Below are 57,671 nucleotides of genomic sequence, written 5' to 3'. Positions count from 1 at the left end.
GCCATATGGCTTTCCGACCCCGCTTTTAAAAACAGGTTTACCGGTCGATACCTCAACCAATTGAAAGCTTTTGATGGAGCGGGGTTCAGCAGAGCCCCACACGGCTACTTTTATTCCTTCATTGGTGTATCCCAATTGGTTGATCCTTATCCAGGAATCCTCGTTTGTTTCAGTGTAGGAAAAGCAGATGGTAGCCAGTGCAACCATAACCAGGCTGGAAAAAATCAGTTTTTTCATATGGCAATTAAAATGTAAGTACTTTCTTTTCATTCAAGGGCCCTGGCACCAGGTTGAGTGGAAGGATAAACTGCCATCTGTTGACACCTTGCCCACCAAAAATATCATTATCCAGCAACCTGGCATAACGAATGCCAAAACTCACCGGCAACTGGTTCCACCATTTGGTGTCAAAATATAATTCGGTACCGGCAGACCTGAAATCAATCCGCCCCGAAACAGGTAACAATTTCGGATCGCGACCGATGGCATGATCAAAGAACAGGCCTGATCTCAGCCTCAGGAGATAAACAATATTCCAGATTCCCCAATCCGGATAAGCCAGCGGGAAATGATAGGTAGCCCCCCATTTCCAGCCGCGGTAAAGACTTTCCGAACTATAGCCCCTTGCAAATGGAAAATTATTGCTGAACCTTAAACCGGAAAGACTGTCGCGTTGCTGCATTGCTACATGCAGCACCAGGCTATGGTTGCGTGCCAGGCCCGGCGTATAAAAATTTCCCGTGGCCAGCAATTGTTCCGAATCGAAGCGGCTAACTGCATGCCTGTACTGCAGTCGAACCACCTGTGCCCAACGTGGATGAAAATGCTGCCGGGCCTGCTGCACCTGGTGACTGAACCTCAGTTCATGGTTCAGGTAAAAATAAGAGCGATCGCCCAACTGGTTTTTCTCCGGTTGCCGGAAATAGGGTTTGTTATACACCAGCTCAGATCCTGTGGTAAGAAAGCTGATGCTTCTGCCCCTGCTCAGGTTCAATGGGATTTGAAAGCCGGCATTGGCTTCCAGTTCATTCCAGTAAATGATCCTGTTATTGAAAACACCTCTCCGGTCAATAGTCAGATCCATGCCTCCACTCAGCCAGGGAAACCAGCCGCCGAAAATTCCGCTGAAGCCGAACTGTTTGAAACCCTCATTCCTGTTGTATAAGAACCTGAATTGATTCTGGAAAGTATTGAGCAGGTTTTGGGAGTAAACCGTAAAACTAAACTCCGGGTCCTCATAGAAGGGCGTCCAGCTGTGAAAATTGAACAGACCGGATGTTTTCGGGTAGGGAATGGCGTTAGACTTTTCAACAGGCACATTTCCGGGCAAATTGTTATAATCCGAAAGAATGGAACGGCTTTCACGTACTGCCATTTTATGGTTAGCCAGGTTTCCGATCGGGCTCCAGGCACCGGAATCGGTTTTATAGGTTTCCAGTTTATAGCCGTTTGCGGTAAAATGCGAAACAACCAGGCTGCCCGCACTGGTCACCGGCTGATAAAAACCTGTTTGGGATACCGGGCCGGGAGGTAAGAATTGCAGGAGTTTCCCACTGCTCTTTTCCAGTAAAACGGTATTGTCCTTTCCATCAACGGATAAGGTAAACAGGATGCTGTCCCCGGATTTTACGGGGTATCCCAGGAGGTGGTCCGTCCAGCCAATAACCAGCGCCGAATGCCCGCCTGAAGGATCAATTTCCAGGATTGCCATCTCGCCATTTTTATTTCTGGCTGTTGTAATTATATGACCATGGTAGAGTCTTGGGAAAGAATAAACATAGCCTTGTTGGTTAGGTATGACCTTCAGCAATTGCCCGGCAGAATCAAGCAGGTGAATGGCAGTCATGCCATCCGAACCCTGGTGAACGGCTACAACGGTATCTCCCCTTTCCGACAGTGCCGGCGTAAAATATTTCGAATTCCGGGTAATGGTTTTTTGTTTGCCGGAGTGTATATCCAGTAACCTGATTTCCCCATAATCCTTCCATGACCAGCGGGTTGCCGGACGAAAAGCAGCATAAATAATCTGTCCGTTTGCATAGGAAAAATAGTGGTCCAGAGACTGGTCCCTTGTCCTGATCTTCCTGTCTACCCCATCTTTTCGGCTATAGAAAGCCGGTAGTTCGCTATAGGATGTCCTGAGATAGAGCAGTTCGCCGTTTTCCGTAAACACCGGATTTTCTTCGTGAATGACTTTTTCCCGTTGAACCCGTAACTCCCTGCTTTCCGTTCCGAATTGCTGCCGGCTTTCCTTTAATGCATTTTCTGTAAATGCCCTGTAGGAAATTCCGCTGTATTTCCTGACGGCTTTCTGGAAAGGATAAAACAAGCCTTTGAAACCGGCCGCTTCCCCTGACACATTTTTCCAGAATGCAGGTCCGTATTTGTCAGCGCCATTCAGCACCATCAGGTAGCCCAGCTGGTAATGATCAGGGACATAATCTTTCAGTGACCCATTCCTGAGTTTCATCCAGGAGTAATGTTTATTTGTTTCCCAGAGAGATCGGTAACCATTAAAAAATGCGGGCATTCTTCCCCTGCCCTGCTGACTCATGAAGGTTTCCTGTAATACTGCGTCGCCCTCAAAAAACCAGTCGGGTACCGTCAGCGCATTGGCGAGGGCCTGACCCTGTTGTCCTAGAACCACCCTGAAAACTTTTGCAAGCCCCCTGTTAAAATTGCTGTATTGCTGCAAGTGCCTGAATTCATGCAGGGTTAACTGGTCAGTCCAGGCCAGGCTTCCCAAATCAAATGCGTTTACCGGTGGAGTCATATAAAACTCGCTGCGGTAGGGCGCCAGCGCAACATATCCATTGGAAATGGTGGTCTGGTGCTGGAGCAGGATAGAATAGGGCCATAATTTTGAACCTATGGTGGTATCTCCAGATTGGCGGATGGCACTGGCCAGGCCGGCAATCCTTCGCGCGGCACTATCCCACCCGACGGGATAAATAACCCTGCCGGAAACCGTTTTAATTTGCTTCCATTGCTGGGCAGGCGGGTGTCCGCCAAATTCCTGGGCATTCATTGCATAAGCCCCCAGGATCATCAGTAAAAAAATCAGGACTATTCGCATACCATCAATTTCTATGTCAATATTAATTCACTAATTTCAGCGCAACAAACCAGTTGTTATGGAATTGCTGGCATTGGCCCTGGCCCCGGGCATTGCAATCATGTGGTTTATTTACTCAAAAGACCGGTATGACAAGGAACCACTCCGTGCCCTGATAAAATCTTTTTTTCTGGGCATGCTGGGTATTGTTCCTGCGGTGATCATGCAATTGGCCGCAATTGGTTTACTGGACTGGTTAATGCCGGCGAATGGCTGGATCTATTTCATTCTCAAGGCCTTTATTGTGGTGGCACTTACCGAAGAAGCCTGCAAATTCATGATGGTAAAATGGTATGCCTGGCCCAGACCCTTTTTCAATGAACCATTTGACGGAATTGTTTATGGTGTGATGGTGGCCATGGGGTTCGCCACCCTGGAAAATATCGGTTATGTTATGCAGCACGGCTGGCAAACAGCCATTCTTCGTATGTTCCTATCTGTTCCCGCCCATGCTACATTCGGGGTCCTGATGGGGTATTACCTCGGATTGGCAAAATTTACGCATGACAGACATTCGAAACAGCTCATGGTAAGGGGATTATTGCTCTCTGTTCTATTCCACGGCCTGTTTGATCTTTTTCTATTTGTCCAGGCTGATGATGGCATCACACAGAAGTGGTCCTCAGGATTCCTGTTCGGATCGGCCATATTATCCTATCTCGTTGCAGTGCGTCTGTCCTGGCAGGCGATTCGGATGCACCAGGAATTATCCAGGAATAATCTTCAATCAAAGGAAAAAACGGTTTGACAGCTATGAAAGAAACACTGGTAATAAGAAGCGCAGATTTTGATGATATTGCAACCATCGGTTATCTGGCCCACCAGATATGGCCGGTTACCTATAAAGACATCCTTACCAGGGATCAGATGGATTATATGCTGCAACTTAATTACAGTCCCGCAGCATTGGAGAACCAGATAAGAAAGCAACACCACCAGTTCATCATTGCTGAAATTAATCTGGAAGAAGTGGGTTTTGCTTCTTTTGGACCCATTCATAATGGCAACTGGAAACTACACAAACTTTATGTGTTGCCCTCCATGCAGGGAAAAGGAGTTGGGAAAGCCCTGGTGGACATGGTGGAAGAAGAAGTGCGCACCCATAACGGCGCGCACCTGCTTTTGAATGTAAACAAAAATAACAAGGCCATTAAATTCTATGAATCCATCGGTTTCCAGATCGAAAAGGCGGAGGTAAACGATATCGGCCATGGATTCGTGATGGACGACTACGTGATGGGGAAGGATGTTTAATTACCCCTTCTCTCTGGCCTCCTGACCTCGCCCTGTCCGCCACCTGAGGGTGACCTTGACGGCCCCTGCCGCTGCGCCTGTGGCTGTCTGGATGATGGAGAAGGCTGTCTTGATATTGCCGGTCTTTCCCTGTTCTCCATCCGGTTTCTGAGCTGCGGCTGAATATTGGGTTGCCTTGAGGCAGGCCTTTCCTGTTGCTGTCTTTCGTTATTATTGTTCACTGATGGCCTATAGCTGCGAGTGGGCCGATCATTATTCCTTGCTTCATTCTGGTAATTACGTCCAGGCGCATTTGAATTTGGCTGGTTCGGGCGAATACTCCGTTGCCGCTCATTATTAGGGCGACCATTGATTGCCGGCCGGTCATTTACCGATGGCCTTTCATTGGTTGAACCATAGTACCGACGGTCGGGTCTTGCATTAGGGCGGTTGTTTTCATTACGGTTATTGTAAGAAGATCCGTAATAACGCCTGTTGTCGCGTGAGCTGATTGCCTGGCGCTGGCTGTAAACATTACCATAATAGTGTCGTGAGGAACCGTAGTAAGACCGTTCATTCACATAAAAATGATTGTTGCGGTATCCGTAATAACCATAATCCCTGTACGAAGGTCCGCAATATGCAGGGCGGTAAACCGTAGGGCCCCACCATCCGCCATACCAGCGATCCCATGGGCGATAGCGGTAGCCGGTATTGAACCAGCCCGGATAATAATTAAATCCTATTGACCATCCGAACCAGGGGGAATAGTGCATATTGAATCCCCAGGTAAATGGCCTGGGATAATAGTAGCGGCGGTGCCAGGGACGGTAATAATAACCGGTTCCGTAAACCACAGTAGGTCCGTATATGTAAGTATTAAGGTATCCGGGAGTATAGCCCATATAAATATAATCGGGCGTAACATCATAGATATATACATACTTCACATTATAAACCGGGTAGCTGGGCGGGATTAGGTCAACTTCATCGGGCCTTACATCACTAACAGACCAGGGGCCATAGGGAGAACCGGACCTGAACCATACACCGTTATCAACCAGGAAGTACTGCTGCCTGTACCGGATAACAGTTGCAGAAGAGTTCACTGCATAGGACATTTTCGTACCACTTATTCTTTCAAATTCAGGTTCACCATCATACTCAACCGAAGAAGTTGCCCGGCTTCTTTCCACCCTTGCGGTCTGGGGTATTTGGGCATCCATCAAAGCATTGGTCGCTGCAGGGGTCCCTGCTACACTGGCCAGCACATTGTCTTTTGGCGATCCGGCAGGAATCCGGGAAAAATCTTTTGGCAAATCGTCTGCACTGATATATTCCCAGTTACCATTAAGCGAACGGGAACGATACCACCTGCCTGAAAGCAATACAAAATATTGCTGGCTGGCGATATCCATGAAAATATCATTGGGCGAATTTTCCACATACAGGAGCCCGGTATTTGATACGGGGGTAAAGTCGGCCTCACCTCTTGACTGTATCAGCTCTGCCGGTTCAGTGCTTACCAGGATATTTTCAACAGGGGAAAGATTTTCATCACTGAATTCATTCTCAAACTCATTCTTGTTATCGGCCGCCAGGTTCTTTTCTTCAGCCTCCCTGATGGCATTTTCTACTTTTGACAGGCTGGCGGGAGGGTATGCGGTATAGGAGAAAGGGCCGCTGAGTGAACTGGACTGGTACCAGTGTTTGCCCCCGTAGAGATAGAGCCTGCCGTTTGAATGACGCACGATGGTATTCGGTGAATTGATCAGAGCTTCCATTCCCCAGTCATCATTTCGCTGCCAAACTGGATTTCCATCCACCACCACCAGTAAAGTGGGTTTGTTGGTATAGATTACTTTTGGCGCTTTGTTTTGAAAGCTTCCGGTCAGGCTTTCCTTTTGCTGATTGCGCTCCAGGGCAAGGTTCAGATCACTGTCTGCCAGTTTTAACTGCCTTGCGGGAATCGCTGATTCCAACGCTTGTTCCACTTCATCATTTAAGGATTCACCAATTTCCGGAGGGAAACGGAGACCCGTAACCGAAATGGACTGCAAAACCTGGTAGCTTCCCTCCTTCATTGTTTGGGAGTTAGCCCAGATGGTTCCGAAAACAGGCTCGCCGGTTCCTTTTTTCACAAGTGATACTGCAGCCTGGAAAGACAATTGATTGTTCGAAAAAGCTGAAGGCTGGGGCTCATACAGTTTCAGGCGATCGCCATTATTCAGTTGAACCTGTACCGGCCAGGATTGCGAAAAACCGGCTATTGTCAACAGCAGGGCTGTCAACAGCATTCCGGCATTCAGGTAGAGATTACGCATGGTGTATAGGTTTTAAATTAACCAACCATAGTCAAATTAGCACAGTTTGTGAGACCGCCAACCCGACAATATGTTAATGTTGGGACGTTCAAAACAGCGCTTCGTTTAATCCCTGATTCCCTTTTAACTAAGTTTTTGCATTCCCAGCGCAGCCTTCTTCATATTGGCTGCCTGTTCGTGGCCAAGGTATCTTTCAATCATCCCGTGAATCAGGTAGATCAGCGGTGTACAAAGTACAGCAATGGTGAACTTATAGGAATAACCGACCATGGCGATGGCCGTGACCCTGGGAAATGAAAATCCCAGTGAAAAATAGAGATAGATATAGGAAACAACGATGGTATCTATGAATTGGGAAAACAGGGTGGAAACGGTTGCCCTCATCCAGATCCTGTTTTCACCGGTAACCCTTTTAATGGTCCGGAAAACTGTGGCATCCGTCAACTGCCCGATGAGGAAGGCAGTAAGGGAGGCGATGATGATATTCATCCCCTGCCCCAGTATCTGGTGGTAGGCTGCCTGCATATCCGGTACCCCGTTTTTTTCCTGTGATAATTGCCACCAGCCGGCAGGTGCCGTATGAATGGCCAGATAAAATAATACAAAGGCAAAAGCAATGAGTCCGGCGGTGATAATAGACAGGAACCGCACTCCTTTCAATCCGTAATACTCATTGATGATGTCGGTCATGATGAATACTATGGGCCAGGGTAATACACCGACTGAAAGATCAAAGGCAAGCCCGCTTTCTCCCAGCAGGGTAAAATTGGCTTTCTCCATACCCAGCGTACCTTCCAGGGAAAAAATCTTTACCCCGATAACTTCTGCGATGATGGCATTCGCGATGAAAAATCCTCCCAGGATGATGAAGAGCCGGGTTGGTTTGTCTTTTATTATATTATGGATCATGCGTTGGTATTGCCTAAAGATAATGTGCCTGAAAGGAAGAGAAAAACCTGAAGCACCAATAAAACAGTATTCAACAATGCCAGGGGCCGGATGGTTTGGAAACCTGGCCGATTAAAATGCCTGAAATTGAAATATAATACTGTAAGGTTGATAACCGGACTTAAAACCAGTCCGCTTACCAGAATGACCGATTCCAGTGCGGAGCCCTGGAATACCGGATAATAACGCATGGCCATAGCCAGCAGGAATGCCAGGTTACAAATAAAAGCCAGTTTGTTCAGTTGTGAAATTTTCATGGTTCTGCAAAAATCGGGGCCCGGAGGGTAAAATTGCGCTAAATGAAGGTCAAATATGTCTTATTTTGCCGCCTAAACTGAATTCAGGCACATGAAATCCAATTGGTTTAAACAAGCATCGCCACATATTTACGCCATTTTATTTTTCCTGGTCGTATCTGTTGTCTATTGCCAGCCGGCAATAATGGGGAAGGTCCTGGAGCAACACGATATCCAGGGCTGGAAAGGAATGGCCCAGCAATCCTTTGAGTTTAAGGAAAAATACGGACACTTTCCCCTATGGTCCAACAGTATGTTTGGCGGAATGCCGGCTTTCACTTTTACTTCCAACGGTGCGATGGTGGAAACCATTTACCTGCAGGTATTACTCACACTTGGCATGCCCATTCCCGTTAGTTTCTTTTTTCTTGCCTGTATCAGTTTCTATTTTCTCTGCATGGTTCTGGGGATAAGGCCACTGGTGGCGGCCCTTGCAGCCATTGCCTATGCCTGGTCAACCTATGACCCGGTGATCATTGCAGTAGGACACAATACCAAAATGTGGGCCATCGCCTATGCGCCTGCTGTGATAGGATCACTGCTGATGGTTTACCAGAAAAAATACCTGACCGGTGCCGCATTGCTGGCGCTTTTCTTTGGCCTGCAAACCAGCACCCAACACGTTCAGGTAGTTTATTATACTGTCATTGTAATGGCATTGATCAGTATTGCCTACCTGGTTAATAGTATCCGCAACAAAGAAACGGGAGCTTTATTCCCGTCCTTTGGCATTGCATTGGTGGCAGGCCTGGTTGGGCTGGCATCCTATGCCACGAGCTGGTATCCCCTGCAGGAGTATTCAAAAGAGACCATGCGTGGCGGACGCTCAGAAATTACAGAAGGCGTTGATTCCACCAATAAAACAGTTGGTGGTCTTGACAAAGACTATGCTTTTCACTGGAGCTACGGCATCACGGAAACGATGACCTTTTTCGTTCCATCCATATACGGCGGCAGTTCAGGTACAGTTGTCAACGGGGAAATCATTTCCGAATTTGGGGATGACACCAAAACAGCTACGGTACTGATGGAAAAAACCGGCATGCAGGAAGACCAGGCCAATAGTTTTGTGAAACAATTACCAGCATACTGGGGCTCACAGCCCGGCACATCTGGTCCGGTATATTTCGGTGCCATTATTTGCTTCCTGTTTATCCTGGGAATGGTATATGTAAAATCATGGCACAAATGGTGGATCCTGGCAGCAACCATAATAGGTATCCTGCTGGCATGGGGCAAGAATTTTTCTTCCCTCAACTATTTCCTCTTTGATTACCTGCCCTTTTATAATAAGTTCAGGGCACCGACCATCGCATTGATCATACCCCAGCTGACCTTCCCTTTGCTGGCAGCACTGGGATTGGAACAATTCCTGAAAACCGACAGCAAGGATGCCGGTGAACAAAAAAGGCTAAAGCTAACTGCCATCATTTCCGGTGTTGTGATTGCGCTGTATCTGGTGTTTTACCTGATGGCAGACTTTAGCGGCGCTGGGGATGCAGGACTGAAGCAACAACTGGCCGGCAGCATGATGCAGGGCGGTGACCAAAATCCCCAGATGCAGCAGCAGGCGGCGGATTTTGCACAATCCATTGTTTCAGCATTACGGGATGACCGTAAATCTTTATTTGGGGGCGATCTCTTCAGGTCCATCCTGCTGGTACTGCTGGCCGCTACCCTGATGTATTTTTATCGTAAGGGAAAACTCAACCAAGTCATATTACTGGTGGGATTGCTGGTGGCCAGTTCAATTGATATTGTGGGCGTGGGTACCCGCTACCTGGGTCACCGCAACTTTGTGGAAAAGGAAGAATTTGAAGCAAATTTTACACCCAATGCTGCTGATCTCAGTATTAAGAATGATACCCGTCAGCCTTTCAGGGTTTTTGACCAGAGTACCAATGCCAATCCGTTTGAAAGCTCCAGGGCTTCTTATTTCCATAATTCAATAGGCGGTTACAGTCCGGCCAAACTGGGATTGTACCAGGACCTGATCCAGCACCAGTTGTCTAAAGGCAATATGCAGGTATTCAATATGCTCAACACCCGTTACTTCATCATGCAAAACCCGGCCAATGGTCAGGCAGTTGCACAGGTGAACCCGGAAGCATTCGGGCCGGCCTGGTTTGTAAAAGAGGTGAAAATTGTAAAGGATGGCAATGCTGAAATGAAAGCGCTAGACAGCACTTCTTTAAAGGATATAGCTGTGGTGCAGGAAAAATATGTACAAACCCTGGGTGGACAGCCGGTTTATGATTCATCTGCCAGCATACAGTGGGTGGAGAACCTGAATGATAAAGTGGTATATAAAACCAATGCTTCCACAGATCAGTTTGCCGTTTTCAGTGAGATCTTTTATGACAAGGGATGGAATGCCTACCTGGATGGGAAGCCCGTTCCCTATGTAAAAGCAAACTATGTGCTGAGGGGAATGAAGGTGCCTGCAGGAACTCATAACATTGAATTCAGGTTTGAACCCAAAGCAGTTGCAAGCAGCCAGATGGTTTCCACGATCAGTGCGATACTGATCTACCTTGGCCTTGCAGTTATTGCCTTCCTTGCCTGGAAACGTAAAAAGCTTGTATGATCTCGGTAATCATCAGCTCCTATAACCGGGCGGACTATATCATCAATGCCATTGACAGCCTGTACAACCAGTCCATAAGCAGGTCGGAATATGAGGTCATTGTGGTGGACAATAACAGTACGGACAATACAGAATCCTTGTGCCGGGAATACATTGCAACGCATACCGATGCCAATATTGTTTTCCTGAAGGAAACCAGCCAGGGGTCATCGTTTTCAAGAAATGCAGGCGCCAAAGCAGCAAAGGGGGAACTGCTGACCTTTATCGATGATGATGCAGTGGCCTTTCCGGATTTCCTGGAAAAGATCCTGGCTTTTTTCGCAGCTCATCCTGAGGCCGGCGGAATGGGCGGACCTATTATCCCCCAATACATTCCGGCTGAACCGGATTGGATGTCATACTATGTTTCCTCTTTGGTGGCAAATTTCGATTACAGCGACAGGGTAACAGAATTCAGTGCAACGCGCTATCCCTTTGAACCAAATATGACTGTGACCCGCAAGGCATTTTTTGATATCAACGGTTTCGATACCAGTTTGCCGGGTGTGGTAGGTAAACTGCGGATTGGCGGCGAAGGCAAGGATTTCTTTTTCAGGATGAAAGCACTTGGTTACCGTATATTCTATGATCCTGCTGTAAAAGTGCATCATGTGGTGGAGGTCAAAAAGCTCACCCCCGAATACTTATATCGGGTGGCATCCGGCCAGGGACGCGGCGAAAGGGTCAGGGTAAAAAAGCTCGGTGCCATGGCTTATTACAAAAAAGTGGTGGAATTCATTGTCAAACTGGGAGCCGCGGTGGTGCTGGGTATCTGGTATGCGCTGAAGGGAACCCCCAAAAAATCCTGGCCTGTAATTCGATTTCGCCGGGATGCATTAAAGGGATTGGTACAGAAATTTTAACCCATGTCACTGAAGATTTCCGTCATAACCATTTGTTATAACAATCTGCCTGAACTGAAGGCAAGTTGTAATTCTGTGGACAGGCAGGCAAAGGCGCCATTTGAGCATTGGATCATTGACGGTTCTACCAATGGAGAAATCAGGGAGTTCCTGGAAAATCATGCCCAGCCTTCCTACCGGAAATGGATATCCGAAAGAGACAAAGGCATTGCGGATGCATTTAATAAAGGAATTGAAAGATCCCGCGGGGAAATAATCAACCTGCTTAATTCGGGGGATTGTTTTTTTTCAGCTGAGGTACTTGGACTGGTTGAGGATACTTTTCTTGCCAACCCATCGATTACCTGGTTGCACGGTAAATGCCAGACACAACGGGGTGGCAAAGATGTAGTGCTGGGTAAGCCATTTGAAAAAGCGAAGTTGTATCGGGGAATGCGGTCGGTATGGCACCAGACCATTTTCCTGAAAAAAAGCCTGCATGAAACATACGGCCTGTATGATCCGGGACTGAACATCGCGATGGACTATGATTTTCTCTGCCGTATGGCGGATGAACCATTTATTTTCCTGGAGCAACAGTTAGTGATATTTGCGCCACATGGCATCAGCCAGACCAGTTATCTGCAATCGCTGAAACAGATGGAAGAAGTATATACAAAGCATTTTGGCAGGAGCCTGAAACTTAAGATCTGGCACCTGAGATTAAGAATACTTTATTATTTACTCAACGGGCCATTTGGAAAATTCCTGTATGCCGTAAAGACAAGGCTGAAGCTGGAAAACATATAAGTGTCTTAAACACTTATCAGCAGGCTCCTAAGGTAGGTGAGACACATCATTGGTTTTGAAACAAAGCCCGACTTAAGCAGGTTTGCCGGCAGTTTTCCCTGTATTCTCAGCATGCAACGAATTATCGGGTGAACGGGAGCGTTATACAATGCCTCTATTTCCTGCGTACTCCGGATTTCCAGGTTGCGGTACAGGCGCCAGTAATAATCAAAGACCAGGATATTACGCAGGATGCCAGCTCCCATTTTTTCCAGTAGCAGGTGGTTTTCCGGAATTTGCACCTCTTTAACCCGGAAAGTATACTTGGTAACCTGTTCCTTATTGAACCCGATCTGCAGCAAAACTTCATCAATATAGCGCCACTCACCTGTTTTTTGGATACAGCGGATGTAGTATTCAAAATCCACTACATATTTAAACCGGTTGTCGTAAAAAAGGTCAAGGTCGCGCCGAACCAGTGTACAGCTTGGGTTGCCGACATAAACCTTTTTGAAGAGATGAAGCGGACTGGATCTCAGCAGGAAAAGTTCCCAACTGCTGCACCGGACCGTTTCGATTTTTCCGCTGTCTTCATCCACATTCTGAAAAGCTGAGAAAAAGAACCTGCAGTCGGGGTAATTCAGGGTTTGTTCATGAAATCTGGCAAGGGCCATGTCGTTGGTAAACCAGTCATCATCGTGCATGATCTTGATCCATTCACCCCTGGCCTGGCGGATGCCTTCATTCCAGTTTTCCGGCGTGCCGAGAACGGGATCATTTTTGAAATACCGGAGGTTCATCCGGCCTGAGTACTGTTTGCACAGTTCACTCACCGTGATGTCTGGACTATCATCCGTTAGCACTACTTCAAAATCGCGGAATTGCTGGATTACAATAGAATCCAATAGGCGCTTAAGGTAATCCACCCTTTTATAAGCAGGGATACAGATTGAGATGAATGGGCTGACCTGCATCGACATTGTTATTCTCAGATATTTTACGCAATTTACAGTTTGTTAAATAAAACCAGTTTAAATGCAATCCTTGCGCGAAATATATGAGGCACATTCAGGCCGATTGTTGAATAAATGGGAGCACTATATTGATATTTATGATCAGTATTTCAGTAAATACCGTAATACTGATTTTACTTTTCTGGAGATTGGTATAGCCCATGGCGGATCTCTTGAAATGTGGCGTAAATACTTCGGAGAAAACGCAAAAATCATTGGAGTTGATGTAAATCCTGAATGTAAAAAATTCGAAGGGGATAATATTTCAATACACATTGGATCACAGGAAGACGAAGCATTTCTTACTGATTTGAAATCTAAGATTCCAAAAGTTGATGTCCTTCTGGACGATGGCGGGCATACTATGAAGCAACAAATAACTACATTCAACGTGTTGTTTGACCATGTGAAAGAAGATGGTTTATATGTCTGTGAAGATCTGCATACTTCATATTGGGAAAGTTATGGAGGTGGCTATAAAAAAAAGGGGACATTTATTGAATTCAGCAAAAATCTCATTGACTTTATACATGGATGGCACGCAGTGAAAAGTGACAAGGCTAAAATGATGAATAACGTAACGCAAAGTGTAAGAGCGTTACATTATTATGACAGTATGCTGATCATTGAAAAAATGAAAATGACACCACCCAGAAATACCTTTAAAGGTGAAGCACAGCTTACGCATCATTTTGAAGATTTTGGTCAAAAAAAGAAATGGACTAAACAGGTGAAATCATGGCTAAAATAGCCGGAGTTGTAATTCTATTCAATCCGGGTCAGGAGGTTCTTGAAAATATCAAAACTTACTCCCGCCATATCAGTAAGCTTTTTATTGTTGACAATAGCCCAAAACCAGCCACTATATCAAATTCGGAATCCTTGACTGGAGTTAAATTTGAATTTATTCATGACTCCAAAAATCAGGGGATAGCAAGCAGGTTAAATCAGGTTGCAAAAGCAGCTATAGATGATGGTTTCGACTTATTGCTGACAATGGACCAGGATTCTTATTTTGAAGAACCTGATATCGCAGCATATATGGCATGCTCAAAAAATATTAATTGGGAGCGTATTGCCATGGCAGGGATTAATTTTGGAGTTCAAGCCCCAAAAGAAATCAACTGCCACACATCCGTTGTAACTGAACTTATCACCTCAGGGAGCATTTTAAATCTACGTTTATTTAATATAATTGGCGGTTTTGATGAAAATCTTTTTATTGATGAAGTTGACCATGATTATTGCTATACCGCCATTGAAAAGGGATTTGAAATAGTCCTATTTGAAAATATCAGGCTCGTTCATAGTTTGGGGAATAGCTCAGAAAACTTGTCTTTAAAAAGTTTTAAAAAAACTGCAAGGACATTACATTCGCCGATCAGAATTTACTTTATGACCAGAAACTATTTTTATGTAACACAAAAACACAGTGGTCATTTTAAGGTAGAAATGAAAAACAAAAAAAATGCTTTATTAAACCGTATTAAGAACAATCTATTATACGGAAATGAACCTTTCCTTGTATTGAAATATATTATTAAAGGGCTGATAGACTTTAGAAAACAAAAAATGGGACCATTATCGAAGTAATTGCACCAATCCTTTTTTATTCACCTTTCCACAGATTGAAACTCCGCTAACCTGAAATACATATGTTCCTTCATTTTGTCTTACACCTTTTAGAGTGCCATCCCAGCATTCTGCCTGGTTAGTTGTAGAAAAAACAATTTCCCCCCACCTATTCCAAATAGTAAACTTATATTCCTGTAAAGCCAGAAGTTTTGACACGCCAAAGCAATCGTTCTTATTGTCGCCGTTTGGAGTAAAAGCATTTGGCATTTTAAATTCCTCATTTGCCGCACCTGGTGTTACATAAACCTCAATAGAATCAACTGAATTACAACCATTGCCATCAATTCCAGTAAAATAATACGTAGTGTTTTGCATTGGTGCCACCCTTATAGAATTTCCCTGACGTTCAACTATTGACTGATCATCAGCCCATAAAAATGTATCTACTCCTGTAGCCGTCAAAAATGAGGTTGTTTGTTTACAATCAATGTCATTTGATTTTGTAACATTTATCTGAGGCATTTCAAATACTTCAATGGTACTTATCAGGGTATCGCTGATATTGCACAAATCATCTGAAATTATAACTTTTATTACACCTGACTCATTTAAGGATGCCTGGTATGACAGACCTGTATTTACTGGTTGATCATTCATTAACCACTGGTAAGATGTTCCTCCGTATGCATTTAAAGTGAAATCAATTCCTGGACATACAGCAGAATCTGCAGGTGACACACCGAATGAAGGCATGGGGTTAACTTCTACTAAAACAGAGTCAATTGATTCGCATCCTAATGGAGACCTTGCATTAACGAAATATTTGAATGTGTTTGGTGGATTTACATCAGTAATGGATGAATTTATATCACTTATAAATTGATTGGGAAACCAGTTTATAGAATTGAAGGAAGTGGTATTTGCATTCAGCCTAATACTATTCCCTTTACATAATTGTACTGCATCTACCAAATTGATTACAGGGGCTGATTCAACTTTAACGACAGCAGAATCAGCAAATAACATAAATTTTGAAAAGTTGATATTATCTATTGCAAATACCGTTTCGCCCCCTGATTTTGTTCCAGTAATAAACGTTATTTCAGCATTAGCTGAATTCCCTGAATTCCAGAAAATACGATAGTTCTCCCAATCACAAAGATTCTGTTTTCCAAATTTCGCTTCGTCTATTTTATTACCATTTATAAATATGCGGATTACCGGAAATCCATCCTTAAGGTTTTGCAGATTGAATCGGAGTATATATTCACTATTTGCCTGTACAGGTACACTAGTTTTCCAGATTGTTTTTCCCGGAGTAGTCTCCCCATTTACCAGCAACATATTTGAATTAGGAATGGTGGAATTACAGGATATACCTGGATTCCAAACTTGAGGGTTTGATCCTATCCAATATCTACCACTTGAGATACCTGAAGCATTAAAGGAATATTCTGAGGAAAATGAAATATTGCCACCTTCAAAACCTCCATTAGGTACCAAATTAGTACCTGGTAAAAATCTTTTATATGGATATAAAAATCTGGAATTAGCAGTTATTTGATGTTGTTGAATATTTTCAGTAAAAATACCATTACCGGTTTTCCAGCAATATTCTTCGGCTAAAGGCGCTCTGATGATAATATCTGAATTTTCACAAACCGATGTATCCATTCTCCCATTGGGACTCGCTTCAGTATTTGCTTCAATCTTAATTGTTTTTTCGATTTCAGCGATACAGCCATCAAAGAATTCTACACCTAATTTTACGTCAAGAGCCTTATTAAGACCACCCAAATTTACAACTGGGGTCAAAATGGTTGATGTTCCATAATTGCCAAAATCCCAATTAACTCTCTTTACATCGTCCGTATAGGAATTGAGTTCAATTTGTTCAGGGTTGCATAATGAAAACCGATAACCAAAATCCACTTCCTTATTGCATTGAATATTACAGGAGTCGGTCGATGTTACACATTGGGGATTAGTTGTATTTAAAGTTGCTGTACCCTTTAATACGCCATTCCAACTTGGATTACCCTGTGAGTTAACGAGACTTGAAAATTGATAATATGCCAGCAATCCATTCTGAGTGGCAGGTGATGGAAGTGAAATATCCATATTAGCCTTGATCTCATTCGCTGTGCGGGCTGTTTTCCATATTCTCACTTCGTCAATAAATCCGATTAATCCTTCAGCTGGAGAGACCATCATATTGTCGGCGTTCTGGCCAATTGTAGTAGGATAATTATTAAGAACCAGATTTCCACTGCAATTTACCTGGCTCATTAAATAACCATTACGATAAAATTTTAGGGTAGTTCCATCATAAACCAATGCTACATGGTAGGTCTTGTTCAGGTCGAATTCACAAACCTGTGGTGTAATAAAGTAACCATTTGTCGTAGTAACTTCCGCTGAACCGGGGCGCAAAAGATAATTTACATCGTTGGGATCCTTATGTTTTGAAACAATATCTCCGGCATATACGTAAGGGCCAGAATAGGGACTTGTCCGATTAAATTTCGCCTCAATAGTAACTTTGTCTCCGGAGATGTCAAGGTCTCCTATCTGAACTCCTGCCCCGCTTTCCATTATTCTTAACCATGAATTACAACTGGTTGACAAGGGCACTTGATTTATTTGTGCCAATATGGATACAGGGAGAAAAAGTAAAACAGCAAAAAAGAAATTATTGATTTTCATAAAGATCAGGCATAGCACCGCCAAAATAAAAGATTTTCTCCATTTTTCGAAGTAAAGCAATATTATTTAGTTTTGATGGAATGGGGACCATCCAAAAGCAAAGCATACGATCTACAGCAATAATCATACTCGGATTTGCAATTGGTGCTTTCAATTTGTTGGTTTTAAGTCCTAAAATACTTTCTCCGGATGTACTCGGTCTAACCAGAGTAATTACAGATGCGGGACTTACACTAGCGACCCTGGCAACTTTGGGAACACTCCCGGTCATATATAAATTTTTCCCATTTTTTAAATCATATCTAAAGCCGGAAAGAAATGATCTTCCCTTTATTTCTGCGGTAATTTGTTTGGTAGGATTCATTGGTGTGTGTGTCGGTGGATGGCTGGCTGATGATTTTATCGTTCGTAAGTTCAGTGAACGGTCACCACTATTCGTAGAATACAGCCAGTATGTTTATCCCTTTTGCTTCCTAATGCTGATATTCATGTGGTTGGAAAGTTTTGGCTGGTCCTTCCGTAAAAGTATTACAACAAACACCCTGCGTGAACTCATACCAAGGATTTTTTTTACAGTACTCCTGATTTTATTCAGCTATCATTTCCTGGATACAAATTCATTTGTATTCCTGTTTTCCATCTCTTACCTACTCCCGGTCATTATCCTTTTTATTGTTTTAAGAAAAACGGGGGAATTCCAGTTCAATTCACAAATCAGCCCGGTAACCTACAGGCTTAGAGGCAAATTGACCAGTTTTGGAATTTTTGTATTTGGCGCCCAGTTCCTAAATTTATTGTGCCGCACCATTGATACGTTTCTGCTTGCCTCTCTAGGAGATAGAGGATTAACTGATACAGCTGTTTTTACAATCGCCACATATATTGTTACGTTGATGGAAGTTCCACAGCGCAGTATGAATGCTGTTTCAATTCCTGTTTTGGCCGAATCTTGGAAAAATAAGGATCTCGCTGGAATTAAAAGTATTTACAGTAAAAGCGTAGCCAACCTTTTGGTAATAGGCCTGGTAATGTTTTCGCTAATCTTCCTGAATATCCACAATATTGCATTTTACCTTGGTGATAAGTATTCTGGCATAACTGCGGTAGTATTATTTATGGGCTTAGGTAAACTCATAGATCTTGGTACTGGTGCAAATAGCCAGATTATCACAACTTCCAGTTTTTGGAAAATTGATTTTTTCACCAACGTTGTATATTCTTTGGTTGCCCTTCCACTTAATTATTTCCTGATTTCCCACTTCGGTCTAATGGGGGCTGCTTACTCAACGTTGATTTCTCTGACTTTTTATAATCTACTACGATTTGGCTTCCTTTACTTTAAATTTGGAATGCAGCCTTATAACAGAAAAAATCTTATCGCGGTCTTAGTTGGAGTAATTGCCACTTCCCTGGTTTATTTTATCCCCCGGGTGGAAAATTTCTATATTGACACTGCCATGCGTACAGCCCTTTTTATCGGACTTTTTGTACCGGGTATATATTTCCTGAAGGTTTCCAATGAAATCAACCAGGAGATCGATAAATACTTAAGAAAGCTTCGGGTCAAATAACCGCTTAAAAGCCAAATCTTTTCAGGTAATCCAGGTATAATTCAAGGCCTTTCATTTTCTGCTCATCCAGCCTGTAATCTATATTCCGGGTATAATATTCGTAGAGATCATAAACCTCATAGGGATTTTGAGCGATTACTTCCTCCAGCCGCTGCAAACCATACTCATTGACCAGGTTGAATCTATTGATAAACTCCTCCGAAATTGGCTTATTACTGATCCAGCCGGCAAACACAAATGGCAGACCTGTAAAGTCTTTCCAGGTTTCACCCAGATCGTAATTGTAAGTTGATACCAGTCTTTGTTCCAATGCCCGGTCCCCAATGACCACACCCGCAGTTGTTCCCTTTATCCGGTCCCGGAAATCCTCCCTGGTATCGGTAATAACCGGGTTTACCTGCCAGTATTCGCGCATGAGGATTTTTGCCAGGCGGACAGAAGTGCGGCTCTGGTAATCCAGCAATATTTCGCTTACTTCTTCTATTGGCACTTCGCTGAAAATACTTACAGATGAAACCCTGCCATTGCAGGCTATCCCATAATCGGAAACAAAATGATATTCCTTTAATCTCGGAATGGTCGCCACCGGTACCAAACCGATATCTATACTGTCTTCAAGCAACCTGGCGGCTACATTGGAAGGATAGTCCATTTCCAGCAGGATATCATCCTTCATCATTCCCTTTTCCAAACCATAAATCAAGGGCTTTGTATTCAGGTAACTTACTGCGCCTACTCTGATTTTTCTGTCCACTCGCTTTGATTTAATTTTGCAAATGTACAGGACCAGTGAGTTTTGACACGCATATTATAATTCAACATGGAACTTCAATCCCTTACCGCCATCTCGCCTATCGACGGCCGTTATCGCAACCAGTTACAGCAATTAGATGAATATTTTTCTGAATATGCCCTGATGAAATACAGGGTAATCGTGGAAATTGAATACTTTCTCTTCCTGGCCGATAACCGTTTCTTTAAGCTGAACGCCCGGGTGCGCAATTTCCTGAAAGAGGTGGCTGCCAATTTCAGCCCGGATGATGCCGCTACCATAAAGGAAACCGAAAAAATCACCAACCACGACGTAAAAGCGGTTGAATATTTCATCAAATCCAAACTTGACGCCTGTGATGCCGGACAACTTAAAGAATGGGTACATTTCGGACTCACTTCCCAGGATATAAACAATACCTCCATTCCTTTGAGCTGGAAACATGCCATGGAATATGAATACCTGCCTGCCTTGCTGAACCTGAACAACCAGTTCAGGACCCTGGCAGAAGAATGGAGGGATATCCCCATGCTGGCCCGCACCCATGGCCAGCCTGCCAGTCCCACACGCCTTGGAAAGGAAATGATGGTTTTCGTAGAACGCATCAGCAACCAGATAGACCAGCTGATCAACGTACCGTACTTAGCTAAATTCGGCGGCGCCACCGGTAACTTCAACGCCCACCATGTTGCTTATCCCAAGAAGAACTGGGTAGCCCTGGGCAATAGTTTTGTGGAGTCCATCGGTTTGCAAAGACAACAATTCACTACACAAATTGAACATTACGATAACCTGGCGGCACATTTTGACGGACTGAAAAGGATCAACAATATCCTGATCGACCTGTGCAGGGACATCTGGACGTATATTTCAATGGATTATTTTAAGCAGAAGACAAAAAAAGGTGAGATCGGCTCTTCAGCCATGCCCCATAAAGTGAACCCAATTGATTTTGAAAATGCCGAAGGCAACCTGGGGATGGCAAATGCCCTGCTGGAGCATCTTTCAGCCAAACTCCCCATCAGCAGACTGCAGCGCGACCTTACTGACTCTACCGTATTACGCAATATAGGGGTGCCTTTTGCACATATCATTCTGGCCATCCGGTCTATAGAAAAAGGACTGGGCAAACTGGTGCTGAATGAAAAGAAGATCAACGATGACCTGGAAAATAACTGGGCCGTAGTGGCGGAGGCCATACAGACCATCCTTCGCAGGGAGAATTATCCCAATCCATATGAGGCATTGAAAGACCTGACCAGGGGAAAAGCAGCTATTGATAAAAAAGCTATCCACGCTTTTATCAGGACACTGAAGGTAGATGCTGCCGTTAAAAAGGAATTACTGGCCATCAGCCCGTCCAACTATACCGGCGTCAGCCCCGATTTTTAGCCGGGGCTGTCACCGGCCTTATTCTTCCTTGTGAATTTCTGAAGTAAAGTGGAATTCAATATCAGGATTATTGGTTCTTTCCGTATTGAGGAACCATTCACTTTGTGCCAGGTACACTTCGTGGCCATCCTTATCTTCTGCAATATTGGATGATTTGAACCGGGTGAACTCCTGTAATTTTTTCGGATCCTTACTGGTTATCCAGCAGGCTTTGTAAAACGGTTGCGCCCTGAATTCCACTGAAGCCCCATATTCCTGCAGCAGCCTGTATTGTATCACTTCAAACTGAAGTTCACCTACGCAGCCGATAATCTTCTTATTGCCACCAAACTGGGTAAACAACTGCGCCACCCCTTCGTCTGTCAACTGCATCAAACCCTTTTCCAGTTGTTTGGTTTTCATCGGGTCCTTGTTCACCACTTCCTTGAATATTTCCGGTGAAAAGGACGGAATACCGGTAAAATAAAAGTCCTCCCCTTCTGTGAGTGTATCACCGATCTTAAAGTTGCCGGTATCAAATAACCCGACCACATCACCCGGGTAGGCTTCTTCGATCACATCTTTACTCCGGGCGAGAAAGCTATATGGGTTGCTGAATCTCACGTCCTTATCTAACCGAACGTGATGAAAATATTTATTTCTTTCAAATTTTCCGGAACAAACCCTTAAAAACGCGATCCGGTCGCGGTGTTTGGGGTCCAGGTTGGCGTGTATTTTGAAAATAAATCCGCTGAACCTGTCTTCCTCCACATCCACTACCCGCTTGCTCGTTTCGCGGCTCCTGGGTATTGGGGCGATCCGGATGAAAGTATCCAGCATTTCCTTTACTCCAAAATTGTTAACGGCACTGCCGAAAAACACGGGTGCTACCTGACCGGCAAGGTAATCTTCCACATTCAGTTCTCCATGTACGCCATCCACCAGTTCAACGTCTTCGCGCAGGATGGCGGCATCCCTTTCGCCAAGCCGCTGGTCCAGAACAGGGCTGGAAAGGTCCTCCAGATGAAGGGTATCTTCCTCTTCTGCTTTGGTACTGGCGGTAAACAGGCGGAGGTTTTTATCGTGCAGGTTGTACACCCCTTTAAAATCCTTTCCGCTGTTGATGGGCCAGGTCAGGGGATGCAGGTGGATGGACAATTCTTTTTCGATCTCTTCGATCAGGTCGAAACGGTTCTTGCCATCCCTGTCCATTTTATTGATAAATACAATTACCGGGGTGTCGCGCATGCGGCAGACTTCCATCAGGCGTCGGGTCTGGTCCTCTACCCCATTCACACTGTCCACTACCAGTATTACGCTGTCAACGGCGGTCAGGGTCCGGTAGGTGTCTTCGGCGAAATCCTTGTGGCCAGGTGTATCCAACAGGTTGATAAGGATTCCCTGGTATTCGAAAGTCATAACAGAAGTGGCCACTGAGATACCACGCTGCCGCTCGATTTCCATAAAATCCGAAGTGGCATGTTTCTTAATTTTATTACTTTTAACTGCACCAGCGGTTTGAATGGCACCACCAAAAAGTAGCAGTTTCTCGGTTAATGTGGTTTTACCGGCATCGGGGTGGGAGATGATGGCAAAAGTGCGTCGACGTTGTATCTCTGTATGGTATTTCATAACGGCGGCAAAGGTAATACTTGACAGTCATCATGAATCATTTTGTAATTTCCCTTAAATTTATTGTATGAAAACCCTACTGGTCCCGATTGATTTCTCAGAAACATCAAAAAATGCTGCCAATTATGCGGTAGCCCTGGCAAAAGGCATTGATCAGTCTAAGCTGGTATTTTTCCATGTGTTCAACCGGGTATCAGCCGGAGCAGATGGAACCCCGCTCAAAACCAACCTGGAAGCCCGTAAGCAGATAATTGAAATGGCCCTAAACAACCTGGTGCATGAGATCGCGCCAATGATGGATGTTAAAGTGGTGGCGGAGGAAGGCGATTCACTTACTGAAAGCCTGGTCCGGTATGTAAAGCACCATGGTGCTGACCTCGTTGTAATGGGGCTAACAGGTACCAGCAGGATCGAACAACTCCTGATGGGCAGCAATTCCCTGAATATGGCACACGAAGCCATTTGTCCGGTTTTGATTGTACCATCAGAGGCAAAGTATTCCGGCATTAATAATATTCTTTTTGCCACGGATATGAAGAATGTAAAACAAAACACCCCCATTCAACCACTCCGTAACCTGCTGGAATGTTTCAAGGCAGATCTGCACGTGGTAAATGTTAACAGTGAAATACATGTTGAAATAACGGATGAGTACAAGGCAGAGAAGGCAGATCTTGAAGAAATGCTGCAAGGTTTCACCCCCTCTTTTTATTTTATCCGGATTGGTGATTTCGTAGACGCCATCAATACTTTCGCAGCAGATTTTAAAATAGACCTGATCCTTACCATACCCAGGAAACATAGTTTCATGGAATCCCTTTTCAACCCCAGCCAAACCAAGAGATTACTTTATCATACCCATATTCCGCTTGTGGCGATACATGATTAACAGGTTCTTACAAGTTTTTTTTAATGTGAAACGCTCCATATGGGGCGTTTCCTTATTTTTGGCCTTCCTATGTACAGCAATATCTGCATACCATCATTCGCTGCTATCACCCTTCCGGTGAATTTTTACATTCCGGATTAAATTCCGGACTTCCTTTTTTTTGCTGTATTCTAAATAATTCATTTGGTTATTAATTATCCGATTATGCCTAAAGAGATTGCATTTGCCAGCGTTACCAGTGAAATTGGTACCTTAAAACGATTATTGGTTCATAGTCCCGACAGCGGTCTGGGAAAAGTAGTTCCTTCCAAAGCACAGGACTGGTTGTTTGAAGACATTGTACACCTCGATACCATCCGCAGGAAAGAATATGATTATTACACCAAAATCCTGCTATATTTCCTGGATCCGGAAAAGATCAGGGGGAAACTGCAGCAGATAGATGCACCTTCTGCCAACAGAAATTTCTACAAGCCCGGTCACAAGGATTTTTTCCGTTCCGATAAAGTAATCGAACTCCAATGGTTGTTGGAGGAGATACTGGAGGATCACGAGATCCGAATTAAATTACTGGCTTCAGTTTGCGCTATTGAAGGTTGCTCCCATAAAAAGCAGGAAGAATTAAACCAGTATTCGCCTGTTGACCTGGCGAAAATATTTATCAGCGGAACCGCTACTGACAAGAGTTTGCTCTTCCCTCCTATTCCGAATTTTATTTTTACCCGGGATATTGGGATTACCATCAACAGCCACATCCTGCTGAACAAACCGGCAAAAAAAGCAAGAACACGTGAGGCCTTGCTGATGCGGTATATTTTCTTCCATCACCCCCTGTTCGCAGACCTTCGCGAAAATATCATTGAACTGCCCGATACCCATCAACATTTTCTTTTACCCAAAGAAGGCGATGACAAAAAAGTAACCCTTGAAGGCGGAGACGTGATGGTAGTCAGCAAGGATCATGTATTGATTGGCGTGAGTGAAAGAACCAGCCTGGAAGCTGCACACCAGGCCGTTCATGCACTGTTTGAACAGAATGTTGTAAAGAAGGTATCGATTGTAAAAATCCCCAAGAAACGCGACTACATGCATATCGACACAGTTTTCACCCAGGTGAAAAGAAATGTGTGGGTGATGCTGGGGCATTTTTCAAAAAAATCCATCAAAAAGGAAGACGCGGACATTGTACAGCGAATTCTGGAAGGCAAAAAATCCGAAAATAAAATCCAGGTGATCCAGTTTCGGAAAAAGGATCTTGAGAACCCGGTTTATTTCGACAATCTCGAAGACCTGCTTAATGATATCAGCCGCAATGACCTTGGCTGCGATGAAAAAGTCAGGTTTATTTATTCCGGAAACAATGAATTTCCTTTTGATGCCCGGGAACAGTGGACAGACTCCTGTAATGTACTGGCATTGAAAGAAGGTGTGGTACTTGGTTACGACAGAAACGATAAAACCTCTACTGCTTTTGAAAAGGCCGGATTTGCGGTGGTACCTGTAAAGGAATTGCTGGAGAAACTGGAAAATGGCGAAATAACAACCGATGATATTAAAGACACCATGATCCTGATGCCTTCGGCTGAATTGTCGCGTGCCAGGGGTGGTTTTCATTGTATGAGCATGCCACTATTAAGAGAGCCGCTGAGTGAGAAATAACAATTTGCCACTTTTTCAAGCATCACAACCAGTATATATGCAGACAACCTCACATATCATGATGATCAGGCCGGTCAATTTCAGTTTCAATGCTGAAACAGCTGTGAATAATGCCTTCCAGGTAGCAGGACAGGCTGGAAATGCCCAGGAGAAGGCCCGGCAGGAATTCGACAATTTCGTGGAAAAGCTCCAGAGGCATGGTATAAATGTAACAGTGATCAACGATACCCCGGAACCTTATACTCCTGACTCCATTTTCCCGAATAACTGGGTCAGTTTTCATGAAGACGGCACCGTGGTGCTTTACCCCATGTTTGCCGTGAACCGGCGGGCTGAAAGAAAACAGCATGTACTCGACGAAATCTACAGCCGTTTCGGTCACAATAAGGTAATAGACATGAGCCCCGATGAACAGTATAATCATTTTCTGGAGGGAACGGGCAGCATGGTGCTTGACCGGGAGAACAGGATCGCCTATGCCTGCCTTTCTCCCCGGACCGATAAATTACTGGTTGACAGGTTCTGCGCATTCATGGACTATAAACCAGTTACATTTTATGCCAGGGACAAGGAAGGAAAAGAAATCTACCACACCAATGTGATGATGTGTGTGGCTGACAAATATGTTGTCATCTGCCTCGACTCTGTTACGGATAGCCTTGAGCGTGGGTATGTCAGCCAGGAAATTATCAATAGCGGCAAAAAAATCATAGAGATCACCCCTGACCAGATGAATTCATTTGCCGGAAATATGTTGCAGGTAACCAATGACAAGGGAGAACTTTTCCTGGTGATGAGTTCACAGGCTTACCATTCCTTAACAGGTGACCAGCGGGCTGAACTGGAATCATTCAATAGTATCATTCATTCTGAACTGACCACTATTGAAACAAATGGTGGCGGCAGTGCACGTTGTATGATGGCCGAAATTTTCCTGCCCCGGAAATCAACCATTTAACCGGCAGATTATATCATCGAGGGAATGGGGTTCAAAACCAAGTTCCCTCGATGATTTACTGATATCAAATCCTGTTTTCGCCGGCCTTTTCCCCGGCTGGGTAAAAGTATCTGCGGTCACCCGGGTGATGAGACTGGCATCCAATCCGCAACTTTTGGCAATTTTCAACGCCATTGCATATGGTGTAACCTGGTCCTTCCCTGATATATGCCAGATACCGGCAATTTTTTTCCGGATTACTATTTCTATGCCGGCTGCCAGATCTTCCACATAAGTAGGAGTTCTCCATTGATCATCCACCACCTTAATAGGTTTACCCAGTTCAAGGCTTTCCCTGACCCAGCTGTACAGGTTATGGCGGCCCGCTAATTCTTTTTTCCCAAATACCAGGCAGGTCCTGACAATTGCCCAGGGAATCTCCGCGGTTTGAACAATTGCTTCAGCTTCCACCTTGGTTTGTCCATACCAGCTAACCGGGTTAACATCGTCATCCTCACTGTACATTCCTTTGTTCCCATCGAAAACAAAATCGGTGGACAGGAAAATAAAAAAGCTGCTGTATTCTTCTGCATCGAGCAATAACCTGGCAGTAGCTTCGACATTAATGGAATGAGCTTCATTCTGCTTCAGCTCGCAATCATCCACCTGGGTCATAGCAGCACCATGCACCACGATGGCAGGCTTTTCCCCGGCCATTATTTCCCGGAGTTGAAAGGGGTGTGTAATATCGGCTTCAAAATAACGGATATGGCCACCAGGCATGGGTGAACGCCAGGGACCTTTCCCCGTTGCAATGACTTCGTAACCTTTTAAAGAAAGGAGCCTGACCAGTGCCTGTCCAACCATACCGTTGGCACCGGTTATGAGAATTTTTTCCATCCGTTTTTTATCATTTAAAAGATGGTTTGATTCCCATCTGGTAAAAACTGAAAGACATCAGGTCAGCCGACAACTCAATTGATTTGGTGAGGTTACTGGCGCCATGCCCTGATTTCGTGTCGATCCTTATCAGAAGTGGATTTTTCCCTTTGTATTTCTCCTGAATGGTAGCGGCATATTTAAAGGAATGCGCAGGCACGACCCTGTCATCATGATCGGCAGTTGTGATGATGGTAGCTGGATATTTGATTCCCTCCCTGATATTATGGATCGGCGAATATTTGTAAAGAAAACCAAACTGCTCAGGCTTTTCGCTGGAGCCATATTCCGCGATCCAGTTCCAGCCAATGGTGAATTTCTGGTAGCGCAGCATATCCATCACACCAACCTGCGGAATAGCAACCCCGAATAACTCTGGCCGCTGATTGATCACCGCTCCGATCAGGAGGCCACCATTGGAACCTCCCTGGATGGCCAGTTTGGCCGGGCGGGTGTATTTTTCTTTAACCAGGAATTCTGCGGCAGCAATAAAATCATCAAACACATTCTGCTTTTTCTCCAGCATGCCTGCCTCATGCCATTTTTCTCCGAACTCTGACCCTCCTCGAAGGTTGGCCACTACATATATTCCCCCCTGCTCAAGCCAGGTGAGATTTACCGCACTGAAACCTGGTGTCATGCTGATATTAAAACCACCATAGGCGTAAAGCAACAAAGGGTTGTCGCCATTGCGTTGCAGGCCCTTCCTGGCAGTAATGAACATAGGTACCATGGTACCGTCTTTACTGGGATAAAACACCTGGCGGGTTTCGAAAGCTTCCGGCGAATAACCCGGAATCTTGGGTGCCCGAAAAACCTGGCTGTTGCCGGTAACCGGGTCGAACCTGAAAATAGTGGGTGGATAGGTGTAGGAACTGAAGGTAAAAAAGAGCACTTTATCGTCGGGGTTTCCGCCGAATCCGCTGGCATTGCCGATTCCGGGCAGGCGGATCTCTTTCACCAGTTTTCCATCGGGCTGGTACATATATACATGCGAACTCACGTTTTCGAGGTAATTAAGAAAGAGTTTCCCTCCACCGGTAACAGCGTTTTGAATGGGGAATTTCCCTTCCTTAATGAGGGTCTTCCAGCTTTCTTTGGCGGGATCGCTCGCCTCAAGGCTCACCAGTTTATAATTAGGGGCGTCTTCATTGGTGCGCAGGATGATATTGTCGCCAATATTGTCCACCCAGTTGTAGGTAAAATGACCGACATCTTTCACGATGGGCTGCCAGCTCTCTTCCCGGGAGCCGGCATCTTTAAAATAGAGGGCGTTCCCCATCAGGCCTTTGCCCCGGTCGCTGATATTCAGGATCACAAACCGTTCATCCATGCTGGTGGAGGCGATATGAAACCTTTGCGGGTTTGCCGGATCTTCATAAACCAGTTTATCTGCACCCTGGGAAGTGCCGATAGTATGATAAAAAACCTGGTGATTCTCATTTTTGGTGGACAACTCCTTTCCTTTTTCGGGGGCGGGATAGCGACTGTAATAAAATCCATTTCCCTGCCAGGCGATAGTAGATACCTTTACCCATTCAATAGTATCTGCAAGTGTTTGCCCGCTTTCCATGTCGCGGACCAGGTAGGTCTGCCAGTCTGAACCGCCTTTTGACAGCGCATAAACGGCAAATCGCCCGTCCCTGGACAAAACAAAACTCGTAAGCCGGGTAGTACCATCGGGCGAAAGAAGATTAGGATCAATCACCAATTCCTCTTTCCCTGTCAGTCCCTTGGTCCTGAAGAGCGCGGACTGGTTTTGCAGGCCATTATTTTTATAATAATAAAAATACTCGCCTTTCCGGAAAGGCGCTGAAAATTTCTCGTAGTTGCTGACCTGCAGCATCCTATCCTTCCAGGCATTACGGAATGGGATCTGCTCCAGGTAACCAAAGGTCAGTTTATTTTGTTCTGCCACCCATGCCCTGGTTTCTTCACTGTTATCATTTTCCAGCCAGCGATACGGATCGGGTACCGAAATGTTGCCGTACTGGTCGATCGTATCTGTTTTTCGGCTGACAGGGTAATTAAGTTGCGAGAAGGCCTGAAAACTAACAAACGTAAGCAAGGCGGTTTGATAAAATTTATTCACCATAATAATCTGGATTTACCGGAAAGCAAGTATAAGGAAAAATGCACGGATGACTCACAGCTTACATAATCGTTTCAAATCCTTATTTTTGGCGCGCCTATTTGAAATTTCTGATAGGTCCTAACGAAGCTGGCCACCAATGAGCATGTTAAACCAAACTAATTAATTTAATTCGATGAGCGACAGAAAGGTCACAAAAATCGGCGTTTTGACTTCCGGGGGCGATTCTCCGGGGATGAACGCAGCTATCAGGGCAGTTGTAAGAACCAGCTTATACCATGGTCTGGAAGTTTATGGTGTATTAAGAGGTTACAACGGAATGGTAGAGGATGATATTTTCAAGATGGAATCACGGTCTGTGGCCAATATTATTCAGCGGGGCGGCACAATCCTTAAAACTGCGAGAAGCAAGGATTTCTATGAATATGATGGCCGCAAGAGAGCATATGATAACCTGAAAAAAAGAGGCATTAATGGTCTGGTGGTAATTGGTGGTGACGGAAGTTTTAATGGTGCCCTCCGCTTCAGCAAGGAGTTTGACATCCCCTGTATCGGATTACCCGGTACTATTGATAAGGATATTGCGGGAACGGATTTTACCATTGGTTTCGACACTGCGGTAAATACTGCTGTTGAGGCCATCGATAAAATTCGTGATACTGCTGATGCACACGATCGTCTTTTTATCATTGAAGTGATGGGCCGCGATGCCGGTTACATTGCACTTCATAGTGGTATAGCCACCGGCGCGGAGCATATCCTGATCCCTGAGAGGAAAACAGATATTGAAAGTGTTATTGCCAGCTTACAGGAAAAAGAAAAGCGAAAGAAACTGGTGAACCTTATTGTTGTGGCCGAAGGGGATGAATTTGGCGGTGCCGAACAGGTTGCCAGGGTTGTAAAGGAAAAAATGCCTAACGTAGATGCAAGGGTTTGTATCCTGGGGCATATACAGCGGGGCGGCTCTCCTTCCTGCATTGACCGTCTGATCGCAAGCCGGATGGGATACCATGCAGTAGAATGCCTTCTCACAGGTAAACATAATGTGATGGTTGGCATCCAGAACAATAAAATGCATTATACCCCCCTGGAGAATGCAGTTAAAGCCAAACAGAAGATCAATGAAGAATGGATGAGGATTGTAAAAATCCTTGCATCCTGATCAGATTAAATCAGCAAGCAAAGAAATTCCAACATATGTCAAAAAACGCCTCCAAGTACCTGCACCAGCAAATGGATAAAGAAGCAGGCAGGCAGCATGCTTTCAAAAGAACCAAAATTGTAGCAACCGTAGGACCAGCCTGCGATACATACGAAAAACTCCTGGACCTTGTGAAGGCGGGTGTGAATGTATTCAGGTTGAACTTTTCGCATGGCTCCCACGAAGACAAGGCCCAGATCATTGGGCATATCCGTAATATAAACTCCACCGAACCATACAATATCGCCATCCTGGGTGACCTGCAAGGCCCAAAACTCAGGGTTGGTGAAATTGAGAACAATGGCATTATGGTAAATGAAGGTGACATTCTCACCTTTACCAATACAAAATGCGTAGGCACCCTTGAAAAGATCTACGTAAGTTACCCGAACCTGTACGCAGATGTGGTGGTCGGAAACCGCATTTTTATTGATGATGGTAAAATTGAAGTCGAAGTGGTGGAGATCACCGCACAAAATGATGTAAAGGTGAGGGTTACCCTGGGCGGCAAACTTTCCTCTAAAAAAGGGATCAACCTGCCGGACACAAAGATATCACTACCAGCATTAACCGAAAAAGACCTGATCGACCTTGATTTCATCATTGAACAGAAACTCGACTGGGTTGCACTGTCATTTGTGAAGCGGGTGGAAGACCTCCTGGAACTTCGTGCTATCCTGAATAAACATGACAGCAAGACAAAGGTTATTTCCAAAATTGAAATGCCGGAGGCCATCACGAACCTGCGAGACCTTATCCTGGAAAGTGATGGGGTGATGATCGCCCGCGGCGATCTGGGTATTGAAATCCCCATGGAGCAGGTTCCGCTGATCCAGAAAGACATTATCCGGAAATGTATGCACCGCGCCAAGCCGGTCATTGTAGCTACCCAGATGATGGAGAGCATGATTGACCGCGTTAAGCCCAACCGCAGTGAGGTAACGGATGTAGCCAATGCAGTGATGGAAGGTGCCGATGCTGTAATGCTGAGTGGCGAAACCGCTACAGGTCAGCATCCCGTTCTGGTAATTGAAACCATGAGCAAGATCATCGGTGAAATCGAAAGGAAAGCATATTACTATAACCGTGAAGAGGATCTCACTCCCCAGCCTCACTCCCCCTCTTTTCTGAGCGATGCAGTTTGTTACAATGCCTGCAAGATTGCGAAGGATGTTAATGCCGATGCATTGATTGGTATGACGCAGAGCGGTTATACCGGTTTTATGTTATCCAGTTACCGCCCCCGCTCTCCGCTGTATATTTTCACAAAGGAAAAAACTTTGGTGAACCAGTTGAGCCTTAGCTGGGGTGTTCGCGCATTCTTTTATGAGGAGGAAGACAGCCTGGATGATATCGTTTCAGACCAGATTGAAATACTTAAGGAAAGAGGCTTCCTTAATGCAGGAGATGTTGTTGTAAATACGGGAAGCACACCGGTAAAGGAGCATTTACCAACGAATGTACTGAAGATCACAAAAGTTCTGTAGGACGAATAGATCAAGGGATTCAACAGTGAACAGGTTTATGAAGCAATTCATTTACCTGTTCATTGCTTTTATGCAGGCCCTTACTTCCTCCGGGTCAACCGTATAAGTCTCCAACCTTTCCGTCATATTTCCGTTGACATAAGCCATTCCGCTTTTCAGTATGGTTCTGGCTGAACTATGAAATTCCTGCAGCCCCGTTGCTTCAGCCAGTTGCCTGATATTGCCGGAACGAATACCGGAACCTGGCAAAATGATGATCCGGTCGTCGGCGGAACCTACCAATTGCTGAAGGGATGGAAGTCCCTGCAAGGCAGTATCTGCACCACCAGAAGTAAGGATGCGCACACAACCACACTGTATAACATCTTCCAGTGCTGCCAGGGGTTCACTGACATGGTCAAACGCCCGGTGAAAGGTAACTTCCATCGGATAAGCCAGTTCCACCAACCTGGCAGTGCGGGCCTTATCAACCTTGCCGAACCTGTCCAGCAAACCGATCACCACGCCATCCATACCGATCTCCCTGCACAGTCGGACATCCTGCTGCATTATCGTGTACTCTTCACTGTTATAAAGAAAATCACCGCCCCTTGGCCGGATGATCGGAAATACCGGAATGTTCACCGCTTCCCTCGCCGCTTTAAGCATTCCATACGAAACGGTTGTGCCCCCTTCAACCGGGTTGGCACAGAGTTCAATCCGCCCACCCCCGGCCTGTTCTATTAGCCGGCAGCTTTCGATGTTGAATGCTATAAGCTCCAGTACCATCAGAGTAAATGTTTTGCTTCCCTGGTATAGGCGCCATCGGGAGTATGGACCGCGTAAGTGAATCCGGCAATAAGGGAATAAGCGCCCACTTCCCCCTGCTTGTTAATGGCAACGAAGGCAGCCTGTAATTCTTTCGCCTTTTCAATACCATTCCTTTTTACAATTCTTTCAATGGCTTTTTTACAGGCTTCTTCGGGGGAATGACCGTTGCGCATCATCTCTACCACCACATGTGAGCCACAAACCCGAACGATCTCTTCTCCAACGCCAGTTGCAGTGGCTGCGCCCACTTCATTGTCTACATACAGGCCGGCACCAATAATAGGGGAATCACCCACCCTTCCATTCATTTTAAATGCCATGCCGCTGGTGGAACAGGCACCGCTGAGGTTACCGCTCATATCAATAGCAAGCATTCCGATCGTATCGTGATTGTTCTGCTGGCCGGGTTTCACCTTGTTTTTCCGGTTCCTTTCCTCCAGGTGTTCCACCGTAATCATCGGATCATATTTTGAAGCCTTCAGCCAGTTACGCCAGGCTTTTTCGGCTTCCGGGGTAAGAAGGTTTACTTTTTCAAAACCTTCCGATACTGCAAATTTCAAAGCGCCTTCCCCAACCAGTTGCACATGTGGTGTTTTTTCCATTACCAGGCGGGCAACTGAAACCGGGTGCAGGATATGTTCCAGGCACATCACCGCTCCACAATTGCCTTTTTCATCCATCACACAACTGTCAACAGTCACTTTCCCATCGCGGTCTGGCAAACCGCCATATCCCACACTTTGATCCGTAGGATCAGCCTCAGTAACATGGATACCTTTCTCAATGGCATCCAGTGCCCTGCCATTTGCTGAAAGAATTTTCCATGCAGCCAGGTTGGCTTTCGAATTAGGCGCCCAGGTGGAAATGACCACAGGTTTCACCATTGAAGCGGGACTCAGGCCGGTAGCCGCCTGGATTTTATTTTTTCCAACAAGAACAGCGAGTGAGCCCAGCAGTGAGTGCTGCAAAAATTTTCTCCTTTCTAACATGCTAATCGATTTGAAAGTCAAAGTAAAACATTTCAGGAATCATTTCTGTACATTTATTATCTCGGAATATGCCTACAGTTTCACCAATATAATTGACATGAGAAAATTAGTGATTTTATTAACTGCCGTATTCGGTACATTGATAACAACAGCCCAGACAATCAATACACAGGATTCGGCCTGGATCCGGGACAATTATGTAAAAATGGAAAGGTATATCCCCATGCGCGACGGGGTTAAACTTTTTACTTCTATTTATATGCCCAAAGATGCCTCTGAAAAGCATCCCATCCTGATGAGCCGAACGCCCTATTCCTGTGCACCTTACGGCGAGCAGAACTGGCGTGCTTTCTGGGAAACGCATTGGAAATATTATATGCGGGAAGGATATATCATCGTGCTGCAGGATGTAAGGGGACGCTGGATGAGTGAGGGTGTATTTGAAGACGTTCGTCCATTCAACCACAATAAAAAAAGCAATACCGATATCGACGAATCAAGCGATACCTATGATGCCATTGAATGGCTCACCAAAAACCTGCCTAACAACAATAACAATGTGGGCGTTTTTGGCATTTCCTACCCGGGATTTTATTCGACCATGGCTGCTGCCAGCGGCCACCCCGCGCTCAAGGCTGTCAGCCCGCAGGCGCCTGTCACCGATTGGTTCATCGGCGACGATTTCCACCACAACGGGGCATTGGCTATTATGGATGGATTTGATTTTTATGCCGGTGGTTTCGGCTACCCAAGGCCAGCACCTACCACGCGTGGCCCTGTCAACAAGCTGAATCTACCCAGGAATGACAACTACAAAACCATGCTGGATATCGGTGCCCTGCCCAATTTCATGAAACTGACAGGCGACACCATCAAGTTCTGGAAAGACCTGTATGCCCATCCCAATTATGACGATTTCTGGAAGGCACGCGATGCAAGGAGGGCCATGTATAATATCAAGCCGGTTATGCTTACTGTTGGCGGACTGTTCGATGCAGAAGATACATACGGTGCCTGGAACCTATACAAAGCCATTGAAAAGCAGAGCAAGTCCACCAATAACAGGATCGTTATGGGGCCCTGGTTCCATGGTCAATGGAGCCGCGGAGATGGCAGCTACCTGGGCAATGTACGTTTCGGCAGCAGGACATCCGAGTGGTACCAGAATAATATTGAAATACCATTTTTCAATTATTTCCTGAAGGGTAAAGGCGAAGAACCTAAACTGGCTGAGGCAACTGTATTCTTTTCCGGAGAAAATGCCTGGAAGGAATTCAGTGCCTGGCCCCCGGAAGCAATGAAACTCCAACCTATTTACCTGTCGGAGAATGGAGGTCTTTCATGGAACAGGCCAGCCACTAAAAGCCAGCCTTCCGAATATATCAGTGATCCTGCCAAACCCGTTCCCTATACGGAAGATGTGCACTATTCACGTACCCGCGAGTACATGACTGATGACCAGCGTTTCGCCAGTCGCCGTCCTGATGTACTCACCTTCGAAACAGCCCCGCTGCAGGAGGATCTGACCCTTGCCGGACCGGTAATAGCCGACCTGATGGTGAGTATCAGCAGTACCGATGCCGATTTTGTGGTTAAGGTAATCGATGTCTTCCCGGATGATTTTGCATATAGTGATGCCATCCCCCAACCCGCAAGAACTGCCGGCGGCTCCTATCCCATGGGTAGTTACCAGATGCTGGTAAGGGGTGAAATCATGCGGGGAAAATTCAGGAAAAGCTTTGAGCAGCCCGTTCCGTTTAAACCCAACCTGCCTGAGAATGTAAAGTTCGAGCTGCCCGATATTGCCCATACTTTTAAAAAAGGGCATCGCCTGATGATCCAGATCCAGAGCAGCTGGTTTCCACTGATGGACCGCAATCCGCAAAAGTTTATGAACATTTACGAAGCAAAGGACAGTGATTTCCAGAAAGCCACCATCAGGATCCTTCACGATAATAAGTTTGCGTCATCCATCCTGCTGCCGGTCCTGAAATAGGACTTACTAATCAGAAGCATTGATCGAATAATTTACAGACCGGACCGGAAAGGTTCCGGTCTTTTTTTTTCGTTCACCATTGCAATTGCCGTCTGAAACCGGGACCGGCGTTACAAAATTTAATCAACATGCTGGTTGCTGGAAACTCCAGTAAAATATGAAAGGGGGTTCATGAAGTCGGAATAGGACATGACTGATAACTGATGGAATAAATTGAAATGATATCATACCAGAATTTCAATCGTTTGCATTGGTTTGGTACAGTATAAAGTGAAATGAAATCAGTTACATAGCACATATTTTTTTACATTCGTTCACTAATTAAAGCACAAGACCAATATGAGCATGGTAGATTCATTTGAGAAAATCCCAGTCAGGATTTTCAACAACCTCAAAGAAGGTTCCGTTTTTATCGCCCATGAAATTGCCGGAATCATTCGGCAAAAACAGGCAGAAGGCAAAAATTGCGTACTGGGACTGGCCACAGGTTCTTCACCCAAAACCGTATACGCCGAACTGGTTCGGCTGCATCGCGAAGAAGGCCTGAGTTTTAAAAATGTGATCACCTTCAACCTTGATGAATATTATCCGATTACAAACGATGCATTGCAGAGTTATAACCGGTACATGAAGGAGCAATTATTCAACCATGTGGATATTAATCCTGCCAATTGTCATATCCCTAATGGGGAATGGCCTAAAGAGAATATAAAAAAACACTGTGCCGAATATGATGCCATGATCGAAGCTGCCGGAGGCATTGACGCACAGATTCTGGGAATTGGTAACAACGGGCACATCGGTTTTAACGAACCTGGTTCCAGTCGTTTTTCCCGTACCCGCCTGATCACCCTTGAAAACTCCACTAGAATTGCGAATTCATTTGAATTTGCCAATATTTCCCAGGTACCTCGTCTGGCAGTGACCATGGGCATTGATACCATTATGAAGGCCAAAAAGATTTACCTGATGGCCTGGGGCCCAATGAAAGCCCCGGTGATTCAGAAAGCTGTGGAAGATGAAGTTACCGAACAAATTCCTGCATCTCTGCTGCAACAACACAATGATGCCGTATTTGTGGTAGATGAAATGGCGGCGGCAGACCTCACCCGTTTCCGTTCCCCATGGCTCACCGGCGATATAGAATGGACTCCCCAAATGGTTAAAAAAGCTGTGGTGAATATGGCGCTGAAAAGCGGCAAACCGGTACTGGGACTTACCAACAGCGATTACAACGACAATGGTTTGGGTGATCTGCTGGTGGAAAAGGGAGATGCTTACGAAATCAACCTCCAGGTTTTTTATATGCTTCGCGACAGCATTACAGGATGGCCTGGTGGAAAACCAAATGCAGTAATCCCGGCACATCCGGAACGTTCCACTCCCTATCCGAAAACCTGCATCATCTTCTCTCCCCACCCCGATGACGATATCATAAGTATGGGCGGCACTTTTATGCGCCTTCACGACCAGGGGCATGATGTACATGTGGCTTACCAGACCAGCGGCAACATCGCCGTAACTGATGAGTTTGTTACACGCTTCATTGATTTCGCTGTTGGCTTTGAAGAAATTTCGGGAATTGATTCCAGCAAATCGCGCGATATCCTCGCCAAAGCCCAGCAATTTCTGGCTACCAAGAAACCCAGTGAAAGTGATACTCCCGAAATCAGGTCAATCAAAGGATTGATCCGCCGGGGAGAAGCCAAGGCAACCTGTCGTTATGTGGGCATCAAGGATGAGAACATCCATTTTCAGAACCTGCCATTTTATGAAACGGGCAAGATTGAGAAAAATCCGATGGGAGAAGAAGATGTGGTGATCACCATGGAATTGTTGCGGAAGGTGAAACCCCAGCAGATATTCTGTGCCGGTGACCTGGCAGACCCGCATGGTACCCATAAGGTTTGTCTCGACGTTGTTTTTGAGTCCATGCGGCGCCTGAAAGCTGCAGGGGACGAATGGGTGAAGGATTGCTGGGTTTGGCTGTATAAAGGAGCATGGCAGGAATGGAATATTGAAGAAATTGAAATGGCCATACCGATGAGTCCGGACCAGGTAATGAAAAAGCGTTTCGGCATATTCATCCATCAGTCTCAAAAAGACATGGTTCCTTTCCAGGGCTCGGATTCACGCGAATTCTGGCAGCGTGCGGAAGACCGTAACGCCAATACAGCCAGGCTGTATGCCCAGCTCGGATTAACACAATATGCTGCTATGGAAGCGTTTGTACGCTGGCACTATTAAAATTTTCAGGGAAAATGGCTTTGAAATTTTGGAATTTAAAAGCCGTTTCCCTTATCTTTGCACTCCCTTAACGGGAATGGCTCCGTAGCTCAACTGAATAGAGCATCTGACTACGGATCAGAAGGTTTCAGGTTTGAATCCTGACGGAGTCACAAAAGCCCTGCGTTTGCAGGGCATTTTTTTTGGATATAATCATGAAAATCCAGCTGCTCACCATTGGCAAACAACAGGACCCGACAACACGTCTGGCTGTGGAAGATTTCACCCAAAGGATCAACCGATATTTTCCCTGCGAATGGAAATTACTTCCGCCATCCAAGTTAACTGAACCGGCCGCCATTAAAAAGGCCGAAGCACAGCAGGTTCTTCAGTATCTGCAAAAAGATGATTACCTGGTACTTCTTGATGAGCGGGGTAAGAATATCAGTTCCCCTGAACTTTCCAGCCTGTTACAGCAGCGTGCCAATGAAAGCCGCAAGCAATTGATTTTCCTGATCGGTGGCGCCTATGGCGTTGATTCTTCGGTACAACAAAGGGCCGATTTCACCTGGAGCCTGTCCAAACTGGTATTCCCCCACCAGATCGCAAGGCTGGTGCTGGCTGAACAGGTATACCGGGCCTGTACCATTCTCAGGAATGAAAAATATCACCATGACTGAGGCGTTTAATGCCTGATTGAAATTGTTTATCTTTCGCACATGATTAGTATTACCCTATCCATTGTATTACTGACTGTTGTGATCTCATTTACAGCATTCAATAAGGAAAAAGTAAAAGAAGATCTGCTGTTCTGGCCCGCAGTAATCGACAGCCGCAAGCAGTATTACCGGTTTTTAACCTGTGGGTTTGTGCACGGCGACCTGATGCACCTTGCCTTCAACATGATTTCACTTTTTTCCTTTGGTGAATTCCTGGAGGTTTATCTTTTCGCTCATCCGGGATTATTTGGCAGTAAGGGTAAACTGGTTTACCTGATGTTGTACCTGCTGGCCCTTATTTTCTCCGTGCTGCCAGATTATTTTCAGTATAGAAAAAACTATTCATACCGGGCACTGGGTGCATCCGGGGCTGTTTCAGCCGTCATCTTTTCAGCCATCCTGCTGAACCCCGCCACTCCTATCCGCCTGATGTTTATTCCGATCGATATTCCGGGTTATATTTTCGGGTTTATATTTCTGGCATTATCAGCCTACCTGGCCAAAAGAGGCGGCGATAATATCGGCCACCGGGCTCACTTTTCAGGTGCAATTTTCGGGGTGTTATACACTATAATCGCAGCTAAATTGCTGGCCAATTTTGATGTTATCAAATCATTCATTGAAGCAATTAAGGAACGGTATTAATTCAGGTGTTTAGGTTCCGGGAAAGCTGTCTGACGTTTTCCCCGAAAGCCGTCTGACGTTTTCCCCGAAAGCCGTCTGACGTTAGTATCCACCGTATTCAATAATGCTAAACGTCAGACGGCTCAAATCCTAAACGTCAGACGGCTCAAATCCGACATGTCAGACACCAGTTTCGTGGAAGCGCATAACCAGCACCGTTTTTGTACCGGGGGTAATTTTAAACCGGTCGTCTATTCTCTGTCCCACTAACCAGATAATTTTCCGGGCGCTTTCCAGTATTCTTATTCTTTCTTTTTCTACCCGGCTGATCCTGGCATCAATAAAAAAACGTGCGAGTTTCTTTTTCTTTCTCATGCCCATGGGGTAAAAATAATCTCCCTGCTTCCACTTCCGCAACAGTAAGGGGTAAACGATATCAGCAGCATCCAGGAAGGCTGTGTTTTTATCTGCCGGAATGGACTGCCCGGTATAGGGTATGGTTTCCCACTCAAGCCTGCCACCTGCAAGACTTAACTGTCCCTGGTCTTTTTCAAGAAGCATGATCCCGTTATCCTGTGATTCAAGCGGAGACAGTACCAGCCAGTTCCTGTCCTTCAACAGGCGGAATGAAATTGATTCCAAATTTGTACCACTGCCATCAATATAGTGACCAGTCTGGCTATCCAGCAATGCCAGGCAAGCCCTGGTCTGTTCCGAACTAAATCCAAAAGGATTGAGCCAGGAAAACAACACTGCTTCAGTACCTGGCAACTGGCGTAACCTTCCGATGGGCACCATCTGTTCATTCCCTTTCCGGACGATTAATTTCCTTAGGACTGTAGCCATGGAATGATCGTAAAAGGACTGTACCTGCCTGAAATGATACGCCGTGTCATTCAGGGTACCAACAAGTGAAGGATACTGTTGCTGTACAAGTGGAATTACAGACAACCTTATAAAGTTCCGGGCGTATTTCTCCGAAATATTGGAACTGTCTTCCACCCAAATGATCTTTTCCTTAACGGCAAAATCAAGCAAATCCTCCCTTGCCGCAAACAGCAGCGGGCGCCTGATTTTATCCCGTACCGGTAAAATTCCCCGCATACCCTGCAGGCCGGTTCCCCTGAACAGATTCAATAAAACTGTTTCCGCATTATCATTCGCATGGTGTGCCGTGAGCAGGCATTCCAGAGGTTTGGCCGTATCACCTGAGGACCGGATCAGTTCCTCAAACCATTGATACCGTAACTGCCGGGCTGCTACCTGAACCGAACATTTATTGCTGGCGGCATAGGCCATTGTATCCTGACGGGTAATATGAAATGGCACCCCCATCTGATTCGCCAATTCAATCACAAAAGCTGCATCCCGCTCACTTTCATCCCCCCTCAATTGAAAATTCACATGCGCAATTTCAAAATCAAAACCACCCATTTTCAATAAATGACAAAGCACAACAGAGTCAAGCCCGCCACTCACAGCAACCAATAATCGCTGTGACCTGGTGAAGAGTTTTTCCTGTTTTACAAAATGAGCAAAGGCCCGGTTTAATGGGTGCATAAAAAAAGAGTATTTGTACTCGTATAATTACGATAGAAATTAATAATTCAACAGCTACTTTAGTGTTGTTATATTAAACCTATTCTTAAGTTATTTTAGAAAATGCCAGACAAAGGTTATTTAATTTCCCTTATTGATAATCTGACCCTCCTTTCACTGATTTGCATCACTGCAATTTTACTGATAAAAAAGGGCTGGAATAATAAATTGTTCCTTTTCATCGGAATCAATGCCCTTTACAGCATCAGTTTATTCATCCTGGGGTATTTTTATCAAATGCAATCAAGGGAATACGAACTGGTCAGCAATCTTACCATGCATGCAGATACACTGAGTGGTTTGGGATTCTTTTACTTCCTGTGGAATGATGACCGTTTCCGCAAATTCCTGTTAATATCCATTCTTCCGGTACTGGGTACCTGGATCCTGACCTTGTTTTTTCAGGGTGTATTCAAAACACATTACTGGAACCTGATGCTGCCATCCTTATGGTACCTGGTTGTTTCGGTTTATGCCATGATGATGTTATACAGGAAATCCCATTTCATCGAAAGTGCCGGATATGTCAGTAAATTTTTATTAATTGCCGGATTCCTGTTCTATAATTTCATATATCTGGTTATCGAAACATGCTACCTCTTTGTAACAAGTATGCACAGCATCAGTGATGCCTGGAATATCAACTACTGGGGGTATTTCATTTTTCGGTTACTGATGCTTGCCGGTGTCATGAGCTGGTTTTATACCAGGAATAATTTACCGGCCACACTCGCTGCCGTTAGAAAGTAAGTTCCTCCAGAGCTGACCGGAGTTCCCCGAAAGCATGCTGATCACCAGCCCTGCCCGCTGCATCCATTCCCTTTTGATAACAGGTGATGGCAGCCTGGATATCCCCTGCCCTTTCCAGCAGTCTGGCAAGATGGTAGTAAGTGCCGATATACTCCGGATCCTTTTCCAGGATTTGTTCAAACAATTCCCTGGCCTGCATTTCGTCGCCCAGTTTTATTAATTCCAATGCCAAAGCATGCTTCAAAAAACTATCGGACGGAGCCTCGGCTAAAAACGCCTTTAATTTCTGTATTCGATCCATATTCGCTTTGCAAAAAATAATTTATACATCCGCTGATTTATCTTTACTCCTGATTATATTTGTATGCCATTTAGTTGCATAAACAACTTTTAAATACGAAAAAGCAGCTGTATGAAAATTCTAGTTTGTATTAGTAAAACACCGGACACTACTGCAAAAATAGCTTTCGTGGACAACAACACGAAATTCGCGGCAGATGGTGTGCAGTGGATCATCAACCCCTATGATGAATGGTATGCACTTGTTCGTGCCATTGAATTAAAGGAAAAGGATCCTGCCACAGTAATTCACCTGGTAAATGTTGGCGGAGCCGATACCGAACCCATCATCCGTAAAGCGCTGGCATTGGGTGGCGACGAAGCCATCAGGGTAAACTTTGACAGCCAGGACAGTTTTTCCATCGCTTCACAAATCGCAGCTATTGCAAAAGACGGAGCATATGACCTTATATTAACGGGAAAAGAAACCCTGGATTTTAATGGTGCATCCATTGGCGGAATGCTGGCTGAACTGCTTGACATTCCCTTCATTTCTCTGGCCACAAAGTTAGACCTGAACGGAACCATAGCTACGGTATCGCGTGAAATTGAAGGTGGAGAAGAAGTTGCCGAAGCCGCATTGCCACTGGTGGTGAGCTGTCAGAAAGGAATGGCAGAACAACGTATACCTAATATGAAAGGGATTATGGGTGCCCGAACCAAACCATTAAAAGTGGTGGAACCTGTTGCGGCAGACCCACTGACAGCCATTGTTGGTTTTGAATTACCACCAGCCAAAGCAGGCGTAAAACTGGTTTCGGCTGACCAACCGGAAGAACTGGTTCGCCTCTTACATGAAGAGGCAAAACTGTTTTGATTACCTGTTTAAAACCTGATTCCCCCACATTTATCAACCAATTATCATGTCTGTATTAATATATATCGACCAGGCTGAGGGCCAGATCAAAAAATCATCATTTGAAGCCGCCAGCTATGGCGCACGGCTGGCTGAACAAACCAGCACCCAGGCAGAAGCCGTTGTGGTTGGCAACAGCAGCGCCGATCTTTCCATGCTGGGAAAATATGGCATAAAAAAAGTACACCATGTGAACAATGAAATGCTGAACCATTTCGATGCCCAAACCTATACCAGGGTTATCGGCCAGGTTACAGAAGCATGCCAGGCAACAGTGGTGGTGTTATCCAATAATGTAAATGGGAAAGCAATCGCTCCCGGATTGTCGGCAAGGCTTAAAGCCGGTCTGGTAGCAGGAGCGGTTTCCCTTCCTGATACTTCCAACGGGTTCGTAGTTAAAAAAGGAGTTTTCAGCGGAAAAGCATTTGCCAACGTCAATGTTCTGTCTCCCATCAAAATCATCGGCCTTACCCCGAATGCTTTTTCACCAGTAGCCGGTGAGGGAACTGCAGAGGTGGTTGCCTTCAATGCTTCCATCGATGCGCCCAGGGTAAAACACCTGGCTACCAACAAGGTGCAGGGACAGATTCCATTAAGTGAGGCGGAACTGGTGATCAGTGGTGGCAGGGGCCTGAAGGGATCTGAAAACTGGGGTATGATCGAGGAGCTGGCCGGACTGATTGGTGCAGCCACTGCCTGCAGCCGTGCCGTTGCTGATGCCCACTGGAGGCCACACCATGAACATGTTGGCCAGACTGGTGGATCCATTGCCCCCAACCTTTATTTTGCTGTCGGCATTTCAGGTGCCATCCAGCACCTGGCCGGTGTAAACCGTAGTAAAGTCATTGTAGTGATAAATAAGGATCCCGAAGCACCATTCTTTAAAGCTGCCGATTATGGCATTGTGGGCGACGCGTTTGAAGTAATGCCCAAAGTAATTGATGCAGTGAAGAAATTGAAGGGCGCCTGATCCGGATGGAAACTAAGAGGTGAGAAGCGAGAGGTGAGATGGAATTTCTGTTCCGGACGATCACTTCTCTCCTTTCACCTCTCAATTTTTTCATAAAATGCCTTAGTTTCGTGACTTCATTATGAGGAAGATAGAACTGGAAATAGTTGCCTTGTCGCACAGTATCACCCAAACGCATTCATATGCCGTTGTTTTGGGGGAAGTAAACGGCTTGCGTCGCCTGCCAATTGTTATCGGTGGTTTTGAAGCGCAGGCAATTGCGGTGGCTTTGGAAAAAATGCAACCCAGCAGACCCCTCACCCATGATCTCATGAAGAATTTTATGAGTGCCTTTAATGTGGACCTTACTGAAATCATCATCAGTGACCTTCAGGAAGGTATTTTCTATTCCAAACTGGTATGCGTAGGCGAAAATGATACAGTGGAAATAGACTCCCGTACTTCAGACGCCCTGGCACTGGCTGTCCGTTTTGGTTGCCCGATTTATACCTACGAGAATATCCTCGACAGTGCAGGCATCCTGATGGAAGATACTTCCACCAAAAAGAAAAAGCAGGTTACATCATCCTCCGAGAAAGAACCAACCGGAAATGAAGACCTGCATGCACTCAGCCTGGATGAACTGAATGTGCTGCTCAATGAAGTGCTGGAACAGGAAGATTATATCAGGGCCATCGCAATCCGCGACGAAATAAACAGTCGTAAAAACCAATAAAGGTTAAACCCTCCGGGCTGTGATAGTATTTCCCAATGCCAAGATAAACCTGGGCCTCCAGGTTACTGCCAGAAGGCCGGATGGCTATCATGATATCGCCACCGTTTTTTATCCTGTCAGTTGTACTGATGTGCTCGAGGCAGTACGGGCAGAGAAATTCTCCTTTACTTCCAGCGGGCTGGTGATCGATGCTTCTGCAGATAATAACCTTTGCGTAAAAGCCTGGAAATTGCTGCAACAAGATTACCAGTTAGCGCCGGTTGCCATGCACCTGCATAAAAATATTCCCATGGGAGCCGGACTGGGCGGAGGTTCTGCCGATGGTGCATTTACGCTCCTGCTCCTGAATGACCTGTTCCGGCTTGATATACCTGAAGAAAAATTACTGACCTATGCCCTTAGGCTGGGAAGCGATTGTCCATTTTTTATATTAAACAAGCCGGTTTATGCCACAGGCCGAGGTGAATTGATGGCCCCGGTAAACGTACCCGACCTTACCGGAAAAAAGATCCTGCTGGTTAATCCTGGTCTGCACATCAGTACGCCATGGGCCTTTAACCAGTTAACGCTCAAACAGCACCAGACCTACCTTCCAGATTTGGTGCAACAACCCATATCCAACTGGAAAAACAACCTTGAAAATGATTTTGAAAAAATAGTATTCCAGGAATATCCACAGCTTGAAACCATTCAACTTAAACTATATGAACAGGGCGCAATTTTTGCCGGGATGACCGGCACCGGTTCAACTATGTTCGGCATATTCAATACTCTTCCCGATCATTCGTTGGCGGACTTCCCGGATAACTGTAAACTAATTCCCCTCGACCTGCGGTAAGCATACTTGCCATTTTTTATTTATCTTGCCCCTAAATTACAGGCAATCATCTCCCTGAATACCATACACGATTTCCTTTCCGGAAACCTGGATTTTCTCGATCATCGAGGATAAAGTCATACTGTCTGCGGCAGACCCTGCCCTTTTTTACTCATTACTATTTTATTTAATACTTGTCTGGTATGACTTCAACTACTTTATTATCTGAAAAGACCCAATATTATCTCGATTTAGAAGACCAATACGGCGCCCATAATTATCATCCGCTTCCCGTTGTATTGAACAAGGGCGAAGGTGTGTTTCTCTGGGATGTGGATGGAAAACGGTATTACGATTTCCTGAGCGGCTACAGTGCTGTGAACCAGGGACATTGCCATCCGCGGATCATCCAGTCTCTGGTAGAGCAGGCGGGCAAACTCACCCTTACATCCCGTGCTTTCCACAACAACCTGCTGGGACAGTACGAAAAATACATTACCGATTATTTCGGATACGACAAGGTACTGCCCATGAATACCGGTGTGGAAGGTGGCGAAACGGCCATCAAACTCGCCAGGCGCTGGGCTTATGTAAAAAAAGGCGTTCCGGAAAATAAGGCCAAAGTGATTTTTGCTGAAAACAATTTCTGGGGCCGTACGCTGGCTGCCATCTCCTCATCAACAGACCCCAGCAGTTACAGGCAGTTTGGCCCCTATATGCCGGGATTTGAACTTGTCCCTTATAACGACCTCCCCTCCCTGGAAAAAGCCCTGCAGGATCCCCATGTGGCGGCGTTTATGGTTGAACCGATCCAGGGAGAAGCAGGCGTGGTGGTTCCGCATGATGGATACCTGAGCGGTGTGCGCGAACTCTGTTCAAGATACAATGTGCTGTTTATTGCAGATGAGATCCAGACCGGACTGGCAAGAACCGGTAAGATGCTGGCTTGTGATCATGAAAATGTTCGCCCGGATATCTTAATTCTGGGGAAAGCATTAAGCGGTGGTGTTTTGCCGGTGAGCGCAGTTTTGGCGGATGATTTTATCATGATGAATATCAAGCCGGGAGAGCATGGTTCCACTTATGGAGGCAATCCCCTTGCCTGCGCGGTGGCGATGACAGCCTTACAGGTACTGAAAGACGAAAAGATGGCAGAACATGCGGAAGAAATGGGCCAACTGCTTCGCCAGGAACTGGCTGGTCTTCAATCACCATATATTAAAACCATCAGGGGAAAAGGCTTATTGAATGCCATAGTCATTGAACATTCCAACCCTGAAGCTGCCTGGGAACTTTGTCTTTTCCTGAAAGATGCCGGCCTCCTGGCAAAACCCACCCATGGTGATAAGATTCGTTTTGCACCGCCGCTCACCATCACAAGGGAACAAATCATGGATTGTACAGGCATTATTGGCAGCTGCCTGCAAATGCTATAAGCTAATAGAAGTTAAAAAAGCCCCGCGGGGCTTTTTTTTTATGATTTATTTCCTTCCAGTTTTACCTGGGGAAAAACTGCCATGATCATCTGAATGGCTGATCCTGCCATCAACAGGTACAAGCCGGCCTGCTTTACAGGGCAATCTCCGCCATGACAGGTAGATACTAGGATCATATTCCGGAATGCCCAGGCAAGGTTGAAACCTGTGAAGAATAAATTACTCCTCTTGGCCCATACTTTTGGCAGCAGGAATAAAACAAATGAAATACTGCTCATGAAAGTATTGATTAGTCCCGGCATGCCAAACCCGGTTTTCTCGGTCCTGAACCCGGTTACCACAATCCCGAGGTCAGGAATACTGATCCATGACATAAAACAGGAAATGATAACTGCAGCAGCTGCTACCGCGCCAATCTGATTGGAATATTTCATGCTTGAAATTTAATCATAAAAAAAGATCACAGTATCATTATAATAACTGTGATCTTTTTGGAGGTCCCGAGCAGATTCGAACTGCTGTAGAAGCTTTTGCAGAGCTCTGCCTAGCCACTCGGCCACAGGACCATTTTTGAATCGGGCACGAATTTAGGGATTTTTATACATTCGTTGCAAATTCATTCCGAAAATCTTCTCTTAAACGCCTTAAGTATGAAATCTATTGCACCATCAGAATTAATTATTAATAACCGCGGAGCCATATATCATCTTGATCTGCGTCCGGAAGAATTGGCCAACACCATCATTACCGTTGGAGATCCCGACAGGGTTAAAGCCATCAGCAGGCATTTTGACAGGATCGACTACCAGCGCCAGCATCGCGAATTCATTACACATACCGGATGGATTGGTAAAAAACAAATTTCAGTGGTATCAACCGGCATCGGCCCCGACAATATTGATATTGTTATGAATGAGCTGGACGCTCTCGCCAATATAAATTTTGACACCAGGACAATCAGGCCGGAACTGACCAGCCTTTCAATATTTCGAATTGGCACTTCCGGTTCACTACAGGCCGATATACCGGTTGATGGTTTTGTAGCGGGCACCCACGGTCTCGGAATCGATAACCTTCTGAACTTTTACAGACTGGAACAGAATGAAGAAGAACAACAGCTTTTACAAGCCTTCCTGACACAAACCCAGGTTCATAATCAGTTTACACAACCCTATATCAGTAGTGCCGCAGGCTCACTGCTAAAACATTTTGTAGATGGCTATCACTCGGGCATAACCGTAACCTGTCCGGGTTTCTATGGTCCCCAGGGCAGGGTCCTTCGGTTGGGACTGAGCAATCCGGACCTGGTAGACAGATTGACAGATTTTCGTTTTGGTCAGTACAGGATCACTAACTTTGAAATGGAAACTTCGGCTATTTATGGATTGGGACGATTACTCGGCCACCAGTGCCTGAGCCTGAATGCCATCGTGGCCAACAGGGTGGTAAAAGAATTCTCAAAAGACGGCCAGGCCGCAGTAGAAAAACTGATTGAAAAAACGCTTGGCATCATTGCCGGGATCTGATTTAACATCAAAACCCAAACAGGTTTAACGTTATGGAACTTTCATTCTACAAATACCAGGGTACGGGAAATGATTTTGTCATTCTCGACAACCGGGATCAGCGTTACAATTCATTAACCAATGAGGAGATTCATTTTTTATGTAACCGCAGGTTTGGGATCGGTGCAGACGGGTTGATGCTACTGAATGCCAGGGAAGGGTATGATTTTGAAATGAAGTATTTCAATTCAGACGGCAATGAGAGTTCGATGTGCGGCAACGGCGGCCGATGCCTGGTCAAGTTTGCATTTCACATGGGTATAGTCCGTACCAGCTACAGCTTTATTGCAACGGACGGGCCGCATGAAGCAGAGATTGATGAACGGGGGGATGTCAGGCTGAAAATGCAGGACGTAACAGAAGTAAAAGAACACCATGGCGATGAAGTAATGAACACAGGATCGCCCCATTATGTAAAAACCGTGCAGAACCTGGATACCTTTGACGTTTTTAACAAAGGAAGGGAAATCCGCTACAGTCATGCCTTTCAGCCCGGCGGCTTAAATGTTAATTTCGTGGAACCAAGATCTGAGGACGAAATCATGGTGCGTACCTATGAAAGGGGAGTCGAAGATGAGACCCTGAGTTGTGGTACGGGGGTTACCGCCAGCGCTATTGCCAACTTCCACAATGAACAGGGCTTTAATGAAGTCAGCGTAATCACCCGCGGGGGAAGGCTATCGGTAGAGTTTGAACGCAACAGGGATGGCAGTTTTACCAATGTTTGGCTGTGTGGCCCCGCTGAAAAAGTTTTTGAAGGAACTATCCTTTTACCACAATAAACCTATTTTGCAGGCGTGATCCAGTACTTCAAAAATATAGACCACCAGACCGTTGCTATCAATAAGCCTGAAAATGGTGTATGGGTAAATGTATTGCCCCCCCTTAAACAGGAGGAGTTTACCGAATTATCCTCCGAATTGGATATACCCCTTGATTTTTTGACTGATTCACTTGATATTGATGAACGCACCCGCTTTGAAGAAGAAGACAATGTCAAACTGATCGTAATTAAAACCCCCACGGAGAATAATTCTTTCAACGACAGCGATGCATACTATATCACCATTCCGATTTGTATCATCCTTACCCACAACCAGATCGTTACGGTCAACTCTTTCGAAAACGATGCGATCAAAAAATTCCTGAATACTTTTCAGAACCGGCATCCGGACAACCGTAAGCTGATGGTCCTGAAAATCATTGAGAAAGTAGTTCAGAATTATATGGAATTCCTGAAGGAAATCAACCACAAGAGGAACCTTCTTGAACAAAAACTATATGACGCCAACAGGAACGAGGAATTGTTGCAACTGATGAGGATACAGAAAAGCCTTGTGTATTTTGTTACAGCACTCCGAAGCAATGAACTGTTGCTGATTAAACTGGAACGTACCAATTTCATGGGGCTGAATGAAGAGGAGAAAGAAATCCTGAACGACCTTATTGTTGATAATTCCCAGGCCCTCGAAATGGCCAATATTTATACCAATATCCTTTCGAGTACCCTGGATGCCTTTGCCAGCATCATTGCAAACAACCAGAACGAAGTCCTGAAAAGGCTCTCCGTAATTACCATAACCCTTAGTTTTCCCGTATTGGTAGCGAGTATTTATGGCATGAATGTACCCATCCCCTATGCAGATTCCCCATTTGCGTTTTATATTCCGGTCTTTCTGTCCATGGCCATCTCGCTGGTCATCGGATGGTTTTTCCTGAAAAAGAAATTATTCTGAATACAATGTTTAACGTTCGTGTGTACGGTATCCTCATCAATGAGCAGCAACAGGTACTTGTAAGTGATGAAAAAATCCGTGGTGGATTTTATACCAAGTTTCCGGGAGGTGGCCTCGAATTCGGGGAAGGAACCCGCGACTGCCTCAAAAGAGAATTCATGGAAGAGATGAACCTGGATGTGACCATCGGTTCACATATCTATACCACGGATTTTTTCCAGATGAGCGCATTCAATCCGGAGCACCAGATCATATCTATCTATTATTTTGCCCATGCCCGGGAACAGATTAAAGTGCCTTTACGTTCCGAACCGTTTGATTTTGATGAAGACCAACTTCGGATATATGAACAGAAAAAAGAGATAGAAACCTTCCGGTTTATTAACTGGGAGTCATTCGATGAAAAAGCAGTGACACTGCCAATTGACAAGGTTGTTGCAAACCTGGTCAAAAATAACTTCGATAAATTTTGATTAATTGATTACTGGCAGTACTTTATAGGGAAATTTTTACCCTTGGATAATTTCAATAATAATTCAGATAGTTCTGTTTATGAGACCAATTCACAAACAGAAAAGGCAAGCGCGCAAGCCCACACGGAATCTTCAACCGGAACACCAGCTCCTTTCAATACTTTTGGGATAACCACCCTGATCATAACCATTAATGTTTTGATCTATGCAGCAATGGTGGTTTCCGGTGTAAACTGGCTGTCGCCGGACGTAGAAGATATGGTGAAATGGGGTGGCAATTTCAGGCCTGAAACCCTTGATGGAGGGTGGTTCCGGCTTTTAACCGCTTGTTTCCTGCACTACGGCATCCTTCACCTGCTGATGAATATGTATGCGCTGTATTATATCGGCAGAATCCTGGAGCCAACAATTGGAAAACTTCGATTTACAACCGCTTATATCCTATCCGGTGTCGGCGGCAGCGTCGTCAGTTTATATTTTAATAGTTATGTGGTAAGCGCAGGCGCCTCAGGTGCTATCTTCGGAATGTATGGACTCTACCTGGCATTACTAACGGTAAAATACATTCCCATGGTCAGGAGAAAAGATGAGCTGACCAGCATGATTGTGTTTATTGTTTACAACCTTGCTGCCGGACAGGCATTTAAATTTGACAATGCCGCTCATATTGGTGGACTGGTTTCAGGGTTTCTGATCGGCCGCATTTATGCCCACTCCATTTCCGAACCATTTAACAGGAGCCTTCTGAGGAATACGACCATCGGCCTGACCGTGGGTTTCCTGTTGATCATAACAATGGTATTTCAGACAGTAACCGATCACATTGGTATTTATGAGGAAAAAATGAAACGGTTTGCCATGCTCGAAAAATCTGCATTGGAAGTGTATGGTGTCAATACGGAGAACAGGGAAAACCTGTTGTATGAGCTGACTGAAAGAGGGGTATATTATTGGAATGAAGCAAAACAGGTATTGACAGAGATTGAAAGACTGGATATACCGGATGAGCTTAAACAAAAAAACATGAGCCTGCAACGTTACTGTGACCTGCGAATTAAGGTGTATGAATTAACCCATCGGGCAATTTCAAATGACACAGATGAGTTCAACAGCCAGATTGAAAAATACAACCTGGAAATTGAAGAATTGGTCAAAAAACTTACCGGTGCCTGATATCCCTTAGTGATGTATCGAAAGCTTTTTGATCATTTCGTCACTAATGGGGTCCGAATAGATGCCATAGGCATTTACCAGAACCCCCTTATGCCCGTGTTTTGACTCAATTGCAAAAAGAATGGATGAATCTGAAGGGTTAGTCATTCCTTCGAAGCGGTGAACCTCCACAATTTCAAACTCGGAAGGCATCAGGTTGATAGGCGTTTCATGACAAACGATGCAATCGAAAGACAGATTGAAATCGATATTATAACCCCGCTCCTTCAGCCCGTTCACAGCTTGCGATAAAGTATCATATGCGATCATGGCCTTGAATTGTTTACACAATCTAAGAAATCCTGATATGAATTTTCAACCCTTTTTGGTAAAGGCCTTCAAATTTGTACCTTTGCGGCGAAATTAAATATCAAAAACATGTCTACTGTTGTTAAATCAAATATTGACTTTTCACTACCTTATAAAGTGAAGGATATGAGTCTGGCAGAATGGGGCCGCAAGGAAATCCGCCTGGCAGAAGCAGAAATGCCCGGTCTGATGGCCCTTCGTGCAGAATATGGTGCCAGCCAGCCACTTAAAGGTGCCCGTATTGCCGGATGCCTTCATATGACCATCCAGACTGCCGTCCTGATCGAAACACTTGTAGCCCTTGGTGCCGAAGTAAAATGGAGCTCCTGTAATATTTTCTCTACCCAGGACCAGGCTGCAGCAGCCATTGCAGCCGCAGGTATTGGTGTATTCGCCTGGAAAGGGCAAACCGTAGAGGAGGCCGACTGGTGCATCGAACAAACCCTGTTTTTTGGTGCTGCCGACCGTCCGCTGAATATGATTCTTGACGATGGTGGTGATCTCACCAATATGGTTTTTGACAAATATCCGGAACTGATTCAGCATATTAAAGGCCTGAGTGAAGAAACTACCACCGGTGTACACCGCCTTTATGAGCGCATGGCAAAAGGCACTTTGCCGATTCCTGCCATCAATGTGAACGACTCTGTAACCAAGAGCAAATTCGATAACAAGTATGGTTGCAAGGAATCCCTGGTGGACGCAATCCGCCGCGCCACTGATGTAATGCTGGCCGGAAAAGTTGCTGTTGTGGGTGGATATGGTGATGTTGGAAAAGGTTCCGCAGCTTCCCTGGCCGGTGCAGGCTGCAGGGTGATCGTTACTGAAATCGATCCCATTTGTGCCCTCCAGGCGGCCATGGACGGTTTTGAAGTGAAGAAAATGATCGATGCCGTGAAGGAGGCAGATATTATTGTAACTGCATCCGGTTGCCGCGATCTTATCACCGGCGAGCATTTCAAGGTAATGAAGGACAAGGCGATTGTATGTAATATCGGCCACTTCGATATTGAGATTGATGTTGCCTGGCTGAATACCAACTATGGTCATACCAAGGATACTGTTAAGCCACAGGTGGATATTTACAATGTGGATGGAAAGGACATCATCCTGCTTGCAGAAGGCCGCCTGGTGAACCTGGGTTGTGCCACCGGTCACCCCAGTTTTGTGATGAGTAACTCCTTCACCAACCAGACCCTGGCACAGATCGAACTCTGGACCAATAACAGTAATTACGAGAACAAAGTATATGTACTTCCCAAGCACCTCGATGAAAAAGTTGCCCGTTTACACCTTGCCAAAATCGGTGTAGTGCTGGACGAACTGACAACTGAGCAGGCAGAATACCTGGGTATCGCCCAAAATGGCCCTTTCAAGCCCGAACATTACAGGTACTAATCCCCTACGCGTCTGACGCGCGTCTGACGTACGTCAGACGCGCGTCAGACGCGTTTATAAAATTTTGGCCTCCTTTGCCATACAATCCGACATTTTCATGAGCAGTTCCTGCTGCTGCGGGTTCAGGCTTACAATTGTTTTTTTATCGTTCCTGTCAGAAAAAGTTATGGAAACCACCTTTTTGGTGGCCAGTTTCTGCATCGCAGAAGGGGTAAATTGCCCTCCCCTCATCAGAATGTGAAAAAAACCGTTACAGTTATCTCCCCCCGTATTTTTCAGTTCCAGCTTCTGTTTTCCGCCCTCAAACAAAAACAAAGCCTCCGACTGCTCCCCAATGCAATTTGCCGCAGGATTACTGATCACAAAAAAATAATCAATTTCCTTCCCGGTAGCATCGATCGTTAACTGTACATCCTGCAATTGGAAAAAACCAGTAGAGATTTTTGGTTTTCCGCTGAAATCATCCGTGCCTCTCTGCAGTTTGCATTCCGGAGCCTGCGCAAAAACAGCTCCTGATCCCATTACAATAAATAATATTAGTAGCGTGGATAGTCTATTCATACCTCAAAATAATAAAATCAAGTATTTTCAGGAATAATAATACGCTTCAATTATGTTAAGATATTGCTTGTCTTTCGTGATGACCCTTGCGATCTGCAACGGGTATTCCCAGGCACAGGGCTCTAGCCCGGCTTTAATTCCGATACCGGTAAAAATGCAAACTGGAACAGGAATCTATCATCTGAAACAACAGGTCAGCTTCAGCACCAATGCCAGCTCCCCTGAAATTGATTTCATCTATCAGCAATTATCTGGAAAACTAAGGACGGCCGCAGGTATCAGTTGCACCCGGACCAACCAGCAGGTGGCAGATATCCGGTTTGAACTGGTCAAACCCGCCGACAAAACGATCGGCAGGGAAGGCTACCGGTTACAGGTAAACGAAAAAGGCATTCAGGTTGCTGCCAATGAAGCTGCGGGTTTCTTCTATGCCCTGCAGACTTTATGGCAGTTGATGCCGGCAGAAATCGACAGCAAAACGCCTGTCCAGTCAGTTAACTGGACGGTTCCCCACACCACGATCACTGACCATCCCCGATTTGGGTGGCGGGGATTGATGCTGGATGTAGCCCGGCATTTCTTCACCAAACAGCAGGTGATGGATTTTATCGATAATATGGTAAAGTATAAATACAATATGCTTCACCTGCACCTTACCGATGACCAGGGCTGGAGGATTGAAATCAAGAGCATGCCCAAACTTACTGAAGTTGGTGCCTGGAGAGCGGAAAGAACCGGCAGATGGGGTGAATTTAAAAAACAGTCCCCCGAAGAACCCCGAACCTACGGAGGCTTTTATACGCATGAGGATATACGTGAGTTGATACATTACGCAAAGCAGCGTTTTGTTACCATTTTACCTGAAATCGATATTCCGGGACATAGTATGGCCATGCTGGCTGCCTACCCCGACCTGAGCTGTACGCCCACCCCATACCAGGTAAATGTTGGCGACCGTTTCATGATCTGGCCCGGAAACGGAACATTTTACGGAACGATTGACAATAATCTTTGTCCGGCCAACGAAAAAGTATATGAAGCACTTGACAGGATATTTACCGAGGCAGCGCAGCTATTCCCATACGAGTATATACATATGGGTGGAGATGAAACCTACAAGGGTTTCTGGGAAAAAAGTGAAGCCATCACTGCGTTGATGAAAAGGGAAAAGCTGAAAGACCAGCATGAGGTTCAAAGCTATTTTGTAAAACGCGTTGGCAGGATCATTGCTTCAAAGGGAAAAAAAATGATGGGATGGGATGAGATTATGGAAGGCGGACTGGCACCTGGCGCGGGGGTCATGAGCTGGCAGGGTGAAAAAGGCGGAATTGAAGCAGCACAACTGAAACACCCGGTTGTAATGTCACCCAATACGTATACTTATGTAGATCTGTACCAGGGCGACCCGCTCGCCGAACCACCTACCTATGGCATGCTGCGCTTAAAGAAAACATACGAATTCAACCCGGTGCCCAAAGGAGTTGATTCGAGCTATATCCTTGGTGGACAGGCAAATCTCTGGAGTGAACGGCTTCATACCGTCAGGCATGCGGAGTATATGCTTTGGCCCCGCGGCTGGGCAGTGGCCGAATCGGTCTGGAGTCCTGTAACTGCCAAAAACTGGAATGACTTTGTGAAAAGAACCGAAATCCACTTTAAACGTGCCGATATGGCGGAAACCAATTACTCCCGCAGTATGTATGACCCGATAGTGGCAGTCCAAAAAGTGCAGGACAGCCTGGTTCAGGTTTCCCTGTCCACTGAGGTGGATGGACTCAGCATTCATTACAGTTTTGATGAATTTTATCCCGACCGTTTTTACCCGGTTTACAAGCAGCCGCTGGTGTTTCCTGCAGGTGCCAGCAGCCTTAAAATAGTGAGCTATCGCGACGGAAAACAGGTTGGCAGGCAGATCAACCTTCCGCTGGAGGAGCTTAAAAAGAGGATCAGGAAATAATTCAGACAGCCTCAAACTGGTCCCTTGCCATGCTCCAGAAGGCATCCAGGGCTACCAGCCGTGGCTTGAGGAAACTTATAATGGCAGGCCAGTCCTGCTGATTCAATACAGAAACCTGGTTGAGCCGCACAAAAATGCGGCTCAACTTTTTTCCGTATTCGTCTGTGGCATTGGGTTCCCAGGTCCAATCGTCCCCCGCTTCCGCTTCAAAAAAGGTCCTTAATTCCAACAACTTACCAAAGCAGTTCCTGCGATCTGTTTCATCGGGATGACTCATGACAATGCCCACCTCACATCCCCTGTTGGGCGCTTCTATCCGGAAGTACAGATGTTTTAGGCCTGTCTTGTAATTCAGCCAGTTTACTTTCCCGCCACTTGCCGAAAGAACGGGAAGCATGTATTGCCCAAATGCTGTAAAAAACTGCTTTCGCAGCAGGGAAGCCTGTTCCTTTGTATACATACAGGCAAAAATAACCGGACTGCCCTGAATAAGTTTATGTGATTTAGCAGGTATTTGTCAATATGTAGCACGCAAATTGCTGTGTTAAATTGTTTATGTTACTGTTAACTGTTTACTGAAATCATATGCAGATACAATTTGTGAGGAATATACAGTTCACCCGCCTGATAAAAGCAGATGGCCGTTTGCGCGAGTTCAACTTCCGGAAAATGATGTTATTACAGGACACCCTCTTCTCCATTGACGTAGTGGATGACCGGGGCAACAGGATCATGTTCCGGATGGGGAAAACCGACGGCGGCTGGCAGATCCTACCACAACAACCGCTTCCCACCTGGGTAACAGAACAGGAAAAGGTCCTGAGCGATATGATTCAGGAAGAGCTTAACAATTAAAGGCTTCCTTTTTTAGCGGAACTGTAATAACTTTCCGGCAGCAGACTAAACTGCAAATTATCATATGGCCGGAATACTTGATCTGGTAGGAAACACTCCGCTTGTTGAGTTAAAGCATGTAATCGTCAATCCGAATGTGACCATCTATGCCAAACTGGAAGGAAACAATCCTGGCGGCAGTGTGAAGGACCGCGCCGCCTATGGCATGATCAGGGGCGCAATGGACCGGGGTGAACTAAAACCTGGTATCAGACTGATTGAAGCAACCAGTGGAAACACAGGAATTGCCCTGGCCATGATAGCCAGTTTGTTTGGGGTTGAAATTGAACTGGTAATGCCTGAAGATGCTACCCGCGAGAGGGTCCTGGGCATGGAGGCTTTCGGTGCAAAAGTGATCCTCACCCCTAAAGAGAAATCAATGGAAGGGGCCATTGATTATGCGAACGAGCAAGTTGCAAAAGGCGGGTACCTGATGCTGAACCAATTCGCCAACCCTGATAACTACCAAATGCATTACCGCACTACTGGTCCGGAAATATGGCGCGACACCAATGGCCAGGTAACCCATTTTGTTTCCGCTATGGGAACAACAGGCACCATAATGGGCGTATCCAGGTTTTTAAAAGAGCAGAACAGCAACATCCAGATTGTAGGCTGTCAGCCTACTGACGGTTCGAAAATTCCGGGGATCCGCAAATGGCCGGAGGCCTATCTTCCCAAAATATTTGAAAGGCAAAGAGTT

Annotated in this window: 52 protein-coding genes and 2 tRNA genes (2 of these 54 cut by a window edge); 34 read left to right on the top strand and 20 right to left on the bottom strand. The window is 45.4% G+C overall.

Going from position 1 to position 57,671, the window contains the following annotated elements; translation table 11 throughout:
* Positions 1-237, bottom strand: the 5' portion of a protein-coding gene (locus BC349_RS19540) for a glycoside hydrolase family 9 protein (protein ID WP_187258482.1). The gene continues 1,518 nt to the left of window position 1, outside the view; the window shows 237 of its 1,755 coding nt (coding positions 1-237); it begins with the start codon at positions 235-237; the stop codon falls past the left edge of the window.
* 7 nt (positions 238-244) lie between these two features.
* Positions 245-3,076 (bottom strand): hypothetical protein, encoded by a 2,832-nt coding sequence (locus BC349_RS19535; RefSeq protein WP_187258481.1) that lies wholly within the window; start codon positions 3,074-3,076, stop codon positions 245-247.
* A gap of 58 nt (positions 3,077-3,134) precedes the next feature.
* Between BC349_RS19535 and BC349_RS19530 the strand changes: the two genes are divergently transcribed.
* Together BC349_RS19530 and BC349_RS19525 are read left to right on the top strand one after the other, a co-directional pair.
* Positions 3,135-3,863, top strand: coding sequence for a PrsW family intramembrane metalloprotease (locus BC349_RS19530; RefSeq protein ID WP_187258480.1), 729 nt, complete (start codon positions 3,135-3,137; stop codon positions 3,861-3,863).
* Between the two features lie 5 nt (positions 3,864-3,868).
* On the top strand, positions 3,869-4,369 hold the full coding sequence (locus BC349_RS19525) for a GNAT family N-acetyltransferase (RefSeq protein WP_187258479.1): 501 nt from the start codon (positions 3,869-3,871) through the stop codon (positions 4,367-4,369).
* On the opposite strand, the gene BC349_RS19520 is transcribed toward BC349_RS19525, so the two are convergent.
* From BC349_RS19520 to BC349_RS19510, 3 genes are all read right to left on the bottom strand, one after another.
* Positions 4,366-6,672, bottom strand: coding sequence for a hypothetical protein (locus BC349_RS19520; protein ID WP_187258478.1), 2,307 nt, complete (start codon positions 6,670-6,672; stop codon positions 4,366-4,368). The two genes, BC349_RS19525 and BC349_RS19520, sit on opposite strands and share 4 nt — an antisense overlap.
* A 123-nt stretch (positions 6,673-6,795) precedes the next feature.
* On the bottom strand, positions 6,796-7,581 hold the full coding sequence (locus BC349_RS19515; RefSeq protein ID WP_187258477.1) for a queuosine precursor transporter: 786 nt from the start codon (positions 7,579-7,581) through the stop codon (positions 6,796-6,798).
* Positions 7,578-7,877, bottom strand: a complete 300-nt coding sequence (locus tag BC349_RS19510) for a hypothetical protein (protein ID WP_187258476.1) — start codon at positions 7,875-7,877, stop codon at positions 7,578-7,580. The genes BC349_RS19515 and BC349_RS19510 overlap by 4 nt, the downstream gene beginning before the upstream one ends.
* A 91-nt stretch (positions 7,878-7,968) precedes the next feature.
* On the opposite strand from BC349_RS19510, the gene BC349_RS19505 reads away from it, so the two are divergent.
* From BC349_RS19505 to BC349_RS19495, 3 genes are read left to right on the top strand one after another with little or no spacing between them, the layout of a single operon-like run.
* Positions 7,969-10,503 carry a YfhO family protein gene (locus tag BC349_RS19505; protein ID WP_187258475.1) on the top strand — a complete coding sequence of 845 codons (2,535 nt, stop codon included), beginning with the start codon at positions 7,969-7,971 and terminating at the stop codon, positions 10,501-10,503.
* Positions 10,500-11,405: a glycosyltransferase family 2 protein gene (locus BC349_RS19500; protein ID WP_187258474.1), complete on the top strand. Its 906-nt coding sequence runs from the start codon at positions 10,500-10,502 to the stop codon at positions 11,403-11,405. Before BC349_RS19505 ends, BC349_RS19500 begins: the two co-directional genes overlap by 4 nt.
* A 3-nt stretch (positions 11,406-11,408) precedes the next feature.
* Positions 11,409-12,194 (top strand): glycosyltransferase, encoded by a 786-nt coding sequence (locus tag BC349_RS19495; protein ID WP_187258473.1) that lies wholly within the window; start codon positions 11,409-11,411, stop codon positions 12,192-12,194.
* A 5-nt stretch (positions 12,195-12,199) separates the two neighbouring features.
* On the opposite strand, the gene BC349_RS19490 is transcribed toward BC349_RS19495, so the two are convergent.
* Complete coding sequence (locus tag BC349_RS19490) at positions 12,200-13,153, bottom strand: glycosyltransferase family 2 protein (RefSeq protein WP_187258472.1); 954 nt, start codon at positions 13,151-13,153, stop codon at positions 12,200-12,202.
* A gap of 55 nt (positions 13,154-13,208) precedes the next feature.
* Between BC349_RS19490 and BC349_RS19485 the strand changes: the two genes are divergently transcribed.
* Together BC349_RS19485 and BC349_RS19480 are read left to right on the top strand one after the other, a co-directional pair.
* Positions 13,209-13,937, top strand: coding sequence for a class I SAM-dependent methyltransferase (locus BC349_RS19485; RefSeq protein ID WP_187258471.1), 729 nt, complete (start codon positions 13,209-13,211; stop codon positions 13,935-13,937).
* Positions 13,925-14,779: a glycosyltransferase family protein gene (locus BC349_RS19480; protein ID WP_187258470.1), complete on the top strand. Its 855-nt coding sequence runs from the start codon at positions 13,925-13,927 to the stop codon at positions 14,777-14,779. Before BC349_RS19485 ends, BC349_RS19480 begins: the two co-directional genes overlap by 13 nt.
* Here the strand turns inward: BC349_RS19480 and BC349_RS19475 are convergent.
* Positions 14,768-17,467: a T9SS type B sorting domain-containing protein gene (locus tag BC349_RS19475; protein WP_222840238.1), complete on the bottom strand. Its 2,700-nt coding sequence runs from the start codon at positions 17,465-17,467 to the stop codon at positions 14,768-14,770. The two genes, BC349_RS19480 and BC349_RS19475, sit on opposite strands and share 12 nt — an antisense overlap.
* 80 nt (positions 17,468-17,547) lie before the next feature.
* Here BC349_RS19475 and BC349_RS19470 point away from each other — a divergent pair, with 80 nt between their 5' ends.
* Positions 17,548-19,038 carry an oligosaccharide flippase family protein gene (locus tag BC349_RS19470; protein WP_187258468.1) on the top strand — a complete coding sequence of 497 codons (1,491 nt, stop codon included), beginning with the start codon at positions 17,548-17,550 and terminating at the stop codon, positions 19,036-19,038.
* Between the two features lie 4 nt (positions 19,039-19,042).
* Here BC349_RS19470 and BC349_RS19465 read toward each other — a convergent pair whose 3' ends face one another.
* Positions 19,043-19,792, bottom strand: coding sequence for an MqnA/MqnD/SBP family protein (locus tag BC349_RS19465; protein ID WP_187258467.1), 750 nt, complete (start codon positions 19,790-19,792; stop codon positions 19,043-19,045).
* Positions 19,793-19,858: 66 nt separating this feature from the next.
* Here BC349_RS19465 and purB point away from each other — a divergent pair, with 66 nt between their 5' ends.
* Positions 19,859-21,202 carry an adenylosuccinate lyase gene (gene purB / locus BC349_RS19460; RefSeq protein ID WP_187258466.1) on the top strand — a complete coding sequence of 448 codons (1,344 nt, stop codon included), beginning with the start codon at positions 19,859-19,861 and terminating at the stop codon, positions 21,200-21,202.
* A gap of 18 nt (positions 21,203-21,220) precedes the next feature.
* Here purB and BC349_RS19455 read toward each other — a convergent pair whose 3' ends face one another.
* Positions 21,221-22,813 (bottom strand): peptide chain release factor 3, encoded by a 1,593-nt coding sequence (locus BC349_RS19455; protein ID WP_187258465.1) that lies wholly within the window; start codon positions 22,811-22,813, stop codon positions 21,221-21,223.
* A 67-nt stretch (positions 22,814-22,880) separates the two neighbouring features.
* On the opposite strand from BC349_RS19455, the gene BC349_RS19450 reads away from it, so the two are divergent.
* The 3 genes from BC349_RS19450 (at position 22,881) to ctlX (ending at position 26,319) form a co-directional block, all read left to right on the top strand.
* Positions 22,881-23,702, top strand: coding sequence for a universal stress protein (locus tag BC349_RS19450; RefSeq protein WP_187258464.1), 822 nt, complete (start codon positions 22,881-22,883; stop codon positions 23,700-23,702).
* Between the two features lie 204 nt (positions 23,703-23,906).
* A complete protein-coding gene (locus BC349_RS19445; protein WP_187258463.1) occupies positions 23,907-25,361 on the top strand; it encodes an arginine deiminase family protein in 1,455 nt (484 codons plus the stop codon).
* 37 nt (positions 25,362-25,398) lie between these two features.
* Positions 25,399-26,319 carry a citrulline utilization hydrolase CtlX gene (gene ctlX, locus BC349_RS19440; RefSeq protein WP_187258462.1) on the top strand — a complete coding sequence of 307 codons (921 nt, stop codon included), beginning with the start codon at positions 25,399-25,401 and terminating at the stop codon, positions 26,317-26,319.
* On the opposite strand, the gene BC349_RS19435 is transcribed toward ctlX, so the two are convergent.
* Both BC349_RS19435 and BC349_RS19430 read right to left on the bottom strand, forming a co-directional pair.
* On the bottom strand, positions 26,308-27,198 hold the full coding sequence (locus BC349_RS19435) for an SDR family oxidoreductase (RefSeq protein ID WP_187258461.1): 891 nt from the start codon (positions 27,196-27,198) through the stop codon (positions 26,308-26,310). The two genes, ctlX and BC349_RS19435, sit on opposite strands and share 12 nt — an antisense overlap.
* Before the next feature lie 10 nt (positions 27,199-27,208).
* Complete coding sequence (locus BC349_RS19430; RefSeq protein WP_187258460.1) at positions 27,209-29,332, bottom strand: prolyl oligopeptidase family serine peptidase; 2,124 nt, start codon at positions 29,330-29,332, stop codon at positions 27,209-27,211.
* Positions 29,333-29,504: 172 nt separating this feature from the next.
* Between BC349_RS19430 and pfkA the strand changes: the two genes are divergently transcribed.
* A complete protein-coding gene (gene pfkA / locus BC349_RS19425; RefSeq protein ID WP_187258459.1) occupies positions 29,505-30,491 on the top strand; it encodes a 6-phosphofructokinase in 987 nt (328 codons plus the stop codon).
* Positions 30,492-30,526: 35 nt separating this feature from the next.
* The gene (gene pyk, locus BC349_RS19420) at positions 30,527-32,017 is read left to right on the top strand and encodes a pyruvate kinase (protein WP_187258458.1); all 1,491 of its coding nucleotides are present in this window, start codon (positions 30,527-30,529) and stop codon (positions 32,015-32,017) included.
* Between the two features lie 51 nt (positions 32,018-32,068).
* Here the strand turns inward: pyk and BC349_RS19415 are convergent, their stop codons facing one another.
* Both BC349_RS19415 and BC349_RS19410 read right to left on the bottom strand, forming a co-directional pair.
* Positions 32,069-32,785 (bottom strand): copper homeostasis protein CutC, encoded by a 717-nt coding sequence (locus BC349_RS19415; RefSeq protein WP_187258457.1) that lies wholly within the window; start codon positions 32,783-32,785, stop codon positions 32,069-32,071.
* Positions 32,785-33,816, bottom strand: a complete 1,032-nt coding sequence (locus tag BC349_RS19410) for a glycosylasparaginase (RefSeq protein WP_187258456.1) — start codon at positions 33,814-33,816, stop codon at positions 32,785-32,787. Before BC349_RS19410 ends, BC349_RS19415 begins: the two co-directional genes overlap by 1 nt.
* A 97-nt stretch (positions 33,817-33,913) precedes the next feature.
* Between BC349_RS19410 and BC349_RS19405 the strand changes: the two genes are divergently transcribed.
* The 5 genes from BC349_RS19405 to BC349_RS19385 all read left to right on the top strand — a co-directional run bounded on the left by BC349_RS19405 (position 33,914) and on the right by BC349_RS19385 (position 39,402).
* Entirely contained in the window at positions 33,914-35,812 is a 1,899-nt protein-coding gene (locus tag BC349_RS19405; RefSeq protein ID WP_187258455.1) for a CocE/NonD family hydrolase, read from the top strand.
* A 339-nt stretch (positions 35,813-36,151) separates the two neighbouring features.
* The gene (gene nagB / locus BC349_RS19400; RefSeq protein WP_187258454.1) at positions 36,152-38,059 is read left to right on the top strand and encodes a glucosamine-6-phosphate deaminase; all 1,908 of its coding nucleotides are present in this window, start codon (positions 36,152-36,154) and stop codon (positions 38,057-38,059) included.
* Positions 38,060-38,137: 78 nt separating this feature from the next.
* A tRNA-Arg gene (locus BC349_RS19395) sits at positions 38,138-38,211 on the top strand.
* 42 nt (positions 38,212-38,253) lie between these two features.
* On the top strand, positions 38,254-38,718 hold the full coding sequence (locus BC349_RS19390; protein ID WP_187258453.1) for a 23S rRNA (pseudouridine(1915)-N(3))-methyltransferase RlmH: 465 nt from the start codon (positions 38,254-38,256) through the stop codon (positions 38,716-38,718).
* Positions 38,719-38,757: 39 nt separating this feature from the next.
* The gene (locus BC349_RS19385; RefSeq protein ID WP_187258452.1) at positions 38,758-39,402 is read left to right on the top strand and encodes a rhomboid family intramembrane serine protease; all 645 of its coding nucleotides are present in this window, start codon (positions 38,758-38,760) and stop codon (positions 39,400-39,402) included.
* Positions 39,403-39,561: 159 nt separating this feature from the next.
* Here the strand turns inward: BC349_RS19385 and tilS are convergent, their stop codons facing one another.
* Positions 39,562-40,941 (bottom strand): tRNA lysidine(34) synthetase TilS, encoded by a 1,380-nt coding sequence (gene tilS, locus BC349_RS19380; protein ID WP_187258451.1) that lies wholly within the window; start codon positions 40,939-40,941, stop codon positions 39,562-39,564.
* A 102-nt stretch (positions 40,942-41,043) separates the two neighbouring features.
* On the opposite strand from tilS, the gene BC349_RS19375 reads away from it, so the two are divergent.
* A complete protein-coding gene (locus BC349_RS19375; protein ID WP_187258450.1) occupies positions 41,044-41,730 on the top strand; it encodes a hypothetical protein in 687 nt (228 codons plus the stop codon).
* Here the strand turns inward: BC349_RS19375 and BC349_RS19370 are convergent.
* The gene (locus tag BC349_RS19370) at positions 41,720-42,031 is read right to left on the bottom strand and encodes a tetratricopeptide repeat protein (protein WP_187258449.1); all 312 of its coding nucleotides are present in this window, start codon (positions 42,029-42,031) and stop codon (positions 41,720-41,722) included. The two genes, BC349_RS19375 and BC349_RS19370, sit on opposite strands and share 11 nt — an antisense overlap.
* A 111-nt stretch (positions 42,032-42,142) precedes the next feature.
* Between BC349_RS19370 and BC349_RS19365 the strand changes: the two genes are divergently transcribed.
* The 5 genes from BC349_RS19365 to rocD all read left to right on the top strand — a co-directional run bounded on the left by BC349_RS19365 (position 42,143) and on the right by rocD (position 46,863).
* A complete protein-coding gene (locus BC349_RS19365) occupies positions 42,143-42,886 on the top strand; it encodes an electron transfer flavoprotein subunit beta/FixA family protein (protein WP_187258448.1) in 744 nt (247 codons plus the stop codon).
* A gap of 46 nt (positions 42,887-42,932) precedes the next feature.
* Positions 42,933-43,895, top strand: a complete 963-nt coding sequence (locus BC349_RS19360) for an electron transfer flavoprotein subunit alpha/FixB family protein (RefSeq protein WP_187258447.1) — start codon at positions 42,933-42,935, stop codon at positions 43,893-43,895.
* 121 nt (positions 43,896-44,016) lie between these two features.
* A complete protein-coding gene (locus tag BC349_RS19355; RefSeq protein ID WP_187258446.1) occupies positions 44,017-44,610 on the top strand; it encodes a bifunctional nuclease family protein in 594 nt (197 codons plus the stop codon).
* A 19-nt stretch (positions 44,611-44,629) separates the two neighbouring features.
* Complete coding sequence (gene ispE, locus BC349_RS19350; protein ID WP_187258445.1) at positions 44,630-45,448, top strand: 4-(cytidine 5'-diphospho)-2-C-methyl-D-erythritol kinase; 819 nt, start codon at positions 44,630-44,632, stop codon at positions 45,446-45,448.
* Positions 45,449-45,630: 182 nt separating this feature from the next.
* Positions 45,631-46,863 (top strand): ornithine--oxo-acid transaminase, encoded by a 1,233-nt coding sequence (rocD, locus tag BC349_RS19345; RefSeq protein ID WP_187258444.1) that lies wholly within the window; start codon positions 45,631-45,633, stop codon positions 46,861-46,863.
* Between the two features lie 38 nt (positions 46,864-46,901).
* Here rocD and BC349_RS19340 read toward each other — a convergent pair whose 3' ends face one another.
* Complete coding sequence (locus BC349_RS19340) at positions 46,902-47,297, bottom strand: hypothetical protein (protein WP_187258443.1); 396 nt, start codon at positions 47,295-47,297, stop codon at positions 46,902-46,904.
* 58 nt (positions 47,298-47,355) lie between these two features.
* A tRNA-Cys gene (locus BC349_RS19335) sits at positions 47,356-47,429 on the bottom strand.
* Between the two features lie 84 nt (positions 47,430-47,513).
* Between BC349_RS19335 and BC349_RS19330 the strand changes: the two genes are divergently transcribed.
* The 5 genes from BC349_RS19330 to BC349_RS19310 are packed head-to-tail and all read left to right on the top strand — an operon-like array spanning position 47,514 to position 51,810.
* Positions 47,514-48,389, top strand: coding sequence for a nucleoside phosphorylase (locus BC349_RS19330; RefSeq protein ID WP_187258442.1), 876 nt, complete (start codon positions 47,514-47,516; stop codon positions 48,387-48,389).
* Between the two features lie 32 nt (positions 48,390-48,421).
* The gene (dapF, locus tag BC349_RS19325; RefSeq protein WP_187258441.1) at positions 48,422-49,210 is read left to right on the top strand and encodes a diaminopimelate epimerase; all 789 of its coding nucleotides are present in this window, start codon (positions 48,422-48,424) and stop codon (positions 49,208-49,210) included.
* 15 nt (positions 49,211-49,225) lie between these two features.
* Entirely contained in the window at positions 49,226-50,164 is a 939-nt protein-coding gene (locus tag BC349_RS19320) for a CorA family divalent cation transporter (RefSeq protein ID WP_187258440.1), read from the top strand.
* Between the two features lie 5 nt (positions 50,165-50,169).
* A complete protein-coding gene (locus BC349_RS19315) occupies positions 50,170-50,637 on the top strand; it encodes an NUDIX hydrolase (protein ID WP_187258439.1) in 468 nt (155 codons plus the stop codon).
* A 42-nt stretch (positions 50,638-50,679) separates the two neighbouring features.
* Complete coding sequence (locus BC349_RS19310) at positions 50,680-51,810, top strand: rhomboid family intramembrane serine protease (protein ID WP_187258438.1); 1,131 nt, start codon at positions 50,680-50,682, stop codon at positions 51,808-51,810.
* A 6-nt stretch (positions 51,811-51,816) separates the two neighbouring features.
* Here BC349_RS19310 and BC349_RS19305 read toward each other — a convergent pair whose 3' ends face one another.
* On the bottom strand, positions 51,817-52,119 hold the full coding sequence (locus BC349_RS19305) for a phosphoribosylpyrophosphate synthetase (protein WP_187258437.1): 303 nt from the start codon (positions 52,117-52,119) through the stop codon (positions 51,817-51,819).
* 108 nt (positions 52,120-52,227) lie between these two features.
* Between BC349_RS19305 and ahcY the strand changes: the two genes are divergently transcribed.
* Positions 52,228-53,556 carry an adenosylhomocysteinase gene (gene ahcY, locus BC349_RS19300; protein ID WP_187258436.1) on the top strand — a complete coding sequence of 443 codons (1,329 nt, stop codon included), beginning with the start codon at positions 52,228-52,230 and terminating at the stop codon, positions 53,554-53,556.
* A gap of 54 nt (positions 53,557-53,610) precedes the next feature.
* Here the strand turns inward: ahcY and BC349_RS19295 are convergent, their stop codons facing one another.
* Positions 53,611-54,078, bottom strand: a complete 468-nt coding sequence (locus BC349_RS19295; RefSeq protein WP_187258435.1) for a hypothetical protein — start codon at positions 54,076-54,078, stop codon at positions 53,611-53,613.
* A 91-nt stretch (positions 54,079-54,169) separates the two neighbouring features.
* On the opposite strand from BC349_RS19295, the gene BC349_RS19290 reads away from it, so the two are divergent.
* Complete coding sequence (locus tag BC349_RS19290) at positions 54,170-56,074, top strand: beta-N-acetylhexosaminidase (protein ID WP_343063808.1); 1,905 nt, start codon at positions 54,170-54,172, stop codon at positions 56,072-56,074.
* A 1-nt stretch (position 56,075) separates the two neighbouring features.
* Here BC349_RS19290 and BC349_RS19285 read toward each other — a convergent pair whose 3' ends face one another.
* Positions 56,076-56,534 (bottom strand): DUF4268 domain-containing protein, encoded by a 459-nt coding sequence (locus tag BC349_RS19285; RefSeq protein WP_187258434.1) that lies wholly within the window; start codon positions 56,532-56,534, stop codon positions 56,076-56,078.
* Between the two features lie 125 nt (positions 56,535-56,659).
* Between BC349_RS19285 and BC349_RS19280 the strand changes: the two genes are divergently transcribed.
* Both BC349_RS19280 and cysM read left to right on the top strand, forming a co-directional pair.
* Positions 56,660-56,929 carry a hypothetical protein gene (locus BC349_RS19280; protein ID WP_187258433.1) on the top strand — a complete coding sequence of 90 codons (270 nt, stop codon included), beginning with the start codon at positions 56,660-56,662 and terminating at the stop codon, positions 56,927-56,929.
* 64 nt (positions 56,930-56,993) lie between these two features.
* Positions 56,994-57,671: the 5' portion of a cysteine synthase CysM gene (gene cysM, locus BC349_RS19275; protein ID WP_187258432.1), read on the top strand. 219 nt of this gene lie beyond the right edge of the window; 678 of the gene's 897 nt are visible here — the first part of the coding sequence; the start codon lies at positions 56,994-56,996; its stop codon lies beyond the right edge, outside the window.

It is taken from the genome of Flavihumibacter stibioxidans, from assembly GCF_014332695.1.
Taxonomy (GTDB): domain Bacteria; phylum Bacteroidota; class Bacteroidia; order Chitinophagales; family Chitinophagaceae; genus Flavihumibacter; species Flavihumibacter stibioxidans.
The sequence above is the reverse complement of the archived record's forward strand: the minus strand, read 5'-3'. Positions and strand labels throughout refer to the sequence as shown.

Bases quoted from the DNA above. Each gene is read 5' to 3' on its own strand.
- BC349_RS19535 (WP_187258481.1), bottom strand. From the start codon at position 3,076: ATGCGAATAGTCCTGATTTTTTTACTGATGATCCTGGGGGCTTATGCA.
- BC349_RS19530 (WP_187258480.1), top strand. From the start codon at position 3,135: ATGGAATTGCTGGCATTGGCCCTGGCCCCGGGCATTGCAATCATGTGG.
- BC349_RS19525 (WP_187258479.1), top strand. From the start codon at position 3,869: ATGAAAGAAACACTGGTAATAAGAAGCGCAGATTTTGATGATATTGCA.
- BC349_RS19520 (WP_187258478.1), bottom strand. From the start codon at position 6,672: ATGCGTAATCTCTACCTGAATGCCGGAATGCTGTTGACAGCCCTGCTG.
- BC349_RS19515 (WP_187258477.1), bottom strand. From the start codon at position 7,581: ATGATCCATAATATAATAAAAGACAAACCAACCCGGCTCTTCATCATC.
- BC349_RS19510 (WP_187258476.1), bottom strand. From the start codon at position 7,877: ATGAAAATTTCACAACTGAACAAACTGGCTTTTATTTGTAACCTGGCA.
- BC349_RS19505 (WP_187258475.1), top strand. From the start codon at position 7,969: ATGAAATCCAATTGGTTTAAACAAGCATCGCCACATATTTACGCCATT.
- BC349_RS19500 (WP_187258474.1), top strand. From the start codon at position 10,500: ATGATCTCGGTAATCATCAGCTCCTATAACCGGGCGGACTATATCATC.
- BC349_RS19495 (WP_187258473.1), top strand. From the start codon at position 11,409: ATGTCACTGAAGATTTCCGTCATAACCATTTGTTATAACAATCTGCCT.
- BC349_RS19490 (WP_187258472.1), bottom strand. From the start codon at position 13,153: ATGTCGATGCAGGTCAGCCCATTCATCTCAATCTGTATCCCTGCTTAT.
- BC349_RS19485 (WP_187258471.1), top strand. From the start codon at position 13,209: ATGCAATCCTTGCGCGAAATATATGAGGCACATTCAGGCCGATTGTTG.
- BC349_RS19480 (WP_187258470.1), top strand. From the start codon at position 13,925: ATGGCTAAAATAGCCGGAGTTGTAATTCTATTCAATCCGGGTCAGGAG.
- BC349_RS19475 (WP_222840238.1), bottom strand. From the start codon at position 17,467: ATGAAAATCAATAATTTCTTTTTTGCTGTTTTACTTTTTCTCCCTGTA.
- BC349_RS19470 (WP_187258468.1), top strand. From the start codon at position 17,548: ATGGGGACCATCCAAAAGCAAAGCATACGATCTACAGCAATAATCATA.
- purB (WP_187258466.1), top strand. From the start codon at position 19,859: ATGGAACTTCAATCCCTTACCGCCATCTCGCCTATCGACGGCCGTTAT.
- BC349_RS19455 (WP_187258465.1), bottom strand. From the start codon at position 22,813: ATGAAATACCATACAGAGATACAACGTCGACGCACTTTTGCCATCATC.
- BC349_RS19450 (WP_187258464.1), top strand. From the start codon at position 22,881: ATGAAAACCCTACTGGTCCCGATTGATTTCTCAGAAACATCAAAAAAT.
- BC349_RS19445 (WP_187258463.1), top strand. From the start codon at position 23,907: ATGCCTAAAGAGATTGCATTTGCCAGCGTTACCAGTGAAATTGGTACC.
- ctlX (WP_187258462.1), top strand. From the start codon at position 25,399: ATGCAGACAACCTCACATATCATGATGATCAGGCCGGTCAATTTCAGT.
- BC349_RS19435 (WP_187258461.1), bottom strand. From the start codon at position 27,198: ATGGAAAAAATTCTCATAACCGGTGCCAACGGTATGGTTGGACAGGCA.
- BC349_RS19430 (WP_187258460.1), bottom strand. From the start codon at position 29,332: ATGGTGAATAAATTTTATCAAACCGCCTTGCTTACGTTTGTTAGTTTT.
- pfkA (WP_187258459.1), top strand. From the start codon at position 29,505: ATGAGCGACAGAAAGGTCACAAAAATCGGCGTTTTGACTTCCGGGGGC.
- pyk (WP_187258458.1), top strand. From the start codon at position 30,527: ATGTCAAAAAACGCCTCCAAGTACCTGCACCAGCAAATGGATAAAGAA.
- BC349_RS19415 (WP_187258457.1), bottom strand. From the start codon at position 32,785: ATGGTACTGGAGCTTATAGCATTCAACATCGAAAGCTGCCGGCTAATA.
- BC349_RS19410 (WP_187258456.1), bottom strand. From the start codon at position 33,816: ATGTTAGAAAGGAGAAAATTTTTGCAGCACTCACTGCTGGGCTCACTC.
- BC349_RS19405 (WP_187258455.1), top strand. From the start codon at position 33,914: ATGAGAAAATTAGTGATTTTATTAACTGCCGTATTCGGTACATTGATA.
- nagB (WP_187258454.1), top strand. From the start codon at position 36,152: ATGAGCATGGTAGATTCATTTGAGAAAATCCCAGTCAGGATTTTCAAC.
- BC349_RS19390 (WP_187258453.1), top strand. From the start codon at position 38,254: ATGAAAATCCAGCTGCTCACCATTGGCAAACAACAGGACCCGACAACA.
- BC349_RS19385 (WP_187258452.1), top strand. From the start codon at position 38,758: ATGATTAGTATTACCCTATCCATTGTATTACTGACTGTTGTGATCTCA.
- tilS (WP_187258451.1), bottom strand. From the start codon at position 40,941: ATGCACCCATTAAACCGGGCCTTTGCTCATTTTGTAAAACAGGAAAAA.
- BC349_RS19375 (WP_187258450.1), top strand. From the start codon at position 41,044: ATGCCAGACAAAGGTTATTTAATTTCCCTTATTGATAATCTGACCCTC.
- BC349_RS19370 (WP_187258449.1), bottom strand. From the start codon at position 42,031: ATGGATCGAATACAGAAATTAAAGGCGTTTTTAGCCGAGGCTCCGTCC.
- BC349_RS19365 (WP_187258448.1), top strand. From the start codon at position 42,143: ATGAAAATTCTAGTTTGTATTAGTAAAACACCGGACACTACTGCAAAA.
- BC349_RS19360 (WP_187258447.1), top strand. From the start codon at position 42,933: ATGTCTGTATTAATATATATCGACCAGGCTGAGGGCCAGATCAAAAAA.
- BC349_RS19355 (WP_187258446.1), top strand. From the start codon at position 44,017: ATGAGGAAGATAGAACTGGAAATAGTTGCCTTGTCGCACAGTATCACC.
- rocD (WP_187258444.1), top strand. From the start codon at position 45,631: ATGACTTCAACTACTTTATTATCTGAAAAGACCCAATATTATCTCGAT.
- BC349_RS19340 (WP_187258443.1), bottom strand. From the start codon at position 47,297: ATGAAATATTCCAATCAGATTGGCGCGGTAGCAGCTGCTGCAGTTATC.
- BC349_RS19330 (WP_187258442.1), top strand. From the start codon at position 47,514: ATGAAATCTATTGCACCATCAGAATTAATTATTAATAACCGCGGAGCC.
- dapF (WP_187258441.1), top strand. From the start codon at position 48,422: ATGGAACTTTCATTCTACAAATACCAGGGTACGGGAAATGATTTTGTC.
- BC349_RS19315 (WP_187258439.1), top strand. From the start codon at position 50,170: ATGTTTAACGTTCGTGTGTACGGTATCCTCATCAATGAGCAGCAACAG.
- BC349_RS19305 (WP_187258437.1), bottom strand. From the start codon at position 52,119: ATGATCGCATATGATACTTTATCGCAAGCTGTGAACGGGCTGAAGGAG.
- ahcY (WP_187258436.1), top strand. From the start codon at position 52,228: ATGTCTACTGTTGTTAAATCAAATATTGACTTTTCACTACCTTATAAA.
- BC349_RS19295 (WP_187258435.1), bottom strand. From the start codon at position 54,078: ATGGGATCAGGAGCTGTTTTTGCGCAGGCTCCGGAATGCAAACTGCAG.
- BC349_RS19290 (WP_343063808.1), top strand. From the start codon at position 54,170: ATGTTAAGATATTGCTTGTCTTTCGTGATGACCCTTGCGATCTGCAAC.
- BC349_RS19285 (WP_187258434.1), bottom strand. From the start codon at position 56,534: ATGTATACAAAGGAACAGGCTTCCCTGCTGCGAAAGCAGTTTTTTACA.
- BC349_RS19280 (WP_187258433.1), top strand. From the start codon at position 56,660: ATGCAGATACAATTTGTGAGGAATATACAGTTCACCCGCCTGATAAAA.